Genomic DNA, 55,565 nt, shown 5'->3' with positions numbered 1-55,565 from the left:
GGCCGAACTGCTGCGGGAGAAGATGCACCAGGAGCAGCTGTGGGTGCGCGAGGCCCTGGAGGGCCGCTGGTTCGGTGAACTGCGCGAGGCCGCCCAGGCGTTCATCGAGGTCTGCTCGGCGCGGGTGACCGGTTCGGTGCGCTGGCGGCTGTCGGCCGGCTCCGCCCAGACCCGGGCGATCGTCGCCGACCGGCCCCGCTACCTGCGCGACCGCGAGGCCTGGGAGCACCGGTCCGTCGCCGCCGAGCGGGCGGCGTTCACCCCGATCCGGCCGCAGGAGCGCTGACCATGGCCCCTTCCGATCCGCAGGACCACCCCGCCTCCGCCGCCGAGGCACCGCCCGTCCTCCTGGTCGTCTACGGCCGGGGCTCGGCGACCCCGCGCGGGATCCTCACCGCCGCCCGGCGGTTGTGCACGGTGGTGTTCTTCGCCGACCTCGGCGACCCGAAGGCGGCCGAGGACCTGGCCCGGCTGCCGAAGTCGGCCACCGTGGTGGACACGGCCGGCCTCACCGAGCGGCAACTGTGCGACCGCGCGGCCGAGTTCGGCATCGCGGGGGTGATCACCTTCAGCGACCGGCTGCTCCGTACGGCCGCGGCGGTGGCCGAGCGGTGCGGCGTGCCGTTCCACGACCGCGCCACCGTGGAGGTACTGGTCGACAAGTTCCGCCAGCGCGAGGCACTGGCGGCGGCCGGGGTGCAGTCCACCGCCTGCCGGACGGTCCGCTCCGCCGCCGACCTCGCCCCGGCGCTCGCCGCCACCGGCCTGCCGGCCGTCCTCAAGCCCCGCTCGGGGGCCGGCAGCGTGGACACCTGCCTGGTCCGCAGCGCCGGTGAACTGGCCGACCGCTACGCCGAGTTCACCCGGGGCGCGGCGGATCCCGCGGTGTTCGTGCTGGAGGAGTACCTGGTCGGCGACCCCACCGTGGTGGGGGAGTTCTGGGGCGACTACGTCTCGGTCGAGTCCGCGGTCAGGGACGGCGAGATCCACACCGTCGCGGTCACCGGCAAGCTGCCGCTGGCCCACCCCTTCCGGGAGACCGGCTACTTCACCCCCGCCCTGCTCCCGGACGGCCTGGCCGAGCAGGTCGTGGCCCTGGAGCAGAGCGCGCTGCGGGCCCTCGGCGTCCGCGAGGGCGTCACCCACACCGAGATCAAGTTCACCCCTGACGGCCCCCGGCTGATCGAGGTCAACGGCCGCCTCGGCGGGCACGTCTCGGACGTCCTCAAGCGCTCCGCCGGGACGGACCTGCTCGCCCTCGCCCTCCGGACCGCCCTCCGGCCCGTCCTCGGCGCGTTCGACCCGCCCGAGCCGGTGCTCGGCCCCGGCGCGCACTGCCCCGCCGTGGCGTTCCAGTACTTCCTCTCCCCGCCCGCCGACGGGCTCGCCCCCGGCGACGGCGAGCTGCTCGACGACCTCCTGGCCGTCCCCGGGGTGGACCTGGTGGACGCCCGGATCGACCCGTCCTGGCGGGCCGACTGGCGGGCCGGCACCGAGTGGCTGATCGGCACCGTCTACGGCTCCACGGCCGGGCACGCCGAACTCCGCACCACCATGACGGACATCCACCGCCGGATGGCCGGCTTCTGGGCCTGACACCCCGGGCGCTCCGGCCCCCGCCCCCACCTCCCTCGCACCCCGCACCCCGCACCCCGCACCCCGCACCCCGCCCAACCCTCGTACCCCTGGAGTCAACGTGCCGCGGCGAATACGCACAGCCACCCACGCGGCGGTGGCAGCCATCGTCTCCGGCCTGGTCCTCGCGCTGCTCGCGCTGGGCATCGGGCCGGTCCCCGCCCTCGGAACCGCCCTCGTCCCCGGGGCCGGGGTGTGGGACTCCGCCGCCGGCGCCGAACTCCCGCACACCGAGACCCTCGCCCTGGCCGGCCTGAGCGCGCCGGTGACGGTGGCCTTCGACGACAACGGGGTCCCCGCCGTCAAGGCCGGGTCCGACGACGACCTGTTCCAGGCCCAGGGCTATCTGCACGCCCGGTTCAGGCTCACCCAGCTCGACCTGGAACGACGCGCCGGCCGCGGCCGGCTGGCCGAGCTCAACGGGCCGGCGAGCCTCGAATCCGACCGCTTCGAGCTGCGGATGGGGCTGCTGCGCACCGCCGAGGCCGAGTGGGCCGCCACCGCGCCCGACAGCCCGGCGGGCCGCGCCCTCACCGCCTACTCCCGGGGCGTCAACACCTGGATCTCCGAGCTGCGCCACACCGGGCAGTGGCCGGCCATCTTCTCCCTGACCGGCGTCTACCCGGCCGACTGGACCCCGGTGGACAGCCTGGTCGTCCAGGGGGTGCTCACCCAGAGCATGGACTTCACCAGCACCCCGCTGGACTACGCGATCTTCCGGGACTCCTTCGGCGAACAGCGCACCATGGACTGGTTCCCGGTCCACGCGCCCAACGAGCAGCGGCCGTACGACCCCGGCCCGTACCGCGACCTCGGCATCGCGCCGCTGCCCGCCAACGTCAACACCGCCGGGCCGGACGGCCACACCGCCGCCAACCGGTCGCAGCCGCGCCCCGCCCCCGTCGCGCCCACCGGTACGCCCGACCCGGCCGGCGAGGCCGTCGCGGCCCGGACCGTGCTGGACACCGTCCGGGCGCTCCCGGCCACCCAGATGCACACCTTCCCGGACAGCAACGCCTGGGCCGCGAACGGCCCGGCCGTCGCCGGCGGCAACGCGATGCTCGCGGGCGACCCGCACCTGCCGACGACCCTGCCCTCGTACTGGTACCAGATCGCGCTCTCCTCGCCGGAGACCGAGGTCACCGGCGCCAGCATGGCCGGCCTGCCCGGCGTGCTGATCGGCCGCAACGCCGACATCTCCTGGTCCCTGACGGACGCGCAGAACCAGTCGACGGTCTTCTACAGCGAGCGGACCAGCCCCGACCACCCCGGCCAGTACTACTGGAACGACGCCTGGCGGCCGATGGAGCGGGTGGAGTACGCCATCCCGGTCCGCGGCGGGGACACCGAGCACCTCGCGGTCGAGCTCACCGTGCACGGGCCGGTGCTGACCCGGGCCGGGCAGACCACCTCGGTCAACTGGATGGGCAACATCCCCTCCCCCGACCTGGCGGTGCTGCTCTCCGTCAACAAGGCCCGCGACTACCGGGAGTTCCGCACCGCGCTGGCCGACTGGCACGCCCCCACGCTCAACTTCGCCTACGCCGACGGCGGCGGCAACATCGGCGTGGTCGCGGCCGGGTACTTCCCGCTCACCAAGGGCGGCGACCCGTGGTTCCCGCTGCCCGGCACCGGCGAGTACGACGTGGTCGGCGCCATCCCCTTCGACGCCACCCCGCAGTCCTACAACCCGCCGAACCATGTGGTCGCGACGGCCAACCAGCGCCCGGTCTCGCCCGACTACCCGTACTACATCGGCACCAGCCTCAACGCCTTCGACAACGGCTACCGGGCCAACCGGATCTACCAGTTCCTGGAGAACCACCCGGCGATGACCGCCGCCGACTTCACCACGCTGCAGAACGACACCACCGACTACCTGGCCACCGTCATCCTGCCGCACCTCAAGGAGGCCCTGGCCGGCACGAAGCTGGACGCCCGCCAGCAGGCCGCGCTCGACGTCCTCAACCGCTGGGACCACACCATGCGTCCCGGCGTGGCCGGCGGGCCGATCTGGTGGACCTTCTGGAACGACTACCTGGAGACCACCTTCCAGCCCTGGTGGGACCAGGCCAAGGTGCCGGTCGAACGCGACCGCCGCTTCCTCAAGGTCTCCAGCGCGCTGCCCAGCCTCGACGAGAACCTGGAGGCCTGGACCCTGCGCGACCCGGCCAACCCGGCGTTCACCTCCCCCGGCGGCCCGCCCCGGACCGCGACCGACGCCATGCGCACCGCCTTCGCCCAGGCCGTCGGCGAACTCACCCAGGACCTCGGGAACGACCCCGCCACCTGGACCTGGGACCGCGTCCACACCCGGCAGATCCCGTCCCTGACCGAGGCCGACGCGCTCGGCTACGGCCCGAAGCCCGCCGAGGGCTCCCGCTGGACCGTCAACGCCGCCGACGGCGGCATGAACTCCACCTTCGGCCCGAGCTGGCGGATGGTCGTCGATTGGAAGGCCCCGCGCACCGCCACCGCGCAGGCCGTCTACCCCGGCGGCCAGAGCGAGAACCCGGCCTCCCCCTGGTACCGGACCTTCATCCCGTACTGGTGGGAGGGCCGCAACCTGCCGCTGCTGATGGCCGCGGACCAACCCGCCTCCACCAAGGTGTGGACCCTGCGACCGGGAGCGTGAGCACCGTGACGGACCTTCGGAACCAACCCGCCTCGCAGCATGAGCCGCAGGAGCAGCAGGAGTCGCAGGAGCGGCAGGAGTCGGCGGCCCCGGCCCCCGCACCGGCCGCGCTCCCCCTGCTGGCCGCCCTGGGCGGCGTCACCGTCGCCCTGGTGGCGGCCGGCTCGCTGCTGGGCCTCTGGTACCTGCCCTTCCCGTGCGGCCTGCTGATCGGCGCGGTCACCGCGGCGCGCGGCCTGCGCGCCCGCACCGCCGTGCTGACCGGCACCGCGGCCGCCCTCGCCGGCTGGGGCGTCCCGCTGCTGTGGCGCGCCGCCACCGGCGAGGCGGTGGCCGGCACCGCCCGCACCGTCGCCGCCCTGGCCGGCCTCCCGGCCTGGGCCTCCCTGGTGATCGCGATCACCCTGCTGATCGGCCTGGTCCAGGCGCTGCTCGGCGTCTGGCTCGGCCGCACCGCCACCGCGGCCCTGCGCCCCACCCGGTAGCACCCTCCGGCCGGTCTGCGCCGGCCAAGCGGAACGGCCGTTCTCGATATCGAGAACGGCCGTTCCGTCGGTGCGGGGCACTTGGTGCGGGGCGCTCAGCCGCGGCCGAGGACCCGGTCCACGGTGATCTCGATGACCACCCGGTCCGGGTTCACCCTCGGCTGGCGGTAGCGCTCGGTGTAGCGGCGCTCCGCGTCGGCGACCCGCTCGGGCTCGTCGCGGACGACGGCCACGCCCTCCAGGGTCGCCCAGCGCGCCCGGTCGACCTGGCAGACCGCGACCCGCAGGCCCTCCGGGCCGGCCTCGGCGACGTTGCGCGCCTTGCGGCTGGTGCGGCTGGTGATCACCCGGGCGGTCGCCGTCCCCGGCTCGAAGGTCACACCGACCGGCACCACGTGCGGCGAACCGTCCGGGCGGGTGGTGGTGAGGGTGGAGATGTGCCGCTCGCGCCAGAAGGCGAGCATGGCGTCGTCGAGGTCGCGCGGGTCCTGTGCCATGAGCGGGATCGTACGGCCCCGGAGGATCCCGCCGTCCTCCGGGGCCGTACGGGCACCGCGCCCGGTGCCCGCCGGGCGCCGGTGCCCGTGGGGCGTCAGTGCCCGCGGGCGATCCAGTCCGGCAGGGCCGGGGCCTCGGCGCCGACGGTGGTCGGGTCGCCGTGGCCGGTGCGCACCACCGTCTCGGCCGGGAGCGTCAGCAGGCGCTCGCGGATCGAGTCGATGATGGTCGGGAAGTGCGAGAACGACCGGCCGGTCGCGCCCGGGCCGCCGTGGAAGAGGGTGTCGCCGGTGAAGACGGTGCCCAGCGCGGGGGCGTACAGGCAGACCGCGCCCGGGGCGTGCCCAGGGGTGTGCAGGACGGTCAGCTCGATGCCGGCCACCTCGATCCGCTGACCGTCGGCCAGTTCGCCGTCGGGGAGGCGGTCCGGGTGGGTCTGCTTCCAGAGCGGCAGGTCGTCCGGGTGCAGCAGGACCGGCGCCCCGGTCCGGGCCGCGAGGGCCGGGGCCGCGTCGATGTGGTCGTTGTGCGCGTGGGTGGAGACGATCGCCAGCAGCCGGCGGCCGCCGAGCGCCGCCTCGATGGCCTCGGCGTCGTGCGCGGCGTCGATCACCAGCGCCTCGTGGTCGTCGCCGACGATCCAGACGTTGTTCTCCACCTCCCAGCTGCCGCCGTCGAGGTCGAAGGTCCCGGCGGTCACCAGCCGGTCGACCCGGGCCCCGCCCGCGGTCACAGGACCACGACCGAGCGGAGGACGTCGCCCTGGTGCATGCGCTCGAAGGCCTGCTCCACCGCGTCGAGTTCGATCGTCTCGGTGACGAAGGCGCGCAGGTCCAGGCGCCCCTGGAGGTAGAGGTCGATGAGCATCGGGAAGTCCCGCGAGGGCAGGCAGTCGCCGTACCAGGAGGACTTCAGGGCGCCGCCGCGGCCGAAGACGTCGAGCAGCGGGAGTTCCAGCTTCATCTCCGGGGTCGGCACGCCGACCAGGACGACGGTGCCGGCCAGGTCGCGGGCGTAGAAGGCCTGCCGGTAGGTCTCGGGGCGGCCGACCGCCTCGACGACCACGTCCGCGCCGTTGCCGCCGGTCAGTTCGCGGATCGCCTCGACCGGGTCGGTGGTGCGGGAGTTGACGGTGTGGGTGGCGCCGAGGGTACGGGCCGTCTCCAGCTTGCGGTCGTCGATGTCGACGGCGATGATCTTCGCCGCGCCCGCCAGCCGGGAGCCCATCACCGCCGCGCCGCCGACGCCGCCGCAGCCGATCACGGCGACGGTGTCACCGCGGCCGACGTTGCCGGTGTTGATCGCGGCGCCGAGACCCGCCATCACACCGCAGCCCAGCAGCCCGGCGACGGCCGGCTCGGCGGCCGGGTCGACCTTGGTGCACTGGCCGGCCGCGACCAGGGTCTTCTCGGCGAACGCGCCGATGCCCAGCGCCGGGGACAGCTCGGTGCCGTCCAGCAGCGTCATCTTCTGCTCGGCATTGTGGGTGGCGAAGCAGTACTGCGGGCGCCCGCGCCGACAGGCACGGCACTGACCGCACACCGCACGCCAGTTGAGGACCACGAAGTCGCCGGGCTCGACCTCGGTGACGCCCTCGCCGACGGACTCCACGATGCCCGCGGCCTCGTGGCCGAGCAGGAACGGGAACTCGTCGTTGATCCCGCCCTCGCGGTAGTGGAGGTCGGTGTGGCAGACGCCGCAAGCCTGGATCCGGACCACCGCCTCGCCCGGGCCGGGATCCGGCACCACGATCGTGGCCACCTCCACGGGCGCGCCCTTGGCGCGCGCGATCACTGCCTTGACCTGCTGGGGCATCCGATTACACCTCCGACGGCCGGTGCGGCTCTGCACCGGTGTGACCTGCGACGAAACGACTGCGGACGCACCGCGGGGGAACCGCGGACGCACTGCCCACGAAGCGTAGCGTCCGCCCCGCCGGGCACCGGCGGGGCGGGTCGGAGGTTCCTCGACGATCCGGCTCACCACCGGCGCCGGCGGCCGGCTCCGGCCGCCGGCCCGCCGACGCCGCCCTGACGCCACGCTGACGCCGCGGCGGCTCACGGCAGGTCAGCCGGCACATGCCGGGCGACTATCCGGCGGCCACCCGTCGGCGGCCCGACGACGGTCCGGCGACGGTCCGGCGCAACCCCCGCGAGCAGGGGCGCACGGGTGGCGCCGGGCGCTCGTCGGCGCGCCCCGAACTGCCCGGAAAGCACCGGTGTTGGCTGGAAGTGCCGCAGACGGGCGCCCCGCGGCCCACGTACGGTCGTAGCAGAGACGGTCCACGCGACCACGCTCAGCACACCCGCCCCACCCGACGGCGCGCCACCGCGCGCCGCCCGTGCCCGGCCCGTACCGACCGTACGCCCCCGCACGTTTCGCGCCACCCCGCAGCAGATGCCCGACCCAGTCCCGGCCCGTGTCGAGCCGCCAGCCGGCCGCACCACCCGTCCCCCGCACCATCCTCGGATCCACCCCCGTCGGGCCGCCCGCGCGGCCCATCGCCCTGGAGTCTGGAGTACGGATGTCCACCGAGAACAGTGCGACCGGTGCCGGAACCGGCACCGCCCCGCTCCCCCCGCTGCACTGCCTGCGCCACCTGGAACCCGGCCCGCCCCGGCTGGCCGCGCTGCCCACCGGCACGCCGGTCTGGCTGGTCAGCCGGCACGCGGACGTCCGCCAGGTGCTGACGGACCCGCGCCTTGGCCGCGCCCCGCTCTACGCGCCGGACGCGCCGCCGATCACGGTCACGCCCAACATCCTCGACGACCCGCAGAGCATGCTCAACATCGACGGCACCGAGCACCAGCGGCTGCGCCGCACCGTGCAGCGGGCCTTCACCCCGCGCGCGATAGCCCGCTGGAAGCCCTGGGTGGCCTCGGTCGTCGAAGGCCTCATCGACGAACTGATGGACCACGGCTCCCCCACCGACATCGTCGCCGGCTACACCCGGCCGCTGCCGGTCGCGGTGATCAGCCGGCTGATGGGCCTGGACAACCTGGACGGCAAGCGGCTCGCCCACTGGAGCGACCACGCGCTGTCCACCACCGCCTACTCCGCCGAGGCGATCGTCACCGCGATGACCGAGTTCTCCGCCTTCGGCGCCGGGGTGATCGCCGAGCGCCGCGCCGAGCCCGGCGACGACCTGGTCAGCAGCCTGCTCGCGGCCGCCGACGAGGACGGCTCGATCACCGAGGGGCAGCTGGTCGCACTGGTCATCGGCCTGGTCGTGGCCGGGCACGAGACCACCATGACCAGCCTCGGCAACGCCCTGGTCTACCTGCTCCACGACGGGCGCGAGGCCTGGCAGCAGCTCGCCTCCGACGAGACCAGCGCCGCCGCCGCGACCGAGCAGCTGCTGCGCGCCGTCCCGCTCGGCGACGCCCACGAGCACATGCCCGGGCTGATGCGCCGCACCGTCGAGGACGTCGAGATCGGCGGGGTGGTCATCCCGGCCGGCAGCGTGGTCGCCGCCGACACCGCCGCCGCCAACCAGGACCCGGAGGTCTTCACCGGGGACCTGCGCACCGAGCTGTTCTCCCCGCTGGCCGCGCCGATGCTGACCTTCGGGGCCGGCCCGCACCACTGCCTGGGCGCCTGGCTGGCCCGGATGGAGCTGGAGCTGGCCCTGCACCGGCTGGCCCGCCGGCTGCCCGCCCTGCGGATGGCCGACGCGGTGGAGCGGATCGACTGGCGGCGCGGCCTGCTCACCCGCAGCCCCAGCTCCCTGCGGGTGTCCTGGTGACGGGCCGGGCGGACACCGAGCCGGTGATCGTCCGGGTCGACCGGGACCGCTGCATCGGCTCCGGGATGTGCGCCCTCACCGCCCCGGACTCCCTGGCTCTCGGCGCCGACGGCCTGGCCGCACCGCTGGCCGAGTACGCCGACGGCGGCGCGGAGTTGACGGCGGAGCTGACCGAGGCCGTGGACTACTGCCCGGTCGAGGCGCTCACCCTCCACTCGGCCCGCGGGGGCTACCGGATCGACCCGGCGGACTGACGCCCGCCCGGTGACCCCGGCCCGGTGACCCCGTCGGGTGACCCTGCCCGGTGGCGCCCGTCGCACGCGGGCGCCACCGGGGCGCCCAGGGCTCCCTGGGCACCTGGACACCCAGGGCACCGGGGGAACCGAACCGGGCCGCCCGGTGTGATCATGGGGTATGAGCCCACGTCTTACCGAAGAGCTGACGACCCCCGCCCTGGTCGTGGACGTCGACGTCCTGGACCGCAACATCACGCGCATGGGCGCGGCGGCCGCCGCCGGGGGCTTCACCGTGCGCCCCCACGCCAAGACCCACAAGTGCCTGGAGATCGCCCGGCGCCAGCTGGCCGCCGGCGCGGCCGGGCTGACCGTGGCCACCGTCGGCGAGGCCGAGGTCTTCGCCCGGGACGGCGTGACCGACCTGTTCATCGCCTACCCCCTGTGGGTCGACGACGCCAAGGCCCGACGGCTCCGGCACCTCACGGAGTCCGCCGCCCTGCGGGTGGGCGCGGACTCCGTGGAGGGCGTCCAGCGGCTGGCCGAAGCGGTGCGCGGTGCGGCCGGACCGGTGCGGGTCATGGTCGAGATCGACAGCGGCCACCACCGTACGGGCGTCGCCGCCGCGAAGGCGGTGGACGTCGGCCGGGCGGCCGTCGACGCCGGCCTGGAGGTGGCGGGCGTCTTCACCTTCCCCGGGCACGGCTACGGCCACGACCCGCTGGCCCGCGAGCGAGCGGCCCGCGACGAGGAGCAGGCCCTCGGCGCGGCCGCGGCCGCCCTGCGCGAGGCGGGCGTCGCCGTACCGGTGCTGAGCGGTGGATCGACCCCGACCGCCGGGCGGTGGCGGCCGGGCGCCGTCAACGAACTGCGCCCGGGCGTCTACGTGTTCAACGACGCCGCCCAGCTCGCCATGGGCAGCTGCACGGCCGAGGACCTGGCCCTCCACGCGGTCGCCACCGTCGTGAGCACCCCCGCCCCGGACCGTTTCGTCCTCGACGCGGGCAGCAAGGTGCTCGGGTCCGACCTCTCGCCCTGGGTCCAGGGCCACGGCCTGGTCCTCGAGCACCCGGACGCGGTCATCACCGCATTGTCCGAGCACCACGCCACCGTCGTCCTCCCCGAGGGCGCACCCGCCCCGCGCCCGGGGACCCGCGTCTCGGTCGTCCCCAACCACATCTGCACCGCGGTCAACCTGGCGAACGAGCTCGTCGTCACGCGGAACGGCACGGTCGTCGACCACTGGCCGGTCGCCGCCCGCGGCGCCAACTCCTGATCCCCGCCGAGGCCGACCCCGGGTCACGCCCGCGGTCGGCCTCGGTGCCGGCGAGCCCGTCGGCGCCGCCCTCCATCAGGCCGCGTCAAACCGCGCCAGGCCGTCTCAGGCCAGGAAGCGCTCCACCGCCTCGCGGGCCCGGGCATTCGAGGCCGCGGCCTCCGCCAGGGCGCGGGCCAGGGTGTCGATCCACTCGTCCAGTCCCACCGGGCGCCGGGAGAGCACGATGCCCCGCACCTCGTGGCGGACCTCCCCGGCCACCCGGCCCCCGTCCATCCGCAGCGAGAGCCGCTGCTCCCCGAGCACGATGTCCAGTTCGGCGACCGGGCCCCCGCGCCCGGCGAGCCGGTCCGCGACCGTACGCCTGCGCTTGACGCTGACGGCGCCGGCCGGCAGCGAGTCCGCCAGGCCCGCCGACAGCACCTCCGCGTAGAGGTTCAGGTCCGCGCTGTCCCGGCGCAGCGCGGCGGCCAGCAGGTTCACGTCCGGCTCAGGCATCGAGGCTCAGCACCATGGTCGGCCGGTCGATGACGTGGTCGTCGCGGAGCGGGCGCACCGCCGTGCCGATCGCGAGGAACTCGGTGGTGTGCGACCCCCAGGTGTGCGAGTGCTGCCGCAGCTGGACCGCCACGATCCCCTCGGCCTCCAGGGTCTGCGCCTCCGCCTGCATGCGGCTCATCGCCAGCTCGCGGGCGTCGTAGAGCGCCTGGGTGAACTGCTCGATCTCGACGTTGCGGCCGGTGTTGCCCAGCGCCTGGGCGATGCGCTGGTGCGCCACGTGGTAGACGCAGGAGCCCATGACCAGGTCCAGCGGGGCGTACCCGGCCCGGATGAGGGTCCAGAAGTCCTGGCCGGACAGGTCCGAGGTGAACGGCTTGCCCTTGTTGTTGAGCCAGGTCCCGGTCGGCCCGGGGTCCGCGCCGTCGGCCTTCACCGCGGTGCCGACGGCGATGAACTCGGCGATGTCCGAACCGAATTCCTTGAACTCGATGTCCAGCCGCACCCCGACGACGCCGTCCGCGCCGAGGGCGCTCGCCTCCGCCTCCATCCGGCCCATCGCCAGCTCACGGGCGTGGTACATGGCCTGGGACAGCTTGGTCAGCTCCTGGTTCTTCGACCACCGGCCGAGCTGGATGCCGACGTGGTAGACGGAGGAGCCGAGGACCAGGCCGAGCGGGCGGAAGCCGGCCTCGCGCACCAGCAGGAACTCGTTCACCGTCAGGTCCGAGGTGAAGAGCGAGCCCTTCTCTCCCGGCCGCAGCTGCGCGAGCCGTCGCATCGCGTCCTCGGGCACGCCCTCCGCCGCGGGCCGCGCGGCTCCCCCGTCCGGTCCCTGCCCGGTTCGATCGGTCATGTCAGTGCTCGCGCTCCAGTCTCATGATGGTCAGTGGTGCGGGCCCGGCGGGCCGCCCGGAGCGGGCGTACCGGGCGATGGAGGTGCCGACGAGGACGGCTTCGGCGGCGAGGTCGCGGGAGGACCCGAACGAGGGGCACTCGGTCTCGGTCACCGTCAGCTCCGCCTCGTCCACGACCACCCCGTCGCCGCCGTTCTTCGCCGCGTCGAGGGCCAGCCGGTTCCGGGCGTCGTGGCGGGCGTGGCCGATCAGCTGGGTGTAGCCGTCGACCTCCTGGTTCGGGGCGGTCCAGCGGACCCGGCGGACGGTGCGCCAGTCGTCGTGCCGGGTGGCGATGGAGATGCCGAAGGCGAGCCCGGTGGGCACCCAGCCGCCGTGGAGGAGCTTGGCGAAGTCCTGACCGCCCAGGTGCGAGGTGAAGGGCACCCGCGGCCGGGTCCGGGAGCGGGCCCGGACGGCGGTGCCCCGCGCGGTGAACTCCACTCCCCCCGCGGGGAACTCCTCGGCCCGCAGCGTCACCCCGACGATCCCGTCGCCGCCGAGCGCGCGGCATTCGTCGACCGCCCGGGCGAGCGCCAGCCTGCGCGCCGTGTAGAGCGTGTTCACCAGCTGCGCGTAGGAGGACTCCCACCTGGAGGCCGGCGCCTTCACGCCGCCGGGGGCCGACCACGCGCCGGGGCAGCCCCAGAGGCCGGTGTACCCGAGCTGGAAGACGGCCGTGCCGAGGACCTGGCCGACCGGATCGAACCCGGCGCCCTTGACCGCCGCGAACTCCCCCGGTGCCAGCGCCGAGTCCCAGCTGCCATCGGCCCGGGACCGCGCCGTCCCGCCGGCGCCGGCCCCCGGGAGAGCGGCTTCCCCTCGCTGTGTCATCGGCCCCCGCGCCATCGACCCCTCGGCGCACCGCGCGCATCGCGTCGCCTTTCAAGCAGCTTATGTGATCGCACAGCCGGGCGAAACGAAACGGTGATCACGGCCGCTCCGCGGGCCCGGGCGGTGGCGACGCCCTACCGGCGCCCTACCGGCGACCGTGGTCGGCGGGGCCCGGGACGAGGGGCGCGAGGACGTGCTGGGTCGGGTTGGTGACGTCGTCGTTGTCGTCGTCGGAGTCCACCGTGGTGGTGACCGAGCTCGTCACCGAGGAGATCAGCCCGAGGAGGATGAACACCACGAGCAGCAGGCGCCCGCCGCCGCTGAGGACGAGCGGGCGGGTGGCCGACGCCGGGCCGTCCGGCTCGCTGCCCGGATCGTCGCCGAAGAGCCGCTTGGGGTAGGCGGAGGAGAGCATCACCAGGTAGGCGGTGTAGCGCATCCGGTAGCGCAGGATCGCGGTCGTCGTCTCGTACAGCGGCTGCGGCATCCGGCCGAGGACCAGCACCACGAGCCAGCTGATGAACGACACCGTCCACCACCCCGCGTACACCACGCCCTGCACGATCGAGGCCGGGATGACCAGGACGATGCGGAACAGGACGGCGAGCCGGTTCAGTTCGCCCGGCCGCAGCCCGACCTGCACGGGGTGTTCCGGCGCCCGGAACCGGAACGGCGGGTAGCGGTCGACGGTGAGCATCAGGTACGCGGTGACGCGGGTGTCGTAGGGGAGGAACGCGGTGAGGTAGTCCGCCACGAAGCCGGGCAGCCGGCCGAGGACCAGCGCGCCGAACCAGCCGATCACGGTGACGAGGAACGCCACCACCGACAGCACCCACACCACCACGAACTGGGGGATCAGCAGCAGGGCGCGCAGCAGGACCGTCCAGCGGTTCTGCGGGCCGGGCGCCGGCATGTCCAGCACCGGGAGCCACTCGCGGCCGTCGGCAGGGGCGGGGGGAGCCTGCCACATGCTGGCCTCCACGGTCTCGGGTCGGGGGCCCGGCGGTCGGGCGGCGCGGCCGGGCGTCCTCCGAAGATCGCAGCCCGCCGCCCGGCCCGCGCGCCCTGCTGCGCCGGACGGGCGACCGGGGCTCCGGCCGCCCGCACCGGGCTCACCGCCCGCGGGATCCGGCCTCCTCCCAACTGGCGCGCCCGGCAACCGAATTCGACGGCTCCCGCCCCTTGCCAAAAGTTAGGGAAGTTTCCTAACTTACTGTCATGTCCGAGACACCACGGCACTCCCGACGCGACCTCCTCCGAGCCGGCGCGACGGGCGGCGCCGCCCTCGCCGCCGGCGGCCTCCTGCTGCCCGGCGCCGCCCTCGCCGCCCCGGCCACCCCCTCACCCCTCCCCCCGACCGTCCCCTCGCCCGTCCCCTCGCCCCGGAGCGAGCGGACCGCCGGGTCCGCGCTGCGCCCCTTCGGCCGGCACCTCGCCTACGGGGCCGACCCGTCCCGGCAGGTCGTCGTCTCCTGGCAGGTGCCGGACGCGGTGACCGCCCCCTTCGTCCGGATCGGCCCGCGGCCCGGCGAGTTCGGCGAGCCGATCGCCGCCGAGGTGCGCACCCTGGTCAGCAAGCTGTCCTGGCAGCACCCGGTCGAGGACCAGCCCCTGGTCAGGCCGACCACCGTCACCCAGTACTACCTGCACGCGCAGGTGGACCAGCTGATCCCGGACACCACCTACTACTACGTCGTCGGCCACCAGGGCCACGACCCCGCGGGCCAGGGCGCCCGGCTCGGCGACGTGGCGAGCTTCCGCACCGCACCCGCCCCCGGGCGCGGCGCCGGCTTCACCTTCACGGCCTTCGGCGACCAGGGCATCGGCTACAACGCGGCCGCCACCGGCACCATGATCGCCGGCCTCGACCCGGCCTTCCACCTCCACATGGGCGACCTGTCGTACGCCAACGCCGGCGGCAGCGGCAAGACCGACGACGCGTACGACGCCCGCCTGTGGGACTCCTTCTTCGTGCAGAACGAACCCGTCGCCGCCCGGACCCCGTGGATGGTGGCGGTCGGCAACCACGAGATGGAGCCCTGGTACGGCGCGGACGGCTACGGCGGCGTACGCGCCCGGTTCACGATGCCCGACAACGCCTGGGCCCAGTCCACCGGCATCTACTCCTGGCGCTACCAGAACGTCGGCCTGATCAGCCTGGACGGCAACGACGTCTGCTTCAACACCCCGGCCAACCTCGACCACACCAAGGGCAAGCAGCGGAAGTGGCTGGAGAGCCGGCTCGCCGCGCTCCGGGCCGACACCGGCATCGACTTCATCGTCGTCTACCTGCACCAGTGCACGTACTCCACCTGCCACGACAACGGCGCCGAGCTCGGCGCCCAGCAGGACTGGGCCCCGCTGTTCGACAAGTACCAGGTGGACCTGGTGCTCAGCGGCCACAACCACGTCTACGAGCGGACCGACCCGATCCGGGCCGGCAAGGCCACCCGCAAGGCCGGCTCCGGCGACACCGTCGACCCCGCGAAGGACGGCACCACGTACGTCGTCGCGGGCGGCGGTGGCGGCGGGCTCTACAAGTTCCCGGCCTCCGACACCTACCTCGGGCACGAAACCGGGAACGACAAGCCCGTGCCCATGGTGGTCTCCGACCGGAGCGGCCACGAGCAGACCGTCAAGGTCACCTGGTCCAGGGTCCGTTACACCGGGTACTGCCTGGTGGCGGTCGACGTGACGCCCGCCGCCGCGGGCAAGCCGGCCCGGATGGAGGTGCGCTCCCTCACCGAGGACGGCACGGCGGTGGACCGGCTCACCGTGCAGCGCGGCTGACCCGCCTCACCACCCGGGCGGCAAGGCGGGCCGGGGCGGCTCAGGCCGGCTCGGGCGGCCAGGGCGCGTGCGCCGCGACCTGGGCGCGCAGCCCGCGCAGGGCCCGGGCCGAGGCGATGCCCACCGCTCCGACGACCCGTCCGTCGCGCACGCAGGCGGCCGCGAAGCGGTGCTCCTCCGGGCTGCCGTCGACCGGCTCGAACCGGTCGGCGGCGCCCGGGGAGCCGAAGGCCTGGACCCGCAGCCCGTACTGGTCGGTCCACAGGTACGGCACCGGCGTGTAGACCTCCGTCGTCCCGTCCGGCCCGGCCAGCAGGTTCCGGGCGACGTGCAGGGCCTGTTCGGTGGCGTTGGTGCGCTGTTCGAGGCGCCGGTGGCGGCCGGTGCGCGGGTCGGGCCAGCAGGCGGCGTCGCCCGCCGCCCAGACGCCGGGGCCGGCGGCGCAGCGGGCGTCGCAGACCACGCCGCCGTCCAGGCCCAGGCCGCTGTCGGCGAGCCACTCGGTGGCGGGTTCGGAGCCGATGGCCGTCAGGACGGTGTCGGCCGCGAGGTCGGTGCCGTCGGCGAGCCGGACGCCGGTGGCGCGGCCGCCGCGGCTGAGGAGCCCGGTGGCCGTGCCCCGGTGGATCCGGACGCCGTGTCCGCGGTGCAGGCCGGTGAGCAGGGCGGCGGTCTCGGTGCCGAGGACGGCGGCCAGCGGGGTGTCGGTGGAGACCAGCCAGGTGACCTCGGCGCCGATTCCGACGGCGGTGGCGGCCGCCTCGGCGCCGAGCAGTCCGCCGCCGACCACCAGCAGCCGGCCGCCGGCGCGCGGGCCCTCGCACAGGTCCGCGCGCAGGGCGAGGGCGTCGGCGAGGGTGCGCAGCACGTGGGCGCCGGCCGGCGGGGTGCCGTCGCCCGGGGTGCCAGCGCCGGGCAGCCGGCGGGGGCGGACCCCGGTGGCGATGACGACGGCGTCGCAGGGCACCTCGCGGCCGTCGGCGAGGTGCACGGTGCGGGCCCGGCGGTCCAGGCGCCGGGCCCGCACCCCCAGGCGCAGGTCGAGCCGCAGCTCGTCCAGCGCCCGGGGGTCCCGGAGGGTGAGGCGGTCGGGCTGCCACTGCCCGGAGAGCAGGTGCTTGGACAGCGGCGGCCGGTCGTACGGCGGCTCCTCCTCGTCCCCGACGAGGGTGAGCCGGCCGTCGTAGCCGGCCCGGCGCAGCGCTTCGGCGGTGTGCAGTCCGGCCGCGCCGGCCCCGACGACGGCGATCCGCCGGGGAGCGGTCACGCGAGATCCAGGCGGATCGCGGCGGCCGGGCAGACGGCGGCGGCGTCCTGGACGGCCTGGTGGAGGTCGGCGGGCGGCCGGGCGTCGAGCAGCAGGACGATGCCGTCCTCGTCGCGCTGGTCGAAGACCTCGGGGGCGGCGACGACGCAGTGTCCGGCTCCGCAGCACTTGTCCTGGTCGATGTGGACGAGCATGGTGTTCCCTTCGGGTCGGGGCCGGTCGGGCCGGCCCCGGGTGGGGGTGAACGGTGCTTGGGGTGAACGGTGGTGGGGCTGACCGGTGGTGGGCGTCGACGGCGTCGGCGCCCACCCCGGCTCACCAGGCGATCGGCAGCTCGTGGACGCCGTAGACGAGCATCTCGTTACGGAAGCGGACCTCCTCGAACGGGACGGCCAGCCGCAGCCCGGGCAGTCGGCGCAGCACGGTGTCGAGGGCGATCTGGAGCTCCAGCCGGGCGAGCGGCTGGCCGAGGCACTGGTGGACGCCGAAGCCGAAGGCCAGGTGGCGGCGGGCGTCGCGGGTCACGTCGAGTTCGTCGCCGTCCGGGAACTCCGCGGCGTCGCGGTTGGCGGTGTTGATCATGCAGATGACGCCCTCACCGGCCCGGATCCGCACGCCGCCGAGCTCGACGTCCTCGGTGGCGACCCGGGTCAGGCCGGAGTGCACGATGGTGAGGTAGCGCAGCAGTTCCTCGACCGCGCCGGTGACGGACTCCGGGTGGCGGCGCAGGTGGTCGAGCTGGTCGGGGTTGCGCAGCAGGGCCAGCACGGACATCGCGGTCATGTTCGCGGTGGTCTCGTGCCCGGCCACCAGCAGCAGCCGGGCCATCACGCCGATCTCCGCGGTGTCCAGCTCGCCGCGGGCCACCAGGCGGCTGAGGATGCCGTCGTCGGGTTCGGCGCGCTTGGAGTCGGTGAGCGCGCACAGGTAGTCGCCGAGCCGCTGCTGCGCGGCGGCGACCTCCTCGGCCGTGGAGTCGCGGTGCAGCAGGACGCGGCTGCACTCCTGGAAGAAGTCGTGGTCCCGGTAGGGGACGCCGAGCAGCAGGCAGATGACCAGGGAGGGCAGCGGCAGGGCGAACTCGCGGACCAGGTCGGCGCCGGTGCGTCCGGTGGTCATCCGGTCGAGCAGGTCGTCGGCGATGCGCTGGATCTCGGGGCGCAGCGCCTCGACCTTCTTGATCATGAACTCGCCGGTGAGCATCCGGCGCAGCCGGGCGTGCTCGGGGTCGTCCATCCGGATGAAGGTGGGCCGGCCGGCGCTCAGCTGCCGGGCGCCGGCGCTGATGAAGGGGAAGCCGGGGCGGGCGGAGTCGGAGCTGAAGCGGGGGTCGGACAGGACGGCCTTGACGTCCTCGTGGCGGGTGACCAGCCAGCTGGGGGCGCCGTCCCACAGGGAGACGCGGCTGATCGGTTCGTCCTGCTGCGCCTGCCGGTAGACGGGCGGCGGGGCGAACGGGCAGGCACCGCGGGCGGCGGGGTGGGTGAAGCGCGGGGTCTGTGCGGCCGTGGCCATCAGGGGGCTCCCTTCTAGGAGCGGGGTTGCCGGTGGGGGACCGGGGCCATTACGTGCCCTAAGCAACTAACTCACCGTCACGCTAACTCGCGTTCCGTCGCGACGAAAGGGCCCGTCCGAGGGCGAACGAATCTGTCCGAAATCCGGTCAGATGTCACCGCCACCGCCGACACCCGTACCGGCTCGCTACAGTTCCCCCCATGCCGGAGCCCGAAGACCCCCTCGACGAGCGGACCACCGCCTCGGACCTGGAAGACGTCCTGGCGACACTGGCCTATCTCCTGACACGTTCACAGCACCACGAGCGCCAGATGGCCCGGGCCGGCATCACCGCCGCCCGCTCGGACGTCTACCTGCTGCGCGCGCTCGCCGAGGCCGAGGGCGCCAGCCGGGTCGGCGACCTGGCCGACCGGCTGATGGTCAAGCCCTCCCACGTCACCCGGCAGATCGACCGCCTCCAGGGCCAGAAACTGGTGGAGCGCGCCCAGGACGCCACCGACCGGCGGGCCCGCCAGGTCGAACTCACCGGCGAGGGACGGGCGGTGCTCGACCGACTGAAACAGGCCAACCTCATCGGACTGGCCGACGCGCTGGACAGCGTCCCGGCCGCGGACGTCGCCGCCACCGTCAGCGTGCTGCGCCACCTGGTGGACCGCTACGTGCAGCGGGTACGCACCGGGATGCTGTCCGAGGACCTCTCCGGGGCGGACGAGGGGTGCTGACGGTCCGTCATCCCGCTGCGGCCGGGACCGCGGCGGGCTCGTGCGGGCTGAAGGTGCGCCGGTAGGCCGCCGGGGAGACCCCGAAGGCCGTCCTCATGTGCGCGCGCAGCGAGTTCGCGGAGCCGAAACCGGCCCGGTGGGCGACCAGGTCGATCGACAGGTCCGTGGTCTCCAGCAACTGCTTGGCCAGTTCGAGGCGTTGCGCGGTGAGCCACTGCACCGGGGTCATCCCCGCCTCGTCCCGGAAGCGCCGGGTGAACGAGCGCAGGCTCATCCGGGCGTGCTCGGCGAGCCGGGTGAGCGGCAGCTCCTCGCCGAGGTGCTCCAGGGCCCAGGCGCGGGTGGCCGTGGTGCTGGCGACCGTCGGCTCGGGGACCGGACGGTCGATGTACTGGGCCTGCCCGCCGTCCCGCCAGGGCGGCACGACGCACATCCGGGCGGTCCGGTTGGCGACCGCCGCGCCGTGGTCCCGGCGGATCACGTGCAGGCAGAGGTCGACGCCGGCGGCCACCCCGGCGGAGGTCAGCACGTCGCCGTCGTCGACGAACAGGACCTCCTCGTCGAGCTTGACCGCGGGGTAGGCCCGGCGGAACTCCGGGGCCAGGTTCCAGTGCGTGGTGGCCGGCCGGCCGTCGAGCAGCCCGGCCGCGGCGAGCACGTAGGAGCCGGAGCAGATGGACACCAGCCGGGTGCCGGGCCGGATGCCGGCGATGGCCGCCTCGACCTCGGCGGGCAGCGGCCCGCCCTCGGCCAGCTCGGGCATGGCGTGCGTGGGCGGGACGATCACGGTGTCCGCCGTGGCCAGCGCCTCGGGACCGGCCGCCGGCTGCACGGTGAAGCCGGCGTCGCTGAGGACGGGGGCGCCATCGGCGGTGCAGACCACCACCTCGTAGAGCGGGCGGCCCCCGGCGTCCAGCGCACTGCCGAAGACCCGGGAGGGGATGCCGAGCTCGAAGGGCGGCACACCGGGCAGCGCGAGCACCGCGATCCGGTGGCGCCGGGGGTGCGCCCCGTCCGCCCGCCCCGTCCACGGCGACCGCCCGGTCCGCTTCGCCTGCTTCGTCCCTGCCGCTCCCATGGCCAGATCCTGTCACATAGTGGCCGGACGGCCAACACCGCGAAGGGCCGGGGTCCCGGATCGTTGACCACGTCGCCGAGCCGCCCGGGCCACCCCGGGCGGCGCACGGAACGCGACGAAGAACCGCGAAGAACGACGAAGAACGAGGCAGGACAGCATGCGAGCAGTGGTCGTGGAGCAGTGGGGCGGGCCGGAGAACCTGGTCGAGCGCGAGGTCGAGCGCCCCGAGCCGGGGCTCAACGAGGTCCTGGTGCGGGTGCACGCGGCCGGTGTGAACCCGGTCGACTGGAAGACCCGGGCCGGCGGCGCCCTCATCGAGTGGGGCGACGTACCGGCGGTCGGCTGGGACGTCTCCGGCACGGTCGAGGCCGTCGGACCCGGCGTCGGCCTGTTCCGCCCCGGCGACGAGGTCTTCGGGATGCCGCTGTTCCCGCGCCAGGCGGGCGGCTACGCCGAGTACGTGGTGGCACCGGCCCGCCACCTCGCCCCCAAGCCCGCCCGCCTGACCCACGTCGAGGCCGCGGCGCTGCCCCTGGCCGCGCTCACCGCCTGGCAGGCCCTGGTCGACACGGCGGACCTGCGCCCCGGCGAGCGCGTCCTGGTGCACGCGGCCGCCGGCGGCGTCGGCCACCTCGCGGTGCAGATCGCCAAGGCCCGCGGCGCGTACGTCATCGGCACCGCCAGCGCCGGCAAGCACGACCTGCTGCGCGAACTCGGCGCCGACGAGGTGATCGACTACCGGAGCGTCCGGTTCGAGGACGCCGTCGCCGACGTCGACGTGGTCCTGGACGGCCTCGGCGGCGAGACGGCCGAACGCTCCCTGCGGGTCCTCCGGCCCGGCGGCCGCCTGATCACCCTGCCCGGACCGGACGACGTCCCCGCCGCCCCCGCCGGGGTGCGCGCCCTCTGGGTCCTGGTCGAGCCGGACCACCTCGGCCTGCGCGAGATCGCCGCCCTGGCCGACCGCGGCGCCCTGCGGCCCGTCGTGGAGACGGTCCTGCCCCTGTCCCAGGCCGCCAGGGCCCATGAGCTCGGCGAGCAGGGCCGCACCACCGGCAAGATCGTCCTCTCGGTCGTCTGACCGCTCCGCTCGCCATCGAACGCACGGGCCGTCTGGGCACGTGCGTTCCCTTCCCGGGGGCGGGTGTTCACCGGGGACGGGGGTTTGCGGCGCAGCACGCGGCGGCGGTGGCGCCCGCGGCCGGATCATCTGGGGATGGACCATGTCGCGGGTCCGCACCCGCCGCCGTTCCCGCCGCTCCCGTTCCCGTTGATCCCGGTACTGCCGATCCCGGTACTGCCGATCCCGGTCCCGCTGCCGCCCCGGCCGCCGCACGTCCATCCGCCGGCGCCGCCGCCCCGGCCGCAACCGCCGCCGACCGACTGCGCCTCCACCTCTCCGGCTCCCCCGTCCCCGTCTCCCGTCCACCCCTCGCCCTCGCACTCCGCACCGCCGCATCGGGAGCCGACCGCGACGGCCCCCGCGCCACCTCCGACACCGAGCCCGACGTCGGCCCACGAGGGGGCGCGGCCGACCGTCTCCCGCCCGGCCGCAGCGCCCACCACGGCGAGCCCCGCCCCGGAGGCCGCCCGCCCCGCCGAACCGGCTCCCACACCGACGGCCAGTGCGACCACCACGACGACCTCGGCCGTCGCCGCGCCGCCGCCCGACGGACCCGGCGGGCCCACCGTGCCGGCCATCGCGCCCTCCGTCTGGGCCACCGTCGTCGTCCTCACCGTCCTGCTGCCGGCCGCGCTCGCCGCGGTCGTCGGCCACCACCGCGCGCCCCTCAGGAGCCGCCGTTGAACCCCGGACCGCTGATCGCCGCCGTCGCCGCCGCCCTCCTGGCCACCGGGGCCCTCGCCGTCGCCCACCGGCTGCGCCCGCACTCCCCCGAGGACGAGCCCCCACCCGAACCGCACGCCACCCTCGCCAGCATCGGTTCCGGGCTCCTCTCCGGCTTCACCCTGCTCACCGGCTTCCTGATCGCCACCGGCTGGGCCGCCCGCAGCACCGGCATCACCCCACCGGGCGGCCTGTACGCCGCCGACCTCGCGGCGGGCGGAGCCGTCCTGCTCTACCCGGCCCTGGCCGGACTGCCGTTCACCCCCCGGTACGTGACGGCGGTCTGCCTCTTCGGCCTGCTGGTCGGCTACACGATGGCGCTGGCCCTCCAACTCCGCCCCTGACCGGGTCGCACGGCCGACCGGGCCGTCCGCAGGCCGTTGGCGTTCGGCACGAAGATCGGGAAGACTCACGCCCATGGTCTCGGTATTGCAGAACGTGGCGATCGACTGTACGGACGCCTATGAGCTGGCCCTGTTCTGGAGCAAGGTGACCGGTCGTCCGCTGCACCCGGAGGACCGGCCCGGCTCCCGGGCGACGGAGGTGCAGCTGACGGAGGGCCCGGTGCTGTACTTCAACCAGGTGCCGGAGGGCAAGACGGTCAAGAACCGGATCCACCTCTGCCTGCGCCCCGAGGACTCCCGCGACCAGGAGGTCGACCGGCTGCTCGCCCTGGGTGCCACCCTGCTCAACGACCTGCGGAATCCCGACGGTTCGGGCTGGGCGGTCCTCGCCGACCCCGAGGGCAACGAGTTCTGCGTCCTGCGCAGCGAGTCCGAGCGGGCCGCCACGCCGTCCTGACGCGGGGACGGCGGGCGGCCGGGGTGGCCGAGGTGACCCGGCCGGTCAGGGCTTGGCGGGCGGCGGATCCTGGACGCGGCCCTGGAGCGCCTTGGACAGGTCCGCGACGCAGGCCGCGAGCTGTCCGGTCGACAGCTGCGCCGGGTCGCCGCCGCACCCGCCCGCCGGTGCGGTCGGCGGCGGGCCCGTCGGCTGTGCGGTCGGCGTGGTGGGCGCAGGGGTGGCGGGGGCGGGCTGTCCGCCGCCCGGCGCCGTGATGTCCCCGTTCAGCGACACCAGGTTGGGCGTCACCGTGGCGTCGCCCGACAGGTCGATGTAGTCCTGGGTCTGCCCGTTGAAGTCGACGAAGCCGCGCCACATGTCCCGGCCGAAGGGGACGATCTCCTGCAGCGCGCCGCCCGGCCCTGCGCTGATGGTGATCGCGGTCCGCTGCGCCATGTACGACACCATCCGGCTGGCCAGCACGTCCAGGTTCACCGACGGGCTGTCGTCGCCGCGCACGTACACGTGCAGGTCGTTGAGGCCGCCGCCGGTCCGGTCGGCCTGGAGGACGGCGAACGCCACCACCAGTTGCGAGGAGCTCTCCCGCGGCACCAGCGGCGTCACGTAGTACAGGTGGCCGTCCTCCTTGGAGCGCAGCAGGAACTCGCCCGGGTTGCCCGCGTTCGTGGCCGCCGAGGTGTGGGCGTAGCCGAAGCCGCGGTCGTCCTTGGCGCCGCGGCCGCCGAGCCACTGGACCTCGTGGATCTGCGCCCGGACCACCGAGGCCGGGTACACCGCGCCGGGCAGTGCGCCCGGTTCCACCTCCGCCCGGTAGGTGGTGTCCGGGCGTCCGTCCGGCGAGCCGCGCAGGACCAGGACCCCGGCCGGCTCCAGGACGGTGCGCTGGCGCCAGCCGGTCTGCCGGGCCACCGAGATCACCACCACCGGCCGGGCGGTGCGGGGGTCGGCGCCGTCGCAGTAGCCCCAGATGTCCTGGTCGCTGTAGACGAGGTCGGGGAACCGTTCGGAGAGCAGGTTGCGCAGGCTGACGGCCCCGGATCCGGAGAAGGCCCGGCCGAACGCGTGGTCGCCGCGGAACGCGCAGGTGGCCACGGAGTTCGAGCGGCCGTCCCAGACCGCGACGCCCTCCATCGGCTGCTCGCCGGAGCCGTCCAGGACGGCCGTCCACACCCCGCCGCCCTGCGAGGCGTCGGGCAGGTAGTGCAGGCTGTGCCCCATCAGGTGGACCCCGGAGGTGAGGCCCGCGCTGTCGGTGAGCGCCTTGGTGGCCGCCGCGTAGGAGGCGGTGCGGGCCTCGAAGTCGAAGTCCGGCATCGGTTCGGTCTTGACGCAGGCCGGTACGTCCGCGGTGCCCACCAGGTCGCAGCGGCGGCCGTCGCCGGCACGGGTGTGCTCGGTCACGGGCAGCACCGAACGCGGTGTGCCCGCCCCGCCGGCGGGGATGTCGAGCACGGTCGCCGCCGCGTAGTAGCGGCCCGCGTCCTTGTCGTCGTCCCACAGCCCGGTGCCGACCCGCACCAGCGAGCCGACCACGGCCAGCACCGTCAGCGTCAGCGTCAGGCGCACCCGCCACCCGCCGAACCCCGCGCCGGACTCCTGCGCCACGTACCCGAACGCGCCGACCGTGCCGCACAGCCCGACCGCGACCCAGACCCAGAACAGCGGCGTCGCGTCGAGCACGGAGCCGTGCGGGAACAACTCCTGCTGGAGCAGCAGCACATAGCTCTGGTCCTGCTGCCCGAACCCGCCGAACACCAGGTGCTTGACCAGCCACACCAGCACCGCGACCAGCGGCATCCACAGCCACCAGACGGCCAGCGCCACCGCCCCGCGCCGCAGCGCACCCCGACGGACCGCACGATCGGCCACACGCCCCCCTCTCCGGGCCCCTCCCCGATGCGAACCTCCGATGCTACGCGCCGGACGGCCGCGCCCGCCGGGCAAACGAACCATCAACTCCTGGTAATCCGGCGGCGTTTGCCCACTGATCCCGGCGAGAGGGGCCCGTCCGTTCCGCTCCCTCCGCGCAGGACCGGGCGGGGCGCTTCCGGAACCCTTCCACTCCCCCGCCGAGTTGCAGTCCTTGGACGGGCCCCGCCTCCGTGGGTCCGGGCGACCGGAAGGGGACGTGGATCCGATGGGCGACGCGGGTCTGTTGGGCGAGGTGGGTCCGATGGGAAGCGGAACGGTGCCGGACAACCCGGCGCAGCGGAGGGTCGAGGAGATCCTCGACGAGGTCACCCGCTCCGGTGCGGAGCTCGGGGTGCAGGTCGCCGCCTGGCTGGACGGCGAGCCGGTGGTGGACGCCTGGGCGGGCCTGGCCGACCGGGCGTCGGGCCGGCCGATGGGGCCGGACACCCTGGTGCCGGCCTGGTCGACCGGGAAGGGGGTGGCCGCCGCCCTGGTCGCGGTGCTGGTGGACCGGGGCGCGCTCGCGTACGGGGACCCGGTGGCCCGGTACTGGCCGGAGTTCGGCGCGGCCGGCAAGGACCGGATCACGGTGGGCCACGTACTCTCCCACACCGCCGGACTGCCGCAACTGCCACCGGACGTGACCCCCGAACAGCTGCTGGACCTCCCGGCCACGGCCGCCTGGCTGGCCGCGCAGGAGCCCCTGTGGGAGCCCGGCAGCGCCGTCGGCTACCACGCCTGGACGTACGGGGTGCTGCTCGCCGAGATCCTGCGCCGGGCCACCGGCCGGGGCTGCGATGACCTCCTCCGCGAGGAACTGGCCGGGCCCCTCGGGGTCGCCGACGACCTGCTCTTCCACGTCCCCGACCGCCTGCTGCCCCGGCTCGCCACCTGCGAGGACGGCGGCTGGGCGGCCCGGCTGGAGCGGATGCCGGCCGGGGCGCCGTTCTTCGTCTGCGTCCCGCACGGCGTGCTCCCGGTGGCCGGCCTGGCCAACCGCCCCGACTTCCGCCGCACACCGCTGCCCGCCAACGGTGTGATGACCGCGCGTGCGACCGCCCGGCTGTACGCGGAACTGGCCCACGGCGGCGGGCCGGCCGGGCCCCGGCTGCTCTCGGCACCGACCCTGCGGGAGGCGACCACGGCCAGGGGGCGCGGCGCGGACCGGATGATGGGCGTCCCGTGGACGACGGGCCTCGGCTTCCTGATCGGGGACGACTCCTCGCCACCGGTGCGCCCGGCGGGCGGCTTCGGCCACAGCGGGTCGGGCGGCAGCACGGCCTTCGCCGACCCGGCACACCGGTTCTCCTTCGCGCTCCTCAAGAACCGGATGACCACGAGCGGCCTCGATGCCCGGCTGGCCCACGAGATCCGCACGGCCCTGGGCCTCACGGACAGCTGAGGAACAACGGGCGACGGCCCGATGCCGGAAGGGACTTCGCCGCTTCCCTCCCGGTGTCGGGCATGCCGGTCATGCCGGTCACCGTGGCGCGGCGGACCCGGGGCTGGGGACGGTCCCGAGCAGGGAGCGCAGCCCGGCGGTGTCGACGAGGCGGGCCCGCGTGGGCAGGACCCGGTGGAGCAGGACCTCGTGGACCTCGGGGTCCGGGTCGGCGACTCCGTCGGACAGGACGTACAGCCGGTAGTCGCGGTCGGCCGCGTCGAGGACGGTGGACAGGACGGCACCGCCGGTGCTGAGGCCGGCGACGACCAGGGTGGTGATGCCCCGCTCGCGCAGCCGCCGGTCGAGGTCGGTGGTGGACAGGGCGCCGAAACGGGTCTTGCGGACGACGATGTCGCCCTCCCGGGGAGCCAGCCGCTGGTGGACGGCGGTGACGGGGTCCTCGTGGTGCAGGGCGCGGTGCCGGGCGAGCGGGGCGAAGGAGGTGTTGCCGTCCGGAACCGCGTCCCAGTCGGCCTCGGTGAAGCCGACGCGGACGTGGGCGACGGTGCCGCCGGCCCCGCGCACCGCGGCGACGGCGTCCGCCAGGCGGCCGAGCAGGGCGTCGCGGTCGCCGTCGTCGGGCAGCGCGGCCAGGACCGCGGGCTGGCAGTCGAGGACGAGGAGGGCGGTGTGCGCGGGGGTGGTGTTCACAGGGGTCGTGTTCATACGGGTGGGCTCCTGAGGCGATGGGTGGTGAGTCATGCGCGCCGACCGGCAGGCTCCTGCTGCTCGTCCTCCTGCCCCTGCTCCTGCCCCTGCTCCACCTGGTCGCGTCGGGGCAGCAGGAGCGGGGTCGCCAGCATGAGCAGTCCCGCGACCGTGAGGGCGGTGCGCGGCCCGGTGGCAGCGGCGAGCAGCCCGCCGAGCGTGGTGAGGGTGGCGATGGCCGCCTGCTGGCCGATCGACCAGGCCGACAGGGTGCGGGCGACGAGGTGGCCGGGGGTGCGTTCGAGCCGGTAGGTGGCGAGCACCGGGGTGTACAGGCTCATGTTGACGATGATCGCCAGCTCCACGGCGATCACGGTGACCAGTCCGACGACGCCCGGACGGACGAAGGCCAGGCCGATCAGCCAGACCGCGCGCAGGGTGCCGACCGTCCGGAAGACCCGGTCCCGCCCGTAGCGGGCGACGACCCGGCGGGCCAGCCGGGAGCCGACCAGCCCACCGAGGCAGGGCGCGGCGAACGCGAGGCCGTACTGCCAGGGGGCGAAGCCGAGTTGGCGCAGCAGGAGCACGGCGAGCACCGGCTCGGTGGCCATGATCAGCCCGGAGACGAGCATGTTGTTGAGGTAGAGCGCCCGCAGGCCGGGGTCGCCCAGGATGTGCCGCCAGCCGTCCAGCAGCGCCCCCGACCGGGCCGGGCTCCTGCCGCCCGACCGGGCCGCGCCGTCGCCGCCCGACCGGGCCGCGCTCCCGCCGCTCGGGCGCGGGGGCTCCTCCCGGCCGCCGATCGCGGCGATGCCCAGCGCGGACAGCAGGTAGCTGAGCGCGTCGGCCAGCACCGTGGCGACCGGCCCGAACAGGCCGATCGCCGCCCCGCCCAACGGGGGCCCGACCGCGATGGAGCTCCAGTTCGTGGACTCGAAGCGGGCGTTGGCCACCAGCAGGTCGTCCGGCCGGACGAGCGCCTTGAGGTAGGCGCCGCTGGCCGCCCCGAACGCGATCTTGGCCGCGGCCACCACGACCGACACCACCACCAGCTGGACGAAGCCCAGCCATCCCAGGGCGTAGGCCACCGGGATCGACGCCATGGCCGCGAACCGGGCCAGGTCCATCCCGATCATCACCGGACGCTTGCGCCGGAACTCCACCCACGGCGCGAGCGGCACCGCGATCAGCGCCCCGACCGCCGGCCCGACCGCCGACAGCGCGGACACCTCGGCCGGGCCGGCGTGCAGCACCAGCACGGCGATCATCGGCAACGCCCCGAACCCCAGCCCGGACCCGTACGCGCTCACCGCGTACGCCGCCCACAGCCAGCCGAACCGCCGGCCCAGCCGGCTCCTGCCCCTCATAGACCTCATGCGCCTCATGCGCCTCATGCGCGGTGCGCTCCCCTCGACGTCCCGTTCGAACAAACCGACGTTGACCGGTGAGAGCTAATCGGGCGGCGCAAAGGCAGGTCAAACAACCGTCTGCCGCTCATCGCACAACCACTGGTTGTTCACTACAGTGGGTCGGCGTGGACCTCGAAGCAGTACGCACCTTCGCCGCCATCGCCGAAGCCGGCCAGTTCCAGAAGGCCGCCGTCGACCTGTCCGTCACCCAGCAGGCCGTCTCCAAACGGGTCGCCGCGCTCGAACGCGACCTCGGGGTACGCCTCTTCATCCGCACCCCGCGCGGCGCCGAACTCACCATCGACGGACAGGCGTTCCTGCCCCACGCGCGCGAACTGCTGCGCGTCGCCGAGCGCGCCGTCGCCTCCGTGCACACCGGCCGCCGGCCCCTGCGGGTCGACGTCATCGCCTCCCGCGGCGGCGCGGCCGGCCTGATGCGCGGCTTCCACCGCACCCACCCGGACATCGACCTCGACGTGGTCATGCTGTTCGAGATCGAGGCGGCCGTCGCCGCCATCCGCTCCGGTGCCCTCGACGCGTCCTTCCGCGCCGTCACCGCGCCCGGACGGCCCCTCCCCGACGACATCGCGGCCGTCCGGGTCCTCGACGAACCGCTCCAGCTGCTCACCGGCCCCGCCCACGCCCTGGCCAACGCCAAGTCGGTCACCCTCGCCGACCTCGTCGGCCACCGGATCTGGATGCCCGGGATCGTCCCCGGCACCGAATGGGGCGCCTACTACGACGACCTCGTCGCCGAGTTCGGCCTCACCATCGAAGCCACCGGCCCCAACTTCGGCTCCGACGCCCTCCTCGACACCATCGCCGAGACCCCCGCCCTCGCCACCTTCATGGGCGAACGGACCCGCCACGTCTGGCCCGCCCGCCACGGCCTGCGCCTCATCCCCGTCACCGACCCCACCCCCGTCTACCCCCACTCCCTCCTCTGGCACCGCGACAACCCCCACCCCGCCCTCCCGACCCTCCGCGCCCACCTCGCCGCCGCGGCCGACGGCAGTCGCGACGGCGCGCGGACGTGGGTACCGGAGTGGGTCCACCCCCGCTGAACGGCGGCGGGAGCCGGGCGGCGAGCGGGAGCCGGGGGCCGGCGACCGAGCGCCCCCGGCGGGGTCAGCCCAGGGCCTCCACCAGCTCGGCCAGCCGTTCGCCGGCCACGGCGAAGGCCAGGTGGTCGTGGTAGTCGCGGCTGTGCACGATCAGGCCGTCGCGGACCCGCAGGACCTGGATGTTCGCGGATTGGAAGGTCCGCCCGGTCTCCCGGTGGCGCACCTGGTAGTCCCATTCGGCGACGACCACCTCCGGGTCGTCGGTCTCCCGGACCACCACGTTCTCCGCCCGCAGTTCCAGCGGCGAGTGCTCGGCGACCTGCGCGAACCGCTCCGCGAGGACGGCGCGCCCCTCGTAGCGGCGCGGACCGACCGGTTCGAAGACGGTTTCGACGACGGTGTCCTCAGCGTAGAGCCGGGTGACCTCCATGAACCGTCCTTCACTGATGCCCGTCAGCAGCTCGTGGAAGACCTCGCGCGGCGACAGCGTTTCGGACATGATCAACCCCCAGAATCGTGTCGCTAGAATCGGACCAGCGACTCCGCTTAGAACGATACGGACTGACCACTCCGGTTGTCCACAGGTAGTGCCGCGCTCACCGCGGACGGAAAACGGGTGCCATGAACGACGCTTCGCCACGACCGCTGCGCGCGGACGCGGCCCGCAACCGCGCCAGGCTGCTCGACGTCGCCACCGAGGTGTTCACCACCCGCGGCGTCGGCGTGCCCACCGAGGAGATCGCCCGCGCCGCCGGGGTCGGGGTCGGCACCCTTTTCCGGCACTTCCCCACCAAGGAGGCGCTGCTGGAGGCGGTCGTGGTCCGCCGGCTGGAGACCATCACCGCCCGCGCCGCGCAGCTCGCCGCCGAGACCGAACCCGCCGAGGCGTTCTTCGCCTGCTTCCGGCTGGTGGTCGAACAGTCCGCCGGCAAACAGGAGTTCACCCGGGCCCTCGCCGAAGCCGGGGTCGACGTGCACGCCTCCCTGCGGGAATCCAGCGACCAGATGCGCGGCCGGCTCGCCGAACTCCTGGCCGGGGCGCAGCAGGCCGGCGCGGTCCGCCCCGAGGTCGGCCTGCCGGAACTGATCGCCCTGCTCGTCGGCGTCGGCGCGGCGACCGAGCACCTCGCGGCCGACCCCGCGGCCCGCGAACGCGTCTACGACGTGGTCTTCACCGGACTACGACCGCACTGACCGCCGCCACCCCGGCCGGGCGGCCCACGCATAGGACCCGCCCGGACGACCCCTTCCGACGGCCCGCACGAGAAACGAGCCCCCACCGTGCCGCACGCGCCCGAGATCCGCAGCAACGTCCCCGGGACCTTCGCCTGGAGCGTCTTCCACGAACGCCACCCCGCGCTCGTCCGCCAGGTCCTCGACGCCCTGCCGTACGGCCCCACCGAACGGGCGGCGGTCGAGCGGCTGCTCGCGGAGAGCACCACCGGCGTCCTGGAGCCGCTGCCCGCGGACGCGCCCGACGCCGCCCAGTGGCTGCGGTGGGGCGACGGCCGGTGGGGCGAGCCGTGGGGCGAGGCGCCCTTCCTGTGGGCGGAGAGCTACTTCTACCGCCGACTGCTCGACGCCACCGGCTACTTCCGGCCCGGAGCCTGGCACGGCGTCGACCCGTTCGCCCCGTTCAAGGCCACCGAACTCGGCGGAACGGCGGTCGACGGCGAGTTGGCCGCGCTGGACGGACTCGACGCGCTGCCGCACGACCGGCGGGCGCACGCCCTGCTCTCGTCCGCCCTCTGGGGCAACCGCGCGGACCTCAGCTTCCGGATCACGGCGCGGGCGGCCGGGACGACCCCGTCCGACCTGCTCGCCGACGACAGCGCGCTGCTGTGGGCCGCGCTGGAACGGGCCGACGGCGGGCGGGTCTGCGTCGTCGCCGACAACGCGGGCCGGGAGCTGCTGCCCGACCTCGTCCTGATCGACCACCTCCTCGCCCGCGGCCTCGCCTCGCAGGTCGGCCTGTACGTGAAGCCGCAGCCGTACTTCGTGTCGGACGCGACCATGACCGACGTACTCGCCGCCCTCGACCGCCTCCGCACCGCACCCTCCCGAGCCGCCTCCGACATCGGCGAACGGCTCTGGCGGGCCATGGGCGACGGCACGCTCGTGGTCCGCACCCACCCCTTCTTCTGCGCGCCACTGCCCTACCACGTCCTGCCCGCCGACCTCCGGGCCGAGTTCGCGGGCGCGGCACTGACGATCCTCAAGGGCGACCTCAACTACCGCCGCCTGGTCGGCGACCGGCTCTGGCCGCCGACCACCCCGTTCACCGACGCCACGGAGCACTTCCCGTCCCCCGTCGCCGCCCTGCGAACCCTGAAGTCGGACGTCGTCGTCGGCCTCGACCCCGCCACCCTCACCCGCCTCGACACCACCGGCACCCCCTGGCGCACCACCGGCCACCACGCCGTCATCCAGGTCACCGCCCACCGGTAGCCGGGGCAGCGGACGTCCGGCTCCCGGCGCCGGGAACGGCCCCGCGCGTGCGGGCACCCCCGGAGTCAGCCCGCCTCCACCTGCCGCGCGATCCGCTCCCGCATCGCCGCCGCGCGCGGGTCGTCGTACCCGGCGGCGGCCAGGAGGGCGAGCGCGTCCTGGCGGTGGCGGGCCGCGGACAGGTCGTCGGGGGGCAGCGCGGCGGCCAGGGCGGTGAGGGCGAGGGCCTCGTGCCAGGGGTCGGCGAGGTCGCGGTGGGTGGTGGCGGCCCGGCGGAGGAAGGCGGCGGCTTCGGTGGGGCGGTCGAGGTGGCGGTAGGTCTCGCCGGCGCCGTGCCAGGCTTGGGCTTCGCGGCTGCGGTCGCCGAGGCGGCGGTGGAGGACGGCGGCGCGCTGGTAGGAGTCGAGGGCGTCGGTGTGCCGTCCGTCGGCGCGTTGGGCGTCGGCGAGGGTGAGGAGCCAGAAGCCTTCGAGGCGGTGGTCGCGCAGGTTGAGGGCGATGTCGACGGCCGCGTGGGCGGCGGCGAGTGCGCCGGCCGGGTCGCCGTTCTCGCGGCGGATGTCGCTGAGCAGGCGCAGGGCGTTGCCTTCGCCGCGCTGGTTCTTGAGTGCCCGGTGGACGGTCAGTGCTTCGTCGACGGCCGCCGAGGCCTCGGGCAGGCGGCCGGCCCGGTAGCGGGCACTGGCGAGGTTGGCGAGGGTGGTGGCCTCCCAGTGCGCCTCGCCGAGGAGCCGGAAGGCGGCCAGCGCCTGCTCGAAGTACCCTGCGGCCGGGCCGAGTTGTCTCCGGTGCAGGTGGACCAGGCCGAGCAGGTTGAGGGCGTGCGCCTCGTTGGGCCGGTCGCCGAGCTCGCGCCAGAGCGCGAGTGCGGCGCGGTGGTGTTCGAGGCTGTCGTCGAGGGCGTTGAGGCGGGTGTACGCCATGCCGAGGCCGGTGAGCAGCAGGGCCCGGGCGTGGTCGTCGCCGAGGCGGGCCGCCGCGGCCAGGCCGGCCTGGCCCGCCGGGGGCCAGTCGGCGCCGGGGGCGGAGGGGGCTTGGGCGTTCCAGAGGACGGCGGCGAGCTGCCAGGTCCGCCGGTCCTCGCCCGCCGCGGCGGCCGTGTGGACGGCTTGCAGGAGGTTGGCGCGTTCGCGTTCGGCCCAGTCGACGGCGGCGTTGTAGTCGGCCAGGACGGCCGGCTGGACGCCGTCGGCCGGTGCGTCGAGGGGCAGGCGGGCTTCGGCGGGGCGCAGCCACTGCTGGGCGGCGTCGGCGGTGTGCAGGTACCAGTCGAGGACGCGGTGCAGGGCGGCCCGGCGTTCGTCGGGGGTGTCCTCGCGGTGGGCCTGGCCGGTGGCGTAGGCGCGCAGGAGGTCGTGGAACTGGTAGCGGTCGGGTGCGCTCTGTTCCACGAGGTGGGCGCCGACGAGGGCGTCGAGGAGTTGCCGGGTGCGGTTGGGCGTGAGGTGGGCGAGGGCGGCCGCGGCGTGGAGTCCGAAGTCCGGGCCGGGGTGCAGGCCGAGGCGCCGGAACAGCCGGGCGACCTGGTCGGGCAGGGCGCGGTAGGACCAGGCGAAGACGGTACGGACGGCGTCGATGTCCTCGTCCTCGCCCACGCTGAGGGCGTCCCAGAGGGCGGATTCGTCGCGCAGGTCGGCGATCAGCTCGGCCAGGCCCATGTGCGGCAGGCTGGCGGCGCGTTCGGCGGCGATCCGCAGGGCGAGGGGCAGTTGGGCGCAGAGGCGGGCGAGTTCGGTGAGCTCGGCCGGGTCGTCCTGGGGCCGGTGGCCGGCGGTGACGGCGCGCAGCAGCGCGACGGCCTCGGCTTCGGGCAGGGTGCCGAGGGTGAGGCGGCGGGCGCCGTCCCGTACGGCGAGGCCGGACAGCCGGCTGCGGCTGGTGACGAGGACGAGGCTGCCCGCGGTGCCGGGCAGCAGGGGGCGGACCTGGCCGGCGGTCGCGGCGTTGTCGAGGACCACGAGGACCCGGCGGTCGGCGAGCAGGGAGCGGTAGAGGGCGGCGGCCGCGTCGGGGTCGTCGGGGACGGACCGGGCGGGCACGCCGAGGGAGGTCACGAAGTGGTGGAGGGCCTCCTGCGCGGTGACCGGACGGCCCGGGTCGTAGCCGCGGAGGTTGACGTAGAGCTGCCCGTCGGGGAAGCGGTCGCGGGCCCGGTGCGCCCAGTGCAGGGCGAGGGAGGTCTTTCCGGCGCCGGCGGTTCCGGCGATGACGACGACGGAGGCTTCGGCGCCCTCCCCCGCCCCTCCGGTGAGGGTGGCGTCCAGGGCGCGGAGTTCGTCGACGCGGTTGACGAAGCCGCGGACGTCGGCGGGCAGCTGGCGCGGTTTCGGGGTGGTGCCGTCCTGGCCGGGCGGGCGGTGGAAGTGGATTCCGCCGCGGACGTCCCGTGCCTGCACGACGTCGTGCGCCGAAGACCCGGACACGGCGGAATGCGTCATTCCCGGGCCGCCGGTGCTCCCACCGTTCTCGTCCGCCACGGTGCTCCAATTCTGTGTGGGTGGGGGCAGGGGTGCCACTTCGCGGTCGAAGTAGCTGAGGACGTCCTCGCCGGCCTCGTGGAGATCCTTGATGTAGTCCTCCCACCGGCGGACGAGATCGGGATCGGTGTAGCGGACCGCGCCGACGGGAATCCCCGTCTCCGAGTACAGGACCTGGTAGGCCGTTCGGCCGCCGAGAATGACGATTTCCGGCAGCGGCCCGAATTCCTCGGCCCCGGAGTCGACGAGCGCCCCGGCGTCGAGGATGCGGATCCGCTCGCCGCATTCGGCGCGGATCCGCAACGAGTGCAGCTCCCACTGCAGGTAGGCCGACAGCGGCCGCTCGACCACCCGGACCCGGTGGAAGAAGGAGCCGCGCTCCTCGTCCTCCCGCCCGATCTCCAGCAGCGCCGCGCGCCGGCCCTCGAGCAGGCGCAGCGCCTCTCCCCAGTCGCCCCGGCGCACGGCTTCCCAGCTGGCACTTCCCTGCTCCTCGAAGTGCTGGCGCCGCTCCAGCTTCCAGGAGTCCCGGCCGCGGACCCGCGCGTCCCGCTCACGGAAGTCCCGCTTGTAGTCGTGGCGGGCGAGGACCTCGCCCCACTCGGACCGCAGCTCGGGGGCCCGCCGATCAGGCATCCGCGATGTCCGCTTTCGCCACGCTCAGCATCAGGCCGGGGATGACGACGAGCCGCTCCCCCGGGCCCAGGGCGACGCCGTCCGGGAGCCGGCCGCTGTAGTCCTCGGTGAGGTCCCGGCCGATCACGGCGATATCGCCGTTCGAAAGCTGCCAGATGTCCGGGCATTCGTCCCGGCCTTCGGACGTCCCGAGCTCTTTCGCGGATTTCCCCAGGCGCCTCTCCAGCGAAGCGGAAGGATCGGCTTCCCATCCAGCAGCCATGCCTGCCCCCATTGATATTGCTCCCGGCGTGGAGCCGCGGGTTCAGCATCTTACACCTGATGAGGGGTCAGGGAAATATTCGGAGATTCTCCATGTACTCCTAAATGATCACCATCGCGGCACAATCGGCCTGCTTTGCGACGGTATTCGACCGCGCCGGGATCCCGCGCCCGCGGGGCCGCGATCCGGTGCGCCCCGCACACCACCCGGCGGGCGGGGCGTGCGCCGTGGATCCGACACCGTCCGGCCCCGGGACGGCGGGTACGGCTCGGGTACGAGCCGCCTCCGCCGGTTCGGGTGGCAGGCTTTCGGGTGGCAGGCTTTCGGGTGGCAGGCATTCGGGTGGCAGGCTGGGGCGGACGGGGCGCCGCCGGGCGTCCTTCGGCGAAGGGGGCGCAGTGGTGAGTGGGGCGGCGGACCGACGGGTGCCTCCACTGGATCCGCAGCTGCGGGCCGCGTTGGCGGCCGCCGGCGGGCGGGCCCGGGAGGTGCTCACCCCGGAGGGCCTGACGGCATGGCAGGAACGGGACGCGGCGGCCCGGCCCCGCCCGTCGCTCGACCGGCTGCGCGACGGCGGCCGGTTCGCGGTGGAGGAGCTGCGGGTACCGCGGGCCGACGGCGCGGGCGAGGTGACGCTGGTCAGCGCGCGACCCGCCGGGGCCGGCCCGGAACTGCCGCTGCTCTACTACCTGCACGGCGGCGGGATGGTGACGGGCAACGCGTGGTCCGTCCTGCCCCGGCTGCTGCGCGGGTGGGCGCTGCCGCTGGGACTGGCGGTCGTCTCCGTCGAGTACCGGCTGGCACCCGGCACCCGCTTCCCCGGGGCCGTGGAGGACTGCTACGCCGGTCTCGTCCGGGTGGCCGACCAGGCGGGGGCGCTGGGCGTGGACCCCCGGCGCATGGTCATCGGCGGGAAGAGCGCCGGCGGCGGGCTGGCCGCCGCCCTGGCCCTGCTGGCCCGCGACCGCGGCGGGCCCACGGCGATCGGACAGCTGCTGCTGAGCCCCATGCTCGACGACCGCGGCGACACCTTCTCCAGCCACCAGCTGGCCGGCCACGACACCTGGGACCGCACCTCCAACGCCACCGCCTGGCAGGCCCTGCTCGGCGACCGGTACGGCGCCGCCGACCTCTCCCCGTACGCCGCCCCGGCCCGCGCCACCGACCTGTCCGGGCTGCCGCCGGCGTACGTCGACGTGGGCTCCGCCGAGACGTTCCGGGACGAGGCCGTCGGCTACGCCAACGCGATCTGGCAGGCGGGCGGCGAGGCCGAACTGCACGTGTGGCCCGGCGCCTGCCACGGCTTCGACACCCTCGCCCCGCAGGCGGCCCTCACCGGCGACGCCCACGAGGCCCGCACCCGCTGGCTGCGCCGCGTCCTCCGACGGTGAGCCCGAGGGGGCGGCCGGGCGCCCCCTCAACGCCGTGTCCGAATGCCGCCGGCGTCCGTCCTCGGCGGACGGCATCGTCGGAGGTGCACACCCTGGTGAAGGGCGGCACGAGGCCGCCGGCAACAGGCCGAAAGGACACCGGACCGATGACCGTCCACACGACGACGGACCGCCCACCGGGCGAACTGCCGCTGGTCGGCGAAACGTCGCCCACCGACACCGCCCGGCCGCCCGTCCCCGCCGTCGGCCGGCTCGACCGCACCGACTGGGCGGCGCTGGCCGCCGACCTCGACGCCTACGGCCACGCCCTCACCGGCCCGCTCCTCACCCCCGCCGAGTGCCGGGCGATCAGCACGCTCTACGACGAGCCCGACCGCTTCCGCACGACGGTGGACATGGCCCGCCACCGCTTCGGCTCCGGCCAGTACCGCTACTTCACGCACGACCTGCCGTCCCCGGTGCGGGACCTGCGGGCCGCCTTCTACCCCCGGCTGCTGCCCGTCGCGCGCGGCTGGGCCGCCAAGCTGGGGGCGCCCGCGCCGTGGCCCGACGAGCTGGACGCGTGGGTGGAGCTGTGCCGGGCCGCCGGGCAGGTCAAGTCCGCGCAGATCCTGCTGCGTTACGGTCCCGGTGACTGGAACGCGCTGCACCGCGACGTGTTCGGCGAGCTGGTCTTCCCGCTCCAGGTCGTGATCGGGCTCGACGCGCCGGGCACCGACTTCACCGGCGGCGAATTCCTGATGACCGAGCAGCGCGCCCGCGCCCAGTCCCGCGGCTCGTCCACCACCCTCCCGCAGGGACACGCCCTGGTGTTCACCACCCGCGAGCGGCCCGTCCCCACCAAGCGGGGCTGGTCGGCCGCCCCGATGCGGCACGGGGTGAGCACCGTGCGCTCCGGCCGCAGGCACGCCCTCGGCCTCGTCTTCCACGACGCCTCGTGACCGCTCCTCCCAGGAAAACACCATGACCCGCACGACCCGTACGGACCCACCCACCGCCCCCGCTCCGCACACCGGCGCCGAACTCCACGCCCTCATCGGCCTGTTGACCGACTCCCGGACCCGCGTCGAGACCGTCGCGATCGGCCACAGCCGCGACGACGCCTCCCGTACCGCCGTCCGCGCGTTCGCCGAGGCGTGGCGGGATCACGGCGGCGAGGTCCTCACCGAGGTGGACTGGCCGGAGGACGCGGCCTCCTGGCTGCGCCCCGCCCGCCGGCTGACCGCCCAGTCCCCCGACGCCTGGGTGGTCGCGGCCGCCGTCCCCGGCTTCGCCCGACTCGCCCACCGGCTGCGCCGGTCCACCGACTTCGACCCGGCCCGCACGGTCGCCTTCGCCTCCCTCGCCGACCCCCGACTGCCCGCGGTGGCCGGCCCCGGGACCCTGGACGGGCTGCGCGGCGCCACCACGGACGGCGGCACCTGGGACGTGGCCGACGGCCGGCTCACCTCCCGGAGCGGGGTGAGTGGGTGAACGCGCTGATTCCCCGCCCCACCACGGAGGTCGCGCCCGGCGCGGTGCACGTGCCGGACTGGCTCACCCCAGACGAGCAGCGCGCGCTCGTCGCCGCCTGCCGCACCTGGGCCACCGGCCCGGTCCCGATCCGGCACACAAAGCTGCCGCGGCGGCGTCATGTCCGTACGGACCGCATCGGCTGGCACTGGCAGCCGTACCGCCTCGGCGGCCCTTCCCGCTACGTCCACCACGGGGTGCCCAGGGTCCGTCCGGGCACGGCCGACCCCGCCTGCGGTCTCACCACCGGCCGGCCGAGCATCACCATGCGGGTCACCGGCCTCGGCGACGAGCCCGGCCCTCGAGGCGGCAGGGCGGCCGCCCCCGGACGTGCCCGGTCGGGCAAGCGGTAGTGCCCTCGCGGCAGCCGTACGGCCCTGGCGGCCCGGGGCCGGGCCTGCTCTACTGCCCGGAGGCGGACGGGCACACGGGCACACCGGCAGGTCGTCAGCTGGGCGGCGAAGGCCAAGAACTCCGGCTGGACCATCAACCTGTGGACGGACCGCAACAGCACCTGGCGCACCGCCGACACCCTGCGCGTCAAGTTCACCGGGAAGCTACGGTTCCGCTCCATCGAGGAGGCGCTGGACGACCGGGTGCGGGAGGTCTACACCACGGCCACCACGGGCACCCCCAAGGCGTACCCGCTGGCCTCGGACATCGCCCGCTACTGCATCCTGAAGGAGCACGGCGGGGTGTACGCCGACGTCGACCTGGGCTCCGGCGACATCGACCTGCAGCGGACGCAGCCCCGGCTCCGGGCGAACGACGTCCCCGTGCTCGGCCCGCTCATCCGCGACGCCCAGAGCCTGAGCGGCACCCTCGAACACGCCGGGGCCGAACCCGTCACCGGTGCCCCCACCGGCGAGCAGATCCGGATCGCGGCCCGGTACCTGCTGGACACCGGGGGCTACGGCCCACTTCATCGCCGTGCAGAAGAACTCCGCCGTGATGGAGAAGATGATCGCCCAGGTGTCCGCCGACGTCTCAGGCCTCGACGCCGCCGAGCTCCACATGGTCGGTCCCGCCGCGACCGGCCCCTTCAAGCTCATCAGGGTGGTGGATCAGCACCTGAGCACGGAGTTCGGCGTCGAGAGCCTGCAGACCGGCGAGCACGGCCTCTTCCAGACCGCCGGGCGGCAGTTCCACGAACACCTCCAGTGGCTCACCACGGAGAGCGAGAACCAGAACTACTGACCGGATCACACCGGTTGGGTCTCCAGGTCCCGGTCGACGGCCCGCCAGTCGCGGGCGTGCCGGGTGTCGGGGTGGTCCTCGCCCAGTCGGCGGACGAGGCCGGCGAGGGCCTCGTGGTGGAGGCCGGCCGCCTCCTCCGGACGGTCGAGGGCGCGCAGGGTGCGGGCGAGGTTGACGGCGCAGACGAGGGTGTCCGGGTGCTGCTCGCCGTAGTGGTCGCGCAGGTCGTCGAGGGCTCGCCGCTGCAGGGGCAGGGCGGCGGCGGGCCGGCCGGTGTCGGCGTGGGCGTTGGCCAGGTTGATGGTGGCCTTGAGGGTGAACGGGTGCTGCGGGCCCAGTCGTTCGCGCAGTGCCGCGGCGACCGCCGTACCGTGGGCGACGGCCGCCTCGGGGTCACCGGCGGCGCGCAGGTAGAGGGCGAGGTTGGCGGCGCAGGCGAGGGTGAAGGGGTGGTCGGCGCCGAACAGGCGCCGGTGCACGGCGTGGATGCGGGCGGTGAGCTCCCTGGCCCGGTCGTGGTCGCCGGCGGCGCTGTGGTCGGCGGCCAGGTTGATCGCGCAGATCAGGGCGTCCGGGGCGTCCTCGCCGTAGCGTTCCACGAATCGCCGGTAGGTGGCGACGTTGATCTCCCGGGCCTCGTCCAGCCGGCCCGCCCGGCGGAGGGAGACGGCCATCGAGGTGGCGTTGCGCAGGATCTCCGGGAGGTCGGGATCGAGGACGGTGTCGAGGTCGGCGGCGACCTCGGCCAACAGCCTGATCGAGGACGGGAATTCACCGAGGTCGCGGAGGTCGCGGGCGAGGCAGAACTTCGTGGTGAGGGTGTACGGGTGGCGCGGGCCGATCACCTCGATGCGCCGCTCCAGGGTTTCCCGGTCCAGGTCGCGGGCGGCCCGGCTGTCCCCGACCAGCCGGTGGTCGATGGCCAGGTTGTGGCCCATCGCCAGCGTGCGCGGGTTGTCGGCACCGAACAGCGTCCGGGAGCGGGCGTAGGTGTCCAGGTCGAGGGCGAGCGCGACCTGGAAGCGGCCGAGCACCCGGTGGTCGGCGCCCAGCGAACCCGCGGTCGTCAGGGTGTGCGGGTGGCGTTCGCCGAGGACGGCCCGCTGCCGCTCCAGCACGGACTCGTCCAGGGCGTGCGCGTCGCGGTAACGCCCTTGGGAGCGCAGGACGTTGGCACGCTGGAAGCGGAGCAGCAGGGTCTGCGGGTCGTCCGCGCCGAGCTTCGCCGTCCAGAGCGGGACGAGGGAGTCACAGAGGGAGTCGGCGCGCTGCAGTTCGCCGCGCTTCCACAGGTAGCGCACCCGGTCGACGAGCAGCTCCCGGGGGCGGGGCTCCTCGCAGTCGTACGTGGTACAGGCCCCCAGGTGGGGCCAGATGTCGTCGAAGGCGGGCCAGTTGGCGGGGTCGTCGATGCCCCCGCGGACGGGCCGCGCCTCGGCCAGGACCAGGTGGACCTCGTGCGCGGCCGCGCGCCGCTCCTCCTCGGTCAGCTCGGAACGGACCACGGCCTGCACGAGCCGGTGGAGTTGGACCGTGCGCCGGCCCGTGTCCACCCGGGCGAGCGAGTACCGGCCGATCGCGCGGATCGCCTCGGCGAGCACCAGCGGCCCCGCCGGCCGCCGGTCGTGCCGAGCGAGCGCGCTGATCATCGGCTCGCTGTAGAGGAGCCGCATCGCGATCGGCTCCGCGGCGAAGAACGCGCACAGCTGCAACAGCCGGGCCGCCGCCGGGGCCTGGGCGCGCAGCCGCGCCGTCGAGACGTTCCACGCGGCGGCCAGCGAGGCCGGGTAGTCCGCCGGCCGGCCCATCGAGAGCACCTGGACGGTGGCGCCGCGCAGGTGCGCCAGGTAGGTGTCGACGGGCATCGCGGTGGTCTCCAGCCAGGCCGCGGCGACCTCGACCGCCAGCGGGAGGTCGCCGAGCTCGTCGGCCACCGCGTCGGCCTCCGGCCCGGTCAGTCCCGGGACGCGGCGGCACAGGTGCTCGGTGCTCTCCTGCCGGGTGAAGACGTCCACGGCGAGGGCCTCGGCCACCCGGCTCCACTCCGGGTTGCGGGAGGTCACCAGGACGTGGCCGGTACCACCGGGCAGGAACGGCAGGATGTCGGCGGGCTTCTCCGCGTTGTCGAAGACCAGCAGCCAGCGGGCCGCCGGGGTACCGCGCCGCAGCGCGGCGAGCGCGGCGGCGGCGGCCTCCGCGACCGAGTCCCCGACCTGGAGGCCCAGTTCGCGCGCCATGTCGGCGAACGCCGGGCCGATCAGTTCCGGCTGCTCGGCGTCGATCCACCAGACCAGGTCGTACTGCGCCTTGAACCGGTGCGCGTACTCCAGCGCGATCTGGGTCTTGCCGATCCCGCCGAGGCCGTACAGGGTCTGCGAGCTGGGCAGCACCGCCGCCGGCCCGGCTCCCAGCCGCCGGTGCAGGTGCTCCAGGACCGCGCCCCGGCCGGTGAACGACGGGTGCCGGGGCGGCGTCTTGAAGTGGGCTGGGCCTGCACCGGGGTACCGCAGACCGGTGAGGTCGGGCACGCGCGGCGCACCGCCCACCGCGGCGAGCAGCGCGCCCGCGGCCTGGGAGGCCGACAGGCCGGTCAGGGTGACGGTCGGGCCTTGCGGTGGCGGGCCCGGTTCGTACGGGGCCGGCGCCGGCGCGCCGTCGAGGCGAACCGTCACCAGGGCGGGCTCGGCCCCGGCTTCGTCCCCGCCCCTGCCCCCGGCGCGGGCCCCGTCACCGTCCTCGCCCCTGGGCAGCGGGGCGCGCGGGCGGGCCGACGGGAGCAGCACGATCGTGCGGTCCGGGGCGTGGTCGCGCCTCGGGCCGACCCCCGCCCTGGTCAGGACGGCCTCGATCCACCGCGCCCAGACCTCGTCCTCCGGGGCGTACCGGAGCGCGAAGCCCGTCCCGAGCGGCACACCGCACAGCGGGCAGTCCACCGGGCGGCGCAGCCGTACGGTGCCGCGGCGCAGGCCGTGCGGGTACGGTGCCGGCCCGGTGCTCGCGGCGATCAGCCGGTCGGCGGCGGCGGACAGCTCGGCCGGTCGGCCCCCGGCCTCGTCGGCGAGGGCGGCCAATTCACGCTCGGGGGCTCCGAGTTCATGGACGGCGAGCCGGTCGGCCAGATAGCCGAGGGCCTCCCAGTCGGCGAATCCGCGCACCGGGACCAGCCTGCGTCGCAGGGCACGCAGTCGGGGGTCGGTGCTCCGCGTGGTCACCACCAGGGCGGCCCCGGGGGCCGGGTCCGGCCACAGGCCGTCGAGTTCCTCGTACCCGGCCAGTCCGTCGAGGACCAGCAGCCAGCGGCGGTCCGTGGTGTTCAGCCAGGCGAGCAGCCCCTGCGCGCCGGACGCCCAGGCCGCGGCCGCGGCGGCCGGCCCGAGACGTGCGGCCGCCCGGGCGTAGCCGTCCAGGACGGTGGTGCGGCTCGACGCGTCGACCCACAGCACCAGGTCCACGGCGCCGGTCCGCAGCGCCACGTGGGCGCGGTGGGCGGCGGCCTGGGTCTTGCCGGTGCCCGCCGGGCCGCTCAGGACCACGGCACCACCCGCCTCCAGGGCGCCGTCCAGGAACGGGCGGTGGCGGTAGCAGTCCACGGTCCCGGGCACGGCCCCCAGCTGCAGCGGCCAGACGGGGGCCGCGTCCGCCGCACCGTGGACGTGCACGTCGCGCACGCTGGCGGCCACCACACCACCGGAGTTGACGAGGTCGTTGCGGCTGTGCACGCCGGCCTGCGGGCCGCTGGTGCCCTGGGCGACTCCGGGGACGGTCAGCGCGGGCCCGTCCCCGGCGGGGTAGGGCGGTCGGCGCCGCCGACGGTGACCGGGCCGGTGAAGTCGCGTCCGATCACGCCGCCCCGGTTGCTGACGTCCCCGCCGGCGGTCACCCCGCTGTTGTCGGCCCGGACCCCGACCGCAGCGTCTCCCGGGGACGTCGCGAGTTCCACCAGCGTACGCAGTCGCTCCGCCGCCTGCGCCTGTTCGGCCGGGGCCAGCCCCTCCAGGAAGTCCTCCAGCCGGGTCTGCCAGGACGCCTCCTGCCGCCCGGCCACCGCGGCCCGCTCCTGCGGCGCGGCCGCCTCCAGGGTCTCCCTGGTCCGGTCGAGGCGTTCCCGCACGGCCTGCTCGTCCTCCGCCCGCCCCCGCCCCAGCAGCCGGGCGGCCTGCTCCCGGACGGCTGCCCACCCGTCCGTGGCGGCGGCCTGGACGATCCCGGCGCCCCCGGCCGCGGCCAGCGCGCTCAACGCCTCCACCAGCATTCCCGGCAACTCCCCCACCATGGACGACAACGACGACGCGACGAACTGACGTACATTCAACTCCATTGGTTCCTGGGAAAGAAGAGCCGGACAGTGCACCGTCGCCGACCTCCCGGCGAGGAGGGGGAGCCGGGCCCTCCAGGCGGTCAGCGGCGGATCGTCGCCCGCTCCGCAGGGCCGTGGGCACGGAGCCGGCGGCTTGTGGGCTGCTCGTCTTGCTCGTCGACGGGCCACTGTGCGGCAGCCGTCATAAGACGCCTCCTGATGGGAGTCCACCGTGGATCGCCGCAAGACCCGGGCTTCCGGCCCTTCGGACGAGTCCCTGCGCATCGCGCGGACGATCGTCTGCTACGAGGCGTGCCCGGACTCCGAGGTCCCGCACGCCGTCGCCCGCGGCCTGTGGGCCCACGACATGAACTCGCCCTTCGCGGCCGGTGAGCACGTCTCCGTGAACGCGGCCCGGCCGATGGAGGAGCGCGCCTGCAGGGAGGCAGCCCAGCCGTAGGAGGCAACCGTCAGCTCTCCTCCGCGTCCGGCCCCCTCAAGCCTCCTCGCAGTTCCTCCTGCCGAAGGCGCAGTTCCTCCTGCTTGGTTCTCTCCCGCTCCTGCTCGGTTTTCTGCTCGCTCTCGAATCGGCGGGTATCGGCGTCGATCTGCGCCAGCCGGAGCCTTGTCTCGCGCTCCTTCGCATCTGCTTCTTTCCGAGCCTCGATCTTTGCCAGCCCGAGCCTGCCCGCAGTTTCGAGTGCGGCAGCTCCCAGGGCCACAACCCCCTCGACAATCCTGGTGACGATCGGTGAAGAGTCGCCGTCACGCGGGATCAGCACTGTCTCGGGAGTCGCACGCGGGCCCTTCGTCGCGCGAGCGGGGGCGGTATTGGGCCGCGTTGGTCCGATCGACATGCCGTCAGCATAGAGTTCCCAACTCCCGGCCGCCGTCATCCTGTTAAGACCAGCTCCAGGAGGTGGCCGTCCTGACCGTCACCTACGAGCCGGTTCGCACGATCCCGGACGATGTCCCTCGCCCGCGGCGCACGCTCGCGGGCGAGCTGCTGCACTGGTCGGCCCACACGTTCCGGCCGGACTGGAAGTACACACCGGAGCAGTGCCGCATCCTGGCCCGCTGGTATGAGCTGCGTGAGGACGCCGTACCGGAGGACCCGAACGACCCCGAGACATGGGGGATGTCGCGTGAGTTCGGGGGCGGCTCGCTGGCGGACTGGCGCACCCCTACTACGGCAATGCCTAGTGAACAGCGCGCTTCAGCAGCACTTCGCGGTGAACAACCTCCGTGGAGCTTCCGAGCTTCTCAACGTGGCGGTTCGAACTCACCGCCTCCCAGCCCTGCGGAAGCCGCTGCTGGGTGCCGGCGGTCTGACCCCGCACTCCGAGCCCGACCGGCGCAAGGGCCTCGCCGAGAAGCTGCGCCAGCGCCGCTACAGCCTCTGACCGAAGGCCCGGGTGGGCGTGCGGGGTCAGGCATCACCCGCCGTCACTCCGAGGTGGTGTCCGCCCCGTCCAGCGCGTCAGCAAGCTTCGCCTCCTGCTCCTTGGAGATGTCGGAGGGGTCCTGGAGCGGCTTGACGATGGTGTGCGTGATGACCTGCCCGGTGATCTGCTTGGTCTCCAGCCTCTGCTGACCCTGCGCCATGTCCTGTCTCCTTCTTCCGTGTCCGATGGGTTTGCTCTCCGGCATGGTCCCATCCGCGGGCAACCGTTGTCACGGGACGATAACGAGACAGTGATGTGCCCGTGTCGACTTGAAACGATCACCCGAGTGCGGGGCCTTCTTCAGGTACACCGCTCGATCGCAAGCCGCAGAAGCTGTCCTCGGAAGTAGGCGTCCGATGTGTCCCAGAGCTGTCAGACAGCGCTCGGGGTCGGTCAGCACCGAGATGTCGCCCATCGGCTGGGCCACCGCCTCCTCCGCCAGCTTGATCTGTCCTCGGGCTTCGGACTCCTTCTGGCTCTCCTTCGGTTGAGAGAGGGCCACCCAGCCCTCCGCAACGGCCAGCATGGTGGGATCCAACGGGTCCGTGGTGGTCAGCTTCCTGTGCCATTCCTCCCCAAGGACCCGCTCCACCGTGCCCCGCGTCCCGGACTCCGGGACGGGACAGTCCGTCAGGCCGAGGTTGAGCCGGGAACAACGGAACGACTGCCCAGGTTCCCCCGGCGCTCAAAGCCCGACGCGATCCGCCGGTGCCTGTCGAAGGTCGCTTGCGGGATCCCTGCCACTCCCTTGGCGACCACCCGCACCGGCTTGCCCTTCCCGTTCGGGCGGGGTTGGGCGGCGATCATCCGGAAACCCTGATGATGGAGCAGAACCTGGCCACGGTCCTCGGACAGCAGGCAACCTCACCGAGGCCGTCCTGTGGTTCCACGACGTGGTGCGACGTCCCGAGCGTTCAGTGGGTCCCGGGTATTCGGACACCGCGATCGCACGTGCGAACCTCGGTGAGGCCCTGTTCCTCGCAGCGCAGCCGGCCGAGAGCGCCGGACAGTTCGGGGACGTTGCGGACACCTTGGCGCGGATCCATGGTGAGAACCACGATTCGGTGTGGTCCGCGCGTTGCCGACGCGCCGAGTTGCTGTGGGCCGCAGGGCGGGCAGCGCTGCGCGCGGAGTGCGCTCGAGGCCCTGCTGGACCGGACCGTGAAGGTACGGCCGGACGGGGACTGGCGCATCACCTGGCTACGGCAGGCATCGGCCGCGATCGAGGCGGCTACCGGAGGTCACGGGCCGGGCCCGGAACGTCGGCGGGTGCGGCGCTCTTCTCCGGCGCACGCCGATGGCTGGGGCCGTGGGAAATCCGGTGGGCGCGGGTGGGTGGGGCCGGTAGCGTGCGGGGACGATCTTGGGGGGTGCCTGGTGCGGCCGGTGTTGCTGGTGGATGTGGACGGGCCGCTGAACCCGGATGCGGCGAAGCCGTACCGGCGGCCTGCGGGGTACGAGACGCACCGGCTGATGACTCCGCGCTGGGAGGCGGCGGAGCGGCGGCGGTTGCGGGCCTGGGGGCTTCCGAACAAGCGGCCGAAGCCGTTGCGGGTCTGGCTCAACCCGGCGCACGGGGCGGCGCTCGCGGCGTTGCCGTTCGATCTGGTGTGGGCGACGACCTGGGAGGAGGACGCGAACGAGTTCCTGGCGCCGATTCTGGGGTTGCCCCCGCTGCCGGTGATCGCGTGGTCCGATCCGCGGCCGGAGCCCGGGGGCGGGGTGTTCTGGAAGACGCCGGAGGTCGTGGCGTGGGCGCGGGGCCGGCCGTTCGCCTGGGTCGACGATCTGATCACGGACGCGGACCGCGCCTGGGTGGAGGAGCGTCACCGGGGGCCGGCGCTTCTGCACCGGGTCGATCCGAAGGTCGGGCTGACGGCGGAGGACTTCGCGGCGCTGGCCGACTGGGCCCGGTCGACGGGTGCGGCCGAGGGCGGTGGCGGCGAGCGGCCGTGAGGGGTGGGCGGGACCCGGTTAGGCTGAAGCCGCACGTCAAGGGCCGTGCAGGGCGGCCGGGGAGGGTTCTGGGCGGTGGAGAAGATGGGCGAGCTGGACGAACTGCGGGCACGGCTGGCGGCGTTGGAGGCGGAGGTCGGCCGGCTGCGGGAGGAGTCCGGGGTGGCGCGGGCCGGGCGGAAGCCCGCGCGGGCGAAGCGCACCCAGGTGCCGACGACCGAGACCGCGCCAGCGCCGGCGCCCACGCCCGTACCCACGAAGGAGGCCGTCCGCGTGGAGCGGGTCGAGCCGGGCAGGTCGGCGTCCTCGATGACCGGTATCGCCGACGCCGTCGGGGTCATGGTCTCCGGTCTCTCCGATCTCTCCGACCGGGCGGAGCAGCGGACCCGGGTGCTGCGGACGGACACCCCGGCGCCGGAGAGCGAGAGCCGCACGCTCGTCCGGCACGGCCGGTTCCTGGAACACCTCCTGGAGGGCCGGGAGGACGGGTAGGTGCCGCGTTGGGCCCGGCGCTAGCCTGCGGGGTGTGACGGAGCGATCGAGCGGCACGGTGGTGCTGATGTGCGGGCTGCCCGGGGCGGGCAAAACCACGTACGCCTTGGGGCTGGTTCGGCGCGGCTACGTGCGGCTGTCGATCGACGAGGCGGTCTGGCGGCGGCTCGGGGGGCGGGACGCCGGGGTGGTGCTGTCGGAGGCCGCGTTCGACCGGCTGAAGGACGAGGTGCGTGCCGAACAGCGCCTGGAACTGGTCGAGTTGATGCGGTCCGGGCGGAACGTGGTGGTGGACTACAGCTTCTGGAGCCGGGCGGCCAGGGACGACTACAAGGCGCTGGTGGAGAGCCACGGTTGCCGGTGGGAACTGGTCCACCTGAAGGCCGACCGGGCGACGCTGGAGCGCCGGCTCGCCGTCCGCAACGGGCGGGAGGGCGCCAACGCCGTCACGGTCGGCGAGGAGCTGTTCGGCCGCTACCTGGCCCAGTTCGAGGAGCCGCGGGGCGAGGGCGAGCGGGTCCTGCCGCAGGGCGAGGGCGTCGTGCCGTAGGGCGAGGGCGTCCTGCCACGGCCCTCGCCCTGGCGGCGGCCCCGGGTTCACCCGATCGCGACCGCCGTGCCGGAGACGCGCACCCGCGCGTCCTCCGCCCGCAGTTCGACCCGCAGCACGCCGGGGCGGCCCAGGTCCTCGCCCTGGTGCAGCGTCAGCACCGTCGGGGCCGCCACGGCGCCCAGCTCCCGCAGGTACGCGCCGAAGGCGGCTGCGGCGGCGCCGGTGGCCGGGTCCTCGACCACGCCGCCGACGGGGAACGGGTCGCGGACGTGGAAGACCTCGGGGGCCTCGCGCCAGACGAGCTGGAGGGTGGTCAGGTCGCGGGCGCGCATGAAGTCCGCCAGGCCGTCGAAGTCGTAGTCGAGGCGGGCCAGCCGCTCGCGGGTGCCGACGGCGAGGACGAGGTGCCGGGCACCGGCGTAGCCGATGCGGGGCGGCAGGGCCGGGTCCAGGTCGGCGGCGGACCAGCGGAGCAGGTCGAGCGCCTGCACGACGTCCGTCTCGGGGACGGACTCCACCTTGGGCTCGACACTGGTGAGGGTGGCCCGCAGCAGCCCGTCGGCGCCGCGCTCGACCTCGACCGGGACGTCCCCGGCCGCGGTCGCGAAGACGTACCGGCCGGGGGCGGTGTGCTCGGCGAGGGCGACGGCGGAGGCGACCGTCGCGTGCCCGCAGAACGGGACCTCGGCGAGCGGGCTGAAGTACCGTACCCGGTAGGCGCCTTCGGCCGGCCCGGCGGTCAGGAACGCGGTCTCGGAGTAGCCGACCTCGGCGGCGACGGCGAGCATCTGCCGGTCGGTCAGGCCGGTGGCGTCGAGCACCACGCCGGCCGGGTTGCCGCCCTCGGGGCGGGTGGCGAAGGCGGCGTAGCGCAGCACCTCAGCGGAGGCCGAGGTGGAGGCCGAGGGCGAGGGCGAGGCGGTGGCGTTGGCGTCGTCGGTCATGCCCGGACGAACGCGTTCCGCCCGCCTCCTGTTCCCGGCACCCCCTGCGGCCCCTGGCGCCCCGTCACCGCAGCACCGCCTCCAGGAAGTCCGAGCCGAGCCGGGCGCTGCCCGCCAGGTCGAGCTGGTGGAGCATGTACCGCCCGCGCCGCCGCGTCGTCAGCAGCCCGGCCTTGCGCAGCACGGCCGGGTGGCGGGAGACCTCGGGTGTGCCGAGCTGCCAGGCGGAGGCGAGTTCGCCGGTGGTGTGCGGGCCGCGGGCCGTGGTGCGGGCGAGGCGCAGCCGGACGGGGTGGGCGAGGGCTTCCAGGCGTTGCTGGACGACGGCGAGCGAGACGGGCTCGGGCAGGCCGGCCTCGGCGACCGGGTACTGGAGGACGGGCCGCCAGCCGGCCGCGTACACGACCAGGAGGTGGTTCGGCGAGCGGGGAGGGCGTGAAGAGCAGCCGCTCGTCGGGCAGGCCGGTGATGTCGATGGTCACACTCACGGGCGAGATCCTGTCATCCGCTCCGCCGGCGCCCGCGACCGATTGACGGGAACCGTCAATCCGCGTGCCGGGCGGCCCGGTCCGGGCGGACGGTACCGGCCATGAGCCTGATCAAGGAGAAGTCCGACCACGACGTCGCCGCCGGCCGAACCGGTCACACCGGCCGAACCGGTCACACCGGTCGCACCGACCGCACCGGCCGGGGCGGTCCGTCCGCGCTGCTGGGCCTGCTGACCGCGGCCGGCGGGCCCCGGTACGCCGTCGCACTGGCGGTGGACGCGGTGGGCGGCGGCATGCTGGGGCCGTTCCTGCTGCTGTACGGGGTCGCGATGCTGCACCTGGGGGCGGGGGCGGTGGGGCTGGCGCTGTCGGCGGGGATGGTCGCGGGTCTGCTGGTGGTGCCGCTGACCGGCCGTTGGATCGACCGTGGCGCCCGCACCCTGCCCGCGGCCGTCACCCTGCTGCTGCGGGCGGCGGGTTCGCTGGCCCTGCTGTCCGCGGACGGCCTGGCGGGGTTCACGGCGGCGGCGGTGCTGTTCGGGGTGGGCAGCCAGTCCTGGCCGGCCACGCACGCCGCCGTGGTGAGCACGCTCACCGAGGGACGGCTGCGGGACGCGGCGCTCGCCGCCGGACGGGCGGTGCGCAACGCGGGCCTGGGCCTGGGCGCGCTGCTCGCCACGGTGGCGGTGAGCGGCGGCGCGGGGGCGATCCGGCTGCTGGCCGGGGTGACCGGCGCGGCCTGCCTGGTCGCGGCGGCGCTGGTGGGCTCGCTGCGGGTGCGGGCCACGCCGCAGGCGCCGCCGGAGTCCGCCCACGAGAACCCCCGGGAGCAGCGGGCGCCGCTGCGCCGGATCACCCTGCTGAGCTTCGCCAACCTGCCGTACGCGTTCTGCTTCGACGTGCTGGAGGTGGCGCTCCCCGCGCTGCTGGTGCTGCGGCTGCACGCGTCCCCGGCCTGGTCGTCGGGCCTGTTCGTCGGCAACACGGTGCTGGTGATGGGCCTGCAGCTGGCGCTGGTGCTGCGGTTGGCGGACCGTCCGCGGCGGGTCGTGCTGGCGGCCTCGGGGGCGCTGCTGGCGGTCTCGTACCTGGGGTTCTGGGGGTCCGGCGCGCTGGGCGGCACGCCGGGGACGGTGGGCATCGTGGTGGTCTCGGTGCTGTACACGCTGGGCGAGATCCTCTACACGGGCTCGGGTACGGCGCTGGTGGCGGCGATCGCCCCGGCGCACCTGCTCGGGCGGGCGCTGGCGCGCTGGGAGCTGTCGACGGGCGTGGGACGGGCGGCCGCGCCGGCCGTGCTGACGGCGCTGCTCGCCGCCGGTCCCGGCGCGCTGTGGGTGCCGCTCGCCGCGGCCACCGCGCTGGGGGCGCTGGCGGTGCTGCGGCTGGGGCCGCCGCGGTAGGCACGGACGCGGGCCGCGGGCGCCGGTCGCAAGAAGCCCGACGCACCGCCTGCGGCCGGGTGGGATGATCGTCCTCATGGCCCTGACCCCGTACCAGCAGCACCTCCGCGACCGGATCCTGGCCGCCCCGGTGACCGCCCCGCCGGAGCCGTGGCGGCCGGTCGGCCGGGGGATGATCGCGGTCGGCGGGCTGCTCGGCATCGGCTTCGCCGTGCACCCGGAGAGCGGGCACGACCTGGTGCTGACCGTGTCGAGCAGTGGCCACGGCCTGTTCGACGCGGTGACGGGCCTCAAGCTGGCGCGCGACCACGATCCGGAGGAGGACCCGCACGGGCCGGACCTCTGCTGCCCGGGCCTCGGCCAGGTCACGGACGTACGGATCCCGGTGGCCGGCCTGTGGGGCGGCGGCCTGCACACCGGTGCCGACGGCGGCTGGCACGTCGAGGTCGCCGCCCCGGAGTGGCCGCACCACCGGGTGCTGCTCGCGACCGGCCGGGGGCCGTGGCAGGGCGAGCACGGCGAGACCTGGTGGCAGCTCTTCGACTCCAGTTGGTCCACCCTGCGCGCCGCGGGCTTCTCCCCCACCGGCCGGACCCTCGCGGTGGCGACCAGCAGCGACCTCACGCTCTGGACCCGCGCGTAGCGCGCCCCTCCTCCGGCTGCGCCCGGGCTCCGGATGCGCCCGGGACGCCCAGCGCCGATCCTGGCGGCGTGGCGTGCCCGGCCCGAGGAAGGAATCCAGAACGTGAGCGAGCGAAGTGAGCGAACCATCGAGAGGTGCGTGTTGCGCGAAGCGCCCGCCGAACGAAGTGAGGTGGGCGCATGAGTGCTCTCGACTTCGAGATCGTCGACGGCCCCGACAGCTCGCTCAACAAGACCTCCGTCCTGGTCACCGGCCCGCAGGACGCCCTGCTGGTGGACGCCGGGTTCACCCGCTCCGACGGCCGCCGTCTGGTCGAGCGGATCAAGGAGAGCGGCAAGCGGCTGACCACCGTGTTCGTCAGCCACGGCGACCCGGACTTCTACTTCGGCGCCCAGGAGGTCCAGGACGCCTTCCCGCAGGCCCGGTTCCTGGCCACCGCCTCGACCGTCGAGCACATCCAGGAGACGTACGAGGCCAAGCTGCGCGCCTGGTCCCACCTGGGCCCGGAGCTGCCGACCCGGCTGGTGCGGCCCGAGGTGCTGGCGGGGGACGAGATCGTCTTCGAGGGCCACCGGTTCGAGGTGCGCGGCGCCGACTTCCACCTGCCGGACCGGCACTACCTGTGGCAGCACCACCACCGGGCCGTGCTCGGCGGGGTGCTGCTCTTCGAGGGCCTGCACGTGTGGACGGCGGACACCCCGGCCCCCGCCCAACGGGCCGCCTGGATCGACCTGCTGGACGGCATCGAGGCGCTCCACCCGGCCTGGGTGGCGGCCGGCCACCGGGTCGCGGGGGCGCCGACCGACCTGAACGCCGTCGACCACACCCGCGCCTACCTGCGCGCCTTCGAGACGGAGATCGGCCGGGCCGCGGACGCGGCGGCCGCCAAGGAGGCGCTGGAGCGGCGTTTCCCGGACCTGGGGCTGCGGATCGCGGTGGACATCGGCACCAAGGTCGTCATGGGCGAGATGGCGTGGGGGTGAGCGGACGATGATCGAGATCCCCAGGGACGTGGCCGGCTTCGCCGAGTCCACCGCGCCCGCCGACGTGGTCCGCCGCCAGTACCTGGCCTCCGCCCGGGGCGATCTGGCCGCGCTGCGCGCCACCCTCGCCGAGGACGTCGAGTGGACGGAGATGGCCGGCTTCCCGCTGGCCGGCACCTACCGCACCCCGAAGGGCGTCACCTCCCACGTGATGGAGCGGCTGGCCGCCGACTGGGACGACTGGACGGCCCACGACGACACGTACGTGGTGGACGGCGAGGAGGTGGTGGTCCTGGCCCGCTACACGGCCGTCCACAAGGCCACCGGAAAGCCGCTCGCGGTCCGCGTCGCCCACCACTTCACGGTGCGCGGCGGCCGGATCGTCCGCTTCGAGCAGTTCACCGACACCGCGCTGGTCAGGGATGCCATGACCCCGTGAACACCGGCCCGGCGGGCGGCACTCCCCCTCGGCCCCTCGTTCACCCGTATGGGCGAGCGTGGCGCGGCGCGCCCGGCACGGCCTCGACACGCCACCCGGGCGGCGGCAGGCTGACCCCTGATCCACGGCCGGAGAACGAGGAGTTGAGCCATGGCGGGCACGGACAGCGGCACCACCGGAGCGGACGGCGGGCGGGACCGCCCGATCGTGATCGTCGGGGCCTCGCTGGGCGGCGCGAAGGCGGCCGAGGCGCTGCGCGAGGCCGGGTACCGGGGCGGCATCGTCCTGATCGGCGACGAGCACGAGCGCCCGTACGAGCGGCCGCCGCTGTCCAAGGGCTACCTGCTGGGCAAGACGCCCCGGGAGAAGATCCACGTCCACCCGCCGCAGTGGTACGCCGAGCACGACGTCACGCTGCGGCTGGGCACGGCGGTGGAGTCGATCGACCCGGCCGGGCACACCGTGACGCTCACCGACGACGGCCGGGTCGCGTACGCCAAGCTGCTGCTGACCACCGGCTCGGTGCCGCGCCGCCTGCCAGTGCCGGGCGCGGACCAGGACGGCGTGCTCTACCTGCGCCGGGTCGAGGACAGCGACCGGATCAAGGCGGTGCTGCGGCCGGGCGCCCGGATCGCGGTCGTCGGCGCCGGCTGGATCGGCCTGGAGGTGGCGGCCGCGGCCCGCACGGCGGGCGCCGAGGTGACGGTGCTGGAGACGCTCGAACTGCCGCTGCTGCGGGTGCTCGGCCGGGAGGTCGCCCAGGTCTTCGCCGACCTGCACCGGGAGCACGGCGTCGACCTGCGCTTCGGCGTCAAGGTGGCCGAACTGACCGGCGACGGCGGCACGGTGACCGGGGTGAGGCTCGCCGACGGGACGACGGTCGCGGCGGACGCGGTCGTCGTCGGCATCGGCATCGCCCCCGCCACCGGACTCGCCGAGGCGGCCGGGCTGGAGATCGACAACGGCGTCAAGACCGACCGCCACCTGCGCACCTCGGACCCGGACGTCTACGCCGCCGGCGACGTCGCCAACGCCTACCACCCGCTGTTCGAGCGGCACATCCGGGTCGAGCACTGGGCCAACGCCGTCAACCAGCCGCAGACCGCCGCCCGGGCGATGCTCGGGCAGCCGGACGCGGTGTACGACCGCGTCCCGTACTTCTTCACCGACCAGTACGACCTCGGCGCCGAGTACGTCGGCTACGTCGAGCCGGACGGCTACGACCGGGTGGTGTTCCGCGGCGACCCGGCCGGCCGGGAGTTCATCGCGTTCTGGCTCTCCGGCGGCCGGGTGCTCGCGGGGATGAACGTCAACGTCTGGGACGTCACCGACCCGATCCGCGAACTGGTGCGCTCGAAGCGGGTGGTGGACACCAAGGCGCTGGCCGACCCGGGCGTACCGCTCGGCGAGCTGTAGCGCTCCGACAGGTCTCGTGCTCAGCCCACCGGGACGCCGGGGTTCACCAGACCCCGGCCCCCGGTGACGGTGTTGCCCGCGCCGATCGTCACCTTGCACGTCCCGGCGTCGTAGTCGGTCACGTCGATCGCGTACCGGTCCGCCCCGGTGGCGCCGGTGAGGTCGGCCCGGTTGCCCCGGAAGACGGTGCCGCAGCCCCAGCCCGGCTGGACGCTGTGGGTCTGGAAGCCGTCGTCGGTGGTGCGCTTGCCGGTGTTGTTCTCGATGACGTAGCCGTTGCCCTTCACGTCGACCCAGGAGTCGTCGTAGTTGCGGCCGGTGAGGCCGTCGCCGTCGAAGGAGTTGCCGGAGACCAGGCCGCCGGTGGTGCCCTCCTTGAGGTCGACGTTCTCCGCGCCGATGTTCGGGCCGAAGGTGTTGCCGACGATCTGCACGTAGTCGCTGCGGTCGGAGAGGGTGTTGGCGGTGCCGACGTAGACGCCCTCGCCGAGGCCGTCCCGGTTCAGTCCGGTGTCGTGGATGCGGGAGCCGCGCAGCGTGCCGTGGGCGCTGGAGTTGCGGAAGTGCACGCCCTCCATGGTGGTGTGGTGGACCGTCACGTCCTCCAGCACCACGTAGTCCGCGGCATCCGCCATGATGCCCTTCTGCGCACCGGTCACGGTCAGGCCCCGGACCGTCCAGTAGCTCGCGCCGTTCAGGTGGAGGCCGTAGCCGCCGCCGGTCGGGGTGGTGAGCACGGCTTTCGACGAGCCGGTGAGGGTGATCCGGGCGGCGGCGGTGCCGGGCACGGTGGCCTTGAAGCTGCCGGAGTAGGTGCCGTCGGCGAGCTGGATGGTCTGGCCGGGCGCGGCGGCCGCGAGCGCCGCCTGGAGCTGCTTGGCGGTGCTGACCTTGACGACGGTCCCGGTCGGGGCCGGGACCGGGGCCGCCGTGGCAGCGGGGGCTGCTCCGAGGGCGAGGACGGAGGCGAGGACGAGAGGAAGCTTCAGACTCAGGGACTTCAGGCTCACGGACGGCGCTCCTTGGTCGAGGCGTGGTCGAGAGTGGCAGGAACATGCCCTCGATCACAGTGGACTGGACCATTCCGGAGCGTCAAGAGCGCCAGGTGCCGGTCGAAGGGTCGCGAGCGCCGACGGTCGGCCGACGCCTTCACGATCGGCGCGGGTCGCCGAAGCGGATCTCGGCCACCCGCGCCGTCGTGGGGCGTCGGTCGGGCTTACATGTCGTCGACGCTCCAGTTACCGCACACGAAGATGCTGAACGGGAAACAGATGTAGCCCGTGGCGGCCTGCTCCTCGCTGTCCAGCAGCTGCAGGGCGTTGACGTCGTCGGTCATGGCATGTCCTTTCG

At 74.5% G+C, this 55,565-nt stretch carries 55 protein-coding genes and 2 pseudogenes (1 of these 57 running past the window's edge); 32 read left to right on the top strand and 25 right to left on the bottom strand.

Annotated elements, in window-relative coordinates; translation table 11 throughout:
• From IE332_RS23030 to IE332_RS23015, 4 genes are all read left to right on the top strand, one after another.
• Positions 1-286, top strand: the 3' portion of a protein-coding gene (locus IE332_RS23030; protein WP_189919592.1) for an argininosuccinate synthase-related protein. It extends 917 nt beyond the left edge of the window; 286 of the gene's 1,203 nt are visible here — the last part of the coding sequence; the start codon falls outside the window, past its left edge; its stop codon occupies positions 284-286.
• A 2-nt stretch (positions 287-288) separates the two neighbouring features.
• Entirely contained in the window at positions 289-1,596 is a 1,308-nt protein-coding gene (locus tag IE332_RS23025; RefSeq protein WP_189919590.1) for an ATP-grasp domain-containing protein, read from the top strand.
• Between the two features lie 136 nt (positions 1,597-1,732).
• Positions 1,733-4,270: a penicillin acylase family protein gene (locus IE332_RS23020; protein ID WP_189919588.1), complete on the top strand. Its 2,538-nt coding sequence runs from the start codon at positions 1,733-1,735 to the stop codon at positions 4,268-4,270.
• Positions 4,271-4,275: 5 nt separating this feature from the next.
• The gene (locus IE332_RS23015) at positions 4,276-4,755 is read left to right on the top strand and encodes a hypothetical protein (RefSeq protein ID WP_189919586.1); all 480 of its coding nucleotides are present in this window, start codon (positions 4,276-4,278) and stop codon (positions 4,753-4,755) included.
• Between the two features lie 95 nt (positions 4,756-4,850).
• Here IE332_RS23015 and IE332_RS23010 read toward each other — a convergent pair whose 3' ends face one another.
• The 3 genes from IE332_RS23010 to IE332_RS23000 form a co-directional block, all read right to left on the bottom strand.
• Positions 4,851-5,252: a pyridoxamine 5'-phosphate oxidase family protein gene (locus IE332_RS23010; RefSeq protein ID WP_189919584.1), complete on the bottom strand. Its 402-nt coding sequence runs from the start codon at positions 5,250-5,252 to the stop codon at positions 4,851-4,853.
• A gap of 95 nt (positions 5,253-5,347) precedes the next feature.
• Positions 5,348-5,986, bottom strand: coding sequence for an MBL fold metallo-hydrolase (locus IE332_RS23005; protein WP_189919582.1), 639 nt, complete (start codon positions 5,984-5,986; stop codon positions 5,348-5,350).
• Positions 5,983-7,068: an S-(hydroxymethyl)mycothiol dehydrogenase gene (locus IE332_RS23000; protein WP_189919580.1), complete on the bottom strand. Its 1,086-nt coding sequence runs from the start codon at positions 7,066-7,068 to the stop codon at positions 5,983-5,985. Before IE332_RS23000 ends, IE332_RS23005 begins: the two co-directional genes overlap by 4 nt.
• 709 nt (positions 7,069-7,777) lie before the next feature.
• Here IE332_RS23000 and IE332_RS22995 point away from each other — a divergent pair.
• The 3 genes from IE332_RS22995 (at position 7,778) to IE332_RS22990 (ending at position 10,507) form a co-directional block, all read left to right on the top strand.
• Positions 7,778-8,998 (top strand): cytochrome P450, encoded by a 1,221-nt coding sequence (locus IE332_RS22995; protein ID WP_229928840.1) that lies wholly within the window; start codon positions 7,778-7,780, stop codon positions 8,996-8,998.
• Entirely contained in the window at positions 8,995-9,252 is a 258-nt protein-coding gene (locus tag IE332_RS41145) for a ferredoxin (RefSeq protein WP_229928839.1), read from the top strand. The genes IE332_RS22995 and IE332_RS41145 overlap by 4 nt, the downstream gene beginning before the upstream one ends.
• Positions 9,253-9,412: 160 nt before the next feature.
• The gene (locus tag IE332_RS22990; protein ID WP_189919578.1) at positions 9,413-10,507 is read left to right on the top strand and encodes an alanine racemase; all 1,095 of its coding nucleotides are present in this window, start codon (positions 9,413-9,415) and stop codon (positions 10,505-10,507) included.
• Between the two features lie 105 nt (positions 10,508-10,612).
• Here IE332_RS22990 and IE332_RS22985 read toward each other — a convergent pair whose 3' ends face one another.
• From IE332_RS22985 to IE332_RS22970, 4 genes are all read right to left on the bottom strand, one after another.
• Positions 10,613-11,005: a hypothetical protein gene (locus IE332_RS22985; RefSeq protein WP_189919577.1), complete on the bottom strand. Its 393-nt coding sequence runs from the start codon at positions 11,003-11,005 to the stop codon at positions 10,613-10,615.
• Positions 10,998-11,861, bottom strand: a complete 864-nt coding sequence (locus IE332_RS22980; RefSeq protein WP_229928838.1) for a heavy metal-binding domain-containing protein — start codon at positions 11,859-11,861, stop codon at positions 10,998-11,000. The genes IE332_RS22985 and IE332_RS22980 overlap by 8 nt, the downstream gene beginning before the upstream one ends.
• A 1-nt stretch (position 11,862) precedes the next feature.
• Positions 11,863-12,735: a heavy metal-binding domain-containing protein gene (locus IE332_RS22975; protein WP_189919575.1), complete on the bottom strand. Its 873-nt coding sequence runs from the start codon at positions 12,733-12,735 to the stop codon at positions 11,863-11,865.
• A gap of 145 nt (positions 12,736-12,880) precedes the next feature.
• On the bottom strand, positions 12,881-13,705 hold the full coding sequence (locus tag IE332_RS22970; RefSeq protein WP_189919574.1) for a DUF4389 domain-containing protein: 825 nt from the start codon (positions 13,703-13,705) through the stop codon (positions 12,881-12,883).
• Positions 13,706-13,953: 248 nt separating this feature from the next.
• Between IE332_RS22970 and IE332_RS22965 the strand changes: the two genes are divergently transcribed.
• A complete protein-coding gene (locus IE332_RS22965; RefSeq protein ID WP_189919572.1) occupies positions 13,954-15,525 on the top strand; it encodes a purple acid phosphatase family protein in 1,572 nt (523 codons plus the stop codon).
• Positions 15,526-15,565: 40 nt separating this feature from the next.
• Here the strand turns inward: IE332_RS22965 and IE332_RS22960 are convergent, their stop codons facing one another.
• From IE332_RS22960 to IE332_RS22950, 3 genes are all read right to left on the bottom strand, one after another.
• The gene (locus IE332_RS22960; RefSeq protein ID WP_229928837.1) at positions 15,566-16,792 is read right to left on the bottom strand and encodes an NAD(P)/FAD-dependent oxidoreductase; all 1,227 of its coding nucleotides are present in this window, start codon (positions 16,790-16,792) and stop codon (positions 15,566-15,568) included.
• Positions 16,789-16,986 (bottom strand): ferredoxin, encoded by a 198-nt coding sequence (locus IE332_RS22955; protein ID WP_189919570.1) that lies wholly within the window; start codon positions 16,984-16,986, stop codon positions 16,789-16,791. The genes IE332_RS22960 and IE332_RS22955 overlap by 4 nt, the downstream gene beginning before the upstream one ends.
• A 121-nt stretch (positions 16,987-17,107) precedes the next feature.
• Complete coding sequence (locus IE332_RS22950; RefSeq protein WP_189919568.1) at positions 17,108-18,307, bottom strand: cytochrome P450; 1,200 nt, start codon at positions 18,305-18,307, stop codon at positions 17,108-17,110.
• A gap of 200 nt (positions 18,308-18,507) precedes the next feature.
• Here IE332_RS22950 and IE332_RS22945 point away from each other — a divergent pair, with 200 nt between their 5' ends.
• Positions 18,508-19,029: a MarR family winged helix-turn-helix transcriptional regulator gene (locus tag IE332_RS22945; RefSeq protein WP_189919566.1), complete on the top strand. Its 522-nt coding sequence runs from the start codon at positions 18,508-18,510 to the stop codon at positions 19,027-19,029.
• A 7-nt stretch (positions 19,030-19,036) separates the two neighbouring features.
• Here IE332_RS22945 and IE332_RS22940 read toward each other — a convergent pair whose 3' ends face one another.
• Positions 19,037-20,107: a GlxA family transcriptional regulator gene (locus tag IE332_RS22940; protein ID WP_229928836.1), complete on the bottom strand. Its 1,071-nt coding sequence runs from the start codon at positions 20,105-20,107 to the stop codon at positions 19,037-19,039.
• A 157-nt stretch (positions 20,108-20,264) separates the two neighbouring features.
• Here IE332_RS22940 and IE332_RS22935 point away from each other — a divergent pair, with 157 nt between their 5' ends.
• The 3 genes from IE332_RS22935 to IE332_RS22925 all read left to right on the top strand — a co-directional run bounded on the left by IE332_RS22935 (position 20,265) and on the right by IE332_RS22925 (position 22,754).
• A complete protein-coding gene (locus tag IE332_RS22935; RefSeq protein ID WP_189919564.1) occupies positions 20,265-21,188 on the top strand; it encodes an NADP-dependent oxidoreductase in 924 nt (307 codons plus the stop codon).
• A gap of 722 nt (positions 21,189-21,910) precedes the next feature.
• Positions 21,911-22,297 carry a hypothetical protein gene (locus tag IE332_RS22930; protein WP_189919562.1) on the top strand — a complete coding sequence of 129 codons (387 nt, stop codon included), beginning with the start codon at positions 21,911-21,913 and terminating at the stop codon, positions 22,295-22,297.
• Positions 22,298-22,370: 73 nt separating this feature from the next.
• A complete protein-coding gene (locus IE332_RS22925) occupies positions 22,371-22,754 on the top strand; it encodes a VOC family protein (protein ID WP_189919560.1) in 384 nt (127 codons plus the stop codon).
• Between the two features lie 45 nt (positions 22,755-22,799).
• Here IE332_RS22925 and IE332_RS22920 read toward each other — a convergent pair whose 3' ends face one another.
• Positions 22,800-24,626: a hypothetical protein gene (locus IE332_RS22920; RefSeq protein ID WP_189919558.1), complete on the bottom strand. Its 1,827-nt coding sequence runs from the start codon at positions 24,624-24,626 to the stop codon at positions 22,800-22,802.
• A 304-nt stretch (positions 24,627-24,930) separates the two neighbouring features.
• Between IE332_RS22920 and IE332_RS22915 the strand changes: the two genes are divergently transcribed.
• Positions 24,931-26,070, top strand: coding sequence for a serine hydrolase domain-containing protein (locus tag IE332_RS22915; protein WP_189919556.1), 1,140 nt, complete (start codon positions 24,931-24,933; stop codon positions 26,068-26,070).
• 78 nt (positions 26,071-26,148) lie between these two features.
• Here IE332_RS22915 and IE332_RS22910 read toward each other — a convergent pair whose 3' ends face one another.
• Together IE332_RS22910 and IE332_RS22905 are read right to left on the bottom strand one after the other, a co-directional pair.
• Complete coding sequence (locus tag IE332_RS22910; RefSeq protein ID WP_189919554.1) at positions 26,149-26,778, bottom strand: cysteine hydrolase family protein; 630 nt, start codon at positions 26,776-26,778, stop codon at positions 26,149-26,151.
• A 32-nt stretch (positions 26,779-26,810) separates the two neighbouring features.
• A complete protein-coding gene (locus IE332_RS22905; protein ID WP_189919552.1) occupies positions 26,811-28,127 on the bottom strand; it encodes an MFS transporter in 1,317 nt (438 codons plus the stop codon).
• 167 nt (positions 28,128-28,294) lie between these two features.
• Between IE332_RS22905 and IE332_RS22900 the strand changes: the two genes are divergently transcribed.
• The gene (locus tag IE332_RS22900) at positions 28,295-29,233 is read left to right on the top strand and encodes a LysR family transcriptional regulator (RefSeq protein WP_189919550.1); all 939 of its coding nucleotides are present in this window, start codon (positions 28,295-28,297) and stop codon (positions 29,231-29,233) included.
• 64 nt (positions 29,234-29,297) lie between these two features.
• Here IE332_RS22900 and IE332_RS22895 read toward each other — a convergent pair whose 3' ends face one another.
• Positions 29,298-29,732, bottom strand: a complete 435-nt coding sequence (locus IE332_RS22895) for a nuclear transport factor 2 family protein (protein ID WP_189919548.1) — start codon at positions 29,730-29,732, stop codon at positions 29,298-29,300.
• 122 nt (positions 29,733-29,854) lie between these two features.
• On the opposite strand from IE332_RS22895, the gene IE332_RS22890 reads away from it, so the two are divergent.
• Both IE332_RS22890 and IE332_RS22885 read left to right on the top strand, forming a co-directional pair.
• Positions 29,855-30,427 (top strand): TetR/AcrR family transcriptional regulator, encoded by a 573-nt coding sequence (locus IE332_RS22890; protein WP_189919545.1) that lies wholly within the window; start codon positions 29,855-29,857, stop codon positions 30,425-30,427.
• A gap of 87 nt (positions 30,428-30,514) precedes the next feature.
• Entirely contained in the window at positions 30,515-31,681 is a 1,167-nt protein-coding gene (locus tag IE332_RS22885; protein WP_229928835.1) for a damage-control phosphatase ARMT1 family protein, read from the top strand.
• Positions 31,682-31,746: 65 nt separating this feature from the next.
• Here the strand turns inward: IE332_RS22885 and IE332_RS22880 are convergent, their stop codons facing one another.
• Positions 31,747-34,794, bottom strand: coding sequence for an ATP-binding protein (locus IE332_RS22880; RefSeq protein WP_308437597.1), 3,048 nt, complete (start codon positions 34,792-34,794; stop codon positions 31,747-31,749).
• Complete coding sequence (locus IE332_RS22875) at positions 34,787-35,056, bottom strand: hypothetical protein (RefSeq protein ID WP_189919543.1); 270 nt, start codon at positions 35,054-35,056, stop codon at positions 34,787-34,789. The genes IE332_RS22880 and IE332_RS22875 overlap by 8 nt, the downstream gene beginning before the upstream one ends.
• Positions 35,057-35,481: 425 nt before the next feature.
• On the opposite strand from IE332_RS22875, the gene IE332_RS22870 reads away from it, so the two are divergent.
• The 6 genes and pseudogenes from IE332_RS22870 to IE332_RS22845 all read left to right on the top strand — a co-directional run bounded on the left by IE332_RS22870 (position 35,482) and on the right by IE332_RS22845 (position 39,156).
• Positions 35,482-36,447, top strand: a complete 966-nt coding sequence (locus tag IE332_RS22870; RefSeq protein ID WP_229928834.1) for an alpha/beta hydrolase — start codon at positions 35,482-35,484, stop codon at positions 36,445-36,447.
• 146 nt (positions 36,448-36,593) lie between these two features.
• Positions 36,594-37,388 carry a 2OG-Fe(II) oxygenase gene (locus IE332_RS22865; protein WP_189919539.1) on the top strand — a complete coding sequence of 265 codons (795 nt, stop codon included), beginning with the start codon at positions 36,594-36,596 and terminating at the stop codon, positions 37,386-37,388.
• A gap of 22 nt (positions 37,389-37,410) precedes the next feature.
• Positions 37,411-37,920: an ABC transporter substrate-binding protein gene (locus IE332_RS22860; protein WP_189919537.1), complete on the top strand. Its 510-nt coding sequence runs from the start codon at positions 37,411-37,413 to the stop codon at positions 37,918-37,920.
• Complete coding sequence (locus IE332_RS22855; RefSeq protein WP_189919534.1) at positions 37,917-38,312, top strand: hypothetical protein; 396 nt, start codon at positions 37,917-37,919, stop codon at positions 38,310-38,312. Before IE332_RS22860 ends, IE332_RS22855 begins: the two co-directional genes overlap by 4 nt.
• A gap of 24 nt (positions 38,313-38,336) precedes the next feature.
• A pseudogene (locus IE332_RS42425) lies at positions 38,337-38,666 on the top strand (glycosyltransferase); the annotation flags it as partial.
• A 223-nt stretch (positions 38,667-38,889) separates the two neighbouring features.
• Entirely contained in the window at positions 38,890-39,156 is a 267-nt protein-coding gene (locus IE332_RS22845; protein ID WP_189919533.1) for a hypothetical protein, read from the top strand.
• Between the two features lie 5 nt (positions 39,157-39,161).
• On the opposite strand, the gene fxsT is transcribed toward IE332_RS22845, so the two are convergent.
• Both fxsT and IE332_RS22835 read right to left on the bottom strand, forming a co-directional pair.
• Entirely contained in the window at positions 39,162-42,875 is a 3,714-nt protein-coding gene (gene fxsT / locus IE332_RS22840; protein ID WP_189919530.1) for an FxSxx-COOH system tetratricopeptide repeat protein, read from the bottom strand.
• A 44-nt stretch (positions 42,876-42,919) separates the two neighbouring features.
• Positions 42,920-43,468, bottom strand: coding sequence for a hypothetical protein (locus IE332_RS22835; RefSeq protein ID WP_229928833.1), 549 nt, complete (start codon positions 43,466-43,468; stop codon positions 42,920-42,922).
• A gap of 217 nt (positions 43,469-43,685) precedes the next feature.
• Between IE332_RS22835 and IE332_RS22830 the strand changes: the two genes are divergently transcribed.
• On the top strand, positions 43,686-43,913 hold the full coding sequence (locus IE332_RS22830; RefSeq protein WP_189919528.1) for a hypothetical protein: 228 nt from the start codon (positions 43,686-43,688) through the stop codon (positions 43,911-43,913).
• A 10-nt stretch (positions 43,914-43,923) separates the two neighbouring features.
• Here the strand turns inward: IE332_RS22830 and IE332_RS22825 are convergent, their stop codons facing one another.
• On the bottom strand, positions 43,924-44,310 hold the full coding sequence (locus tag IE332_RS22825) for a hypothetical protein (protein WP_189919526.1): 387 nt from the start codon (positions 44,308-44,310) through the stop codon (positions 43,924-43,926).
• 411 nt (positions 44,311-44,721) lie between these two features.
• Here IE332_RS22825 and IE332_RS41945 point away from each other — a divergent pair, with 411 nt between their 5' ends.
• Complete coding sequence (locus IE332_RS41945; RefSeq protein WP_268256598.1) at positions 44,722-44,856, top strand: hypothetical protein; 135 nt, start codon at positions 44,722-44,724, stop codon at positions 44,854-44,856.
• Between the two features lie 43 nt (positions 44,857-44,899).
• Here IE332_RS41945 and IE332_RS22820 read toward each other — a convergent pair whose 3' ends face one another.
• Positions 44,900-45,058 (bottom strand): hypothetical protein, encoded by a 159-nt coding sequence (locus IE332_RS22820; protein ID WP_189919524.1) that lies wholly within the window; start codon positions 45,056-45,058, stop codon positions 44,900-44,902.
• 1,214 nt (positions 45,059-46,272) lie between these two features.
• Here IE332_RS22820 and IE332_RS22815 point away from each other — a divergent pair.
• The 3 genes from IE332_RS22815 (at position 46,273) to IE332_RS22805 (ending at position 47,896) form a co-directional block, all read left to right on the top strand.
• Positions 46,273-46,854 (top strand): HAD domain-containing protein, encoded by a 582-nt coding sequence (locus tag IE332_RS22815; RefSeq protein ID WP_189919758.1) that lies wholly within the window; start codon positions 46,273-46,275, stop codon positions 46,852-46,854.
• A gap of 75 nt (positions 46,855-46,929) precedes the next feature.
• Positions 46,930-47,346 (top strand): hypothetical protein, encoded by a 417-nt coding sequence (locus IE332_RS22810; protein WP_189919521.1) that lies wholly within the window; start codon positions 46,930-46,932, stop codon positions 47,344-47,346.
• 34 nt (positions 47,347-47,380) lie between these two features.
• Positions 47,381-47,896, top strand: coding sequence for a P-loop nucleotide/nucleoside kinase family protein (locus tag IE332_RS22805; protein WP_229928831.1), 516 nt, complete (start codon positions 47,381-47,383; stop codon positions 47,894-47,896).
• A gap of 47 nt (positions 47,897-47,943) precedes the next feature.
• Here the strand turns inward: IE332_RS22805 and IE332_RS22800 are convergent, their stop codons facing one another.
• Together IE332_RS22800 and IE332_RS22795 are read right to left on the bottom strand one after the other, a co-directional pair.
• Complete coding sequence (locus IE332_RS22800; protein ID WP_189919519.1) at positions 47,944-48,843, bottom strand: PhzF family phenazine biosynthesis protein; 900 nt, start codon at positions 48,841-48,843, stop codon at positions 47,944-47,946.
• 64 nt (positions 48,844-48,907) lie between these two features.
• Positions 48,908-49,258: pseudogene (locus IE332_RS22795) on the bottom strand (ArsR/SmtB family transcription factor); the annotation flags it as partial.
• Between the two features lie 174 nt (positions 49,259-49,432).
• Here IE332_RS22795 and IE332_RS22790 point away from each other — a divergent pair.
• From IE332_RS22790 to IE332_RS22770, 5 genes are all read left to right on the top strand, one after another.
• Positions 49,433-50,734: an MFS transporter gene (locus tag IE332_RS22790; protein ID WP_189919517.1), complete on the top strand. Its 1,302-nt coding sequence runs from the start codon at positions 49,433-49,435 to the stop codon at positions 50,732-50,734.
• Between the two features lie 76 nt (positions 50,735-50,810).
• Entirely contained in the window at positions 50,811-51,377 is a 567-nt protein-coding gene (locus IE332_RS22785; RefSeq protein WP_308437596.1) for a hypothetical protein, read from the top strand.
• A 179-nt stretch (positions 51,378-51,556) separates the two neighbouring features.
• Positions 51,557-52,360 carry an MBL fold metallo-hydrolase gene (locus IE332_RS22780; protein ID WP_189919512.1) on the top strand — a complete coding sequence of 268 codons (804 nt, stop codon included), beginning with the start codon at positions 51,557-51,559 and terminating at the stop codon, positions 52,358-52,360.
• A gap of 7 nt (positions 52,361-52,367) precedes the next feature.
• A complete protein-coding gene (locus tag IE332_RS22775) occupies positions 52,368-52,799 on the top strand; it encodes a nuclear transport factor 2 family protein (RefSeq protein WP_189919511.1) in 432 nt (143 codons plus the stop codon).
• Between the two features lie 150 nt (positions 52,800-52,949).
• A complete protein-coding gene (locus IE332_RS22770) occupies positions 52,950-54,215 on the top strand; it encodes an NAD(P)/FAD-dependent oxidoreductase (RefSeq protein ID WP_189919509.1) in 1,266 nt (421 codons plus the stop codon).
• A gap of 20 nt (positions 54,216-54,235) precedes the next feature.
• Here IE332_RS22770 and IE332_RS22765 read toward each other — a convergent pair whose 3' ends face one another.
• On the bottom strand, positions 54,236-55,225 hold the full coding sequence (locus IE332_RS22765; RefSeq protein WP_373313800.1) for a right-handed parallel beta-helix repeat-containing protein: 990 nt from the start codon (positions 55,223-55,225) through the stop codon (positions 54,236-54,238).
• 206 nt (positions 55,226-55,431) lie between these two features.
• Positions 55,432-55,551: an ALQxL family class IV lanthipeptide gene (locus IE332_RS42420; RefSeq protein WP_373313806.1), complete on the bottom strand. Its 120-nt coding sequence runs from the start codon at positions 55,549-55,551 to the stop codon at positions 55,432-55,434.
• Positions 55,552-55,565 lie beyond the last annotated feature (14 nt).

Source organism: Kitasatospora xanthocidica (assembly GCF_014656195.1).
Classification (GTDB): Bacteria; Actinomycetota; Actinomycetes; order Streptomycetales; family Streptomycetaceae; genus Kitasatospora; species Kitasatospora xanthocidica.
The sequence above is the reverse complement of the archived record's forward strand: the minus strand, read 5'-3'. Positions and strand labels throughout refer to the sequence as shown.

Bases quoted from the DNA above. Each gene is read 5' to 3' on its own strand.
- IE332_RS22915 (WP_189919556.1), top strand. From the start codon at position 24,931: ATGGGAAGCGGAACGGTGCCGGACAACCCGGCGCAGCGGAGGGTCGAG.
- IE332_RS22950 (WP_189919568.1), bottom strand. From the start codon at position 18,307: ATGGCCACGGCCGCACAGACCCCGCGCTTCACCCACCCCGCCGCCCGC.
- IE332_RS22955 (WP_189919570.1), bottom strand. From the start codon at position 16,986: ATGCTCGTCCACATCGACCAGGACAAGTGCTGCGGAGCCGGACACTGC.
- IE332_RS22985 (WP_189919577.1), bottom strand. From the start codon at position 11,005: ATGCCTGAGCCGGACGTGAACCTGCTGGCCGCCGCGCTGCGCCGGGAC.
- IE332_RS22790 (WP_189919517.1), top strand. From the start codon at position 49,433: ATGAGCCTGATCAAGGAGAAGTCCGACCACGACGTCGCCGCCGGCCGA.
- IE332_RS22865 (WP_189919539.1), top strand. From the start codon at position 36,594: ATGACCGTCCACACGACGACGGACCGCCCACCGGGCGAACTGCCGCTG.
- IE332_RS22880 (WP_308437597.1), bottom strand. From the start codon at position 34,794: ATGCCTGATCGGCGGGCCCCCGAGCTGCGGTCCGAGTGGGGCGAGGTC.
- IE332_RS22940 (WP_229928836.1), bottom strand. From the start codon at position 20,107: ATGGGAGCGGCAGGGACGAAGCAGGCGAAGCGGACCGGGCGGTCGCCG.
- IE332_RS23025 (WP_189919590.1), top strand. From the start codon at position 289: ATGGCCCCTTCCGATCCGCAGGACCACCCCGCCTCCGCCGCCGAGGCA.
- IE332_RS22770 (WP_189919509.1), top strand. From the start codon at position 52,950: ATGGCGGGCACGGACAGCGGCACCACCGGAGCGGACGGCGGGCGGGAC.
- IE332_RS22980 (WP_229928838.1), bottom strand. From the start codon at position 11,861: ATGACCGATCGAACCGGGCAGGGACCGGACGGGGGAGCCGCGCGGCCC.
- IE332_RS22910 (WP_189919554.1), bottom strand. From the start codon at position 26,778: ATGAACACGACCCCTGTGAACACCACCCCCGCGCACACCGCCCTCCTC.
- IE332_RS22875 (WP_189919543.1), bottom strand. From the start codon at position 35,056: ATGGCTGCTGGATGGGAAGCCGATCCTTCCGCTTCGCTGGAGAGGCGC.
- IE332_RS22965 (WP_189919572.1), top strand. From the start codon at position 13,954: ATGTCCGAGACACCACGGCACTCCCGACGCGACCTCCTCCGAGCCGGC.
- IE332_RS22945 (WP_189919566.1), top strand. From the start codon at position 18,508: ATGCCGGAGCCCGAAGACCCCCTCGACGAGCGGACCACCGCCTCGGAC.
- IE332_RS23010 (WP_189919584.1), bottom strand. From the start codon at position 5,252: ATGGCACAGGACCCGCGCGACCTCGACGACGCCATGCTCGCCTTCTGG.
- IE332_RS22990 (WP_189919578.1), top strand. From the start codon at position 9,413: ATGAGCCCACGTCTTACCGAAGAGCTGACGACCCCCGCCCTGGTCGTG.
- IE332_RS22895 (WP_189919548.1), bottom strand. From the start codon at position 29,732: ATGTCCGAAACGCTGTCGCCGCGCGAGGTCTTCCACGAGCTGCTGACG.
- IE332_RS22820 (WP_189919524.1), bottom strand. From the start codon at position 45,058: ATGGCGCAGGGTCAGCAGAGGCTGGAGACCAAGCAGATCACCGGGCAG.
- IE332_RS22825 (WP_189919526.1), bottom strand. From the start codon at position 44,310: ATGTCGATCGGACCAACGCGGCCCAATACCGCCCCCGCTCGCGCGACG.
- IE332_RS23000 (WP_189919580.1), bottom strand. From the start codon at position 7,068: ATGCCCCAGCAGGTCAAGGCAGTGATCGCGCGCGCCAAGGGCGCGCCC.
- IE332_RS22775 (WP_189919511.1), top strand. From the start codon at position 52,368: ATGATCGAGATCCCCAGGGACGTGGCCGGCTTCGCCGAGTCCACCGCG.
- IE332_RS22925 (WP_189919560.1), top strand. From the start codon at position 22,371: ATGGTCTCGGTATTGCAGAACGTGGCGATCGACTGTACGGACGCCTAT.
- IE332_RS22800 (WP_189919519.1), bottom strand. From the start codon at position 48,843: ATGACCGACGACGCCAACGCCACCGCCTCGCCCTCGCCCTCGGCCTCC.
- IE332_RS22970 (WP_189919574.1), bottom strand. From the start codon at position 13,705: ATGTGGCAGGCTCCCCCCGCCCCTGCCGACGGCCGCGAGTGGCTCCCG.
- IE332_RS22975 (WP_189919575.1), bottom strand. From the start codon at position 12,735: ATGACACAGCGAGGGGAAGCCGCTCTCCCGGGGGCCGGCGCCGGCGGG.
- IE332_RS22890 (WP_189919545.1), top strand. From the start codon at position 29,855: ATGAACGACGCTTCGCCACGACCGCTGCGCGCGGACGCGGCCCGCAAC.
- IE332_RS22860 (WP_189919537.1), top strand. From the start codon at position 37,411: ATGACCCGCACGACCCGTACGGACCCACCCACCGCCCCCGCTCCGCAC.
- IE332_RS22935 (WP_189919564.1), top strand. From the start codon at position 20,265: ATGCGAGCAGTGGTCGTGGAGCAGTGGGGCGGGCCGGAGAACCTGGTC.
- IE332_RS42420 (WP_373313806.1), bottom strand. From the start codon at position 55,551: ATGACCGACGACGTCAACGCCCTGCAGCTGCTGGACAGCGAGGAGCAG.
- IE332_RS22785 (WP_308437596.1), top strand. From the start codon at position 50,811: ATGGCCCTGACCCCGTACCAGCAGCACCTCCGCGACCGGATCCTGGCC.
- IE332_RS22995 (WP_229928840.1), top strand. From the start codon at position 7,778: ATGTCCACCGAGAACAGTGCGACCGGTGCCGGAACCGGCACCGCCCCG.
- IE332_RS22780 (WP_189919512.1), top strand. From the start codon at position 51,557: ATGAGTGCTCTCGACTTCGAGATCGTCGACGGCCCCGACAGCTCGCTC.
- IE332_RS22905 (WP_189919552.1), bottom strand. From the start codon at position 28,127: ATGAGGGGCAGGAGCCGGCTGGGCCGGCGGTTCGGCTGGCTGTGGGCG.